At 57.4% G+C, this 57,671-nt stretch carries 45 protein-coding genes (1 of these 45 running past the window's edge); 28 read left to right on the top strand and 17 right to left on the bottom strand.

Features of this window, described 5'->3' with window-relative positions; genetic code table 11:
- A protein-coding gene (locus HQL76_11830) for an efflux RND transporter permease subunit (GenBank protein MBF0109855.1) crosses the window boundary here: on the top strand, positions 1 to 609 show its end. It extends 2,544 nt beyond the left edge of the window; only the last 609 of its 3,153 coding nucleotides appear in the window; its start codon lies off the left edge, out of view; it ends in the stop codon at positions 607 to 609.
- Positions 610 to 619: 10 nt separating this feature from the next.
- On the opposite strand, the gene HQL76_11825 is transcribed toward HQL76_11830, so the two are convergent.
- Positions 620 to 898: a (2Fe-2S) ferredoxin domain-containing protein gene (locus tag HQL76_11825; GenBank protein MBF0109854.1), complete on the bottom strand. Its 279-nt coding sequence runs from the start codon at positions 896 to 898 to the stop codon at positions 620 to 622.
- Positions 899 to 1,177: 279 nt separating this feature from the next.
- On the opposite strand from HQL76_11825, the gene HQL76_11820 reads away from it, so the two are divergent.
- Positions 1,178 to 1,825: a hypothetical protein gene (locus tag HQL76_11820; GenBank protein MBF0109853.1), complete on the top strand. Its 648-nt coding sequence runs from the start codon at positions 1,178 to 1,180 to the stop codon at positions 1,823 to 1,825.
- 78 nt (positions 1,826 to 1,903) lie between these two features.
- On the opposite strand, the gene HQL76_11815 is transcribed toward HQL76_11820, so the two are convergent.
- Entirely contained in the window at positions 1,904 to 2,920 is a 1,017-nt protein-coding gene (locus HQL76_11815; GenBank protein MBF0109852.1) for a methyltransferase domain-containing protein, read from the bottom strand.
- 91 nt (positions 2,921 to 3,011) lie between these two features.
- On the opposite strand from HQL76_11815, the gene HQL76_11810 reads away from it, so the two are divergent.
- The 3 genes from HQL76_11810 (at position 3,012) to HQL76_11800 (ending at position 5,043) form a co-directional block, all read left to right on the top strand.
- Entirely contained in the window at positions 3,012 to 3,767 is a 756-nt protein-coding gene (locus HQL76_11810) for a ComF family protein (protein ID MBF0109851.1), read from the top strand.
- A 194-nt stretch (positions 3,768 to 3,961) separates the two neighbouring features.
- A complete protein-coding gene (grxC, locus tag HQL76_11805; protein MBF0109850.1) occupies positions 3,962 to 4,222 on the top strand; it encodes a glutaredoxin 3 in 261 nt (86 codons plus the stop codon).
- A complete protein-coding gene (locus HQL76_11800) occupies positions 4,219 to 5,043 on the top strand; it encodes a carbon-nitrogen hydrolase family protein (GenBank protein MBF0109849.1) in 825 nt (274 codons plus the stop codon). The genes grxC and HQL76_11800 overlap by 4 nt, the downstream gene beginning before the upstream one ends.
- Positions 5,044 to 5,233: 190 nt before the next feature.
- Here the strand turns inward: HQL76_11800 and HQL76_11795 are convergent, their stop codons facing one another.
- The 4 genes from HQL76_11795 to HQL76_11780 form a co-directional block, all read right to left on the bottom strand.
- On the bottom strand, positions 5,234 to 5,905 hold the full coding sequence (locus tag HQL76_11795; GenBank protein MBF0109848.1) for a DUF4276 family protein: 672 nt from the start codon (positions 5,903 to 5,905) through the stop codon (positions 5,234 to 5,236).
- Positions 5,902 to 6,972, bottom strand: coding sequence for an AAA family ATPase (locus tag HQL76_11790; GenBank protein MBF0109847.1), 1,071 nt, complete (start codon positions 6,970 to 6,972; stop codon positions 5,902 to 5,904). Before HQL76_11790 ends, HQL76_11795 begins: the two co-directional genes overlap by 4 nt.
- A gap of 136 nt (positions 6,973 to 7,108) precedes the next feature.
- Entirely contained in the window at positions 7,109 to 8,431 is a 1,323-nt protein-coding gene (locus HQL76_11785) for a D-alanyl-D-alanine carboxypeptidase (GenBank protein ID MBF0109846.1), read from the bottom strand.
- Positions 8,432 to 8,782: 351 nt separating this feature from the next.
- The gene (locus HQL76_11780) at positions 8,783 to 9,742 is read right to left on the bottom strand and encodes an alcohol dehydrogenase catalytic domain-containing protein (protein MBF0109845.1); all 960 of its coding nucleotides are present in this window, start codon (positions 9,740 to 9,742) and stop codon (positions 8,783 to 8,785) included.
- Positions 9,743 to 9,911: 169 nt separating this feature from the next.
- Between HQL76_11780 and HQL76_11775 the strand changes: the two genes are divergently transcribed.
- A complete protein-coding gene (locus HQL76_11775) occupies positions 9,912 to 11,960 on the top strand; it encodes a methyl-accepting chemotaxis protein (protein MBF0109844.1) in 2,049 nt (682 codons plus the stop codon).
- Positions 11,961 to 12,177: 217 nt separating this feature from the next.
- Positions 12,178 to 12,762 carry a HupE/UreJ family protein gene (locus HQL76_11770; protein MBF0109843.1) on the top strand — a complete coding sequence of 195 codons (585 nt, stop codon included), beginning with the start codon at positions 12,178 to 12,180 and terminating at the stop codon, positions 12,760 to 12,762.
- A 315-nt stretch (positions 12,763 to 13,077) separates the two neighbouring features.
- Here HQL76_11770 and sulP read toward each other — a convergent pair whose 3' ends face one another.
- On the bottom strand, positions 13,078 to 14,802 hold the full coding sequence (gene sulP / locus HQL76_11765) for a sulfate permease (protein MBF0109842.1): 1,725 nt from the start codon (positions 14,800 to 14,802) through the stop codon (positions 13,078 to 13,080).
- A gap of 390 nt (positions 14,803 to 15,192) precedes the next feature.
- Between sulP and HQL76_11760 the strand changes: the two genes are divergently transcribed.
- The 3 genes from HQL76_11760 (at position 15,193) to HQL76_11750 (ending at position 18,122) form a co-directional block, all read left to right on the top strand.
- Positions 15,193 to 16,482 carry an AAA family ATPase gene (locus tag HQL76_11760; GenBank protein ID MBF0109841.1) on the top strand — a complete coding sequence of 430 codons (1,290 nt, stop codon included), beginning with the start codon at positions 15,193 to 15,195 and terminating at the stop codon, positions 16,480 to 16,482.
- Positions 16,483 to 16,487: 5 nt separating this feature from the next.
- The gene (locus tag HQL76_11755) at positions 16,488 to 17,150 is read left to right on the top strand and encodes a hypothetical protein (protein ID MBF0109840.1); all 663 of its coding nucleotides are present in this window, start codon (positions 16,488 to 16,490) and stop codon (positions 17,148 to 17,150) included.
- A gap of 111 nt (positions 17,151 to 17,261) precedes the next feature.
- Positions 17,262 to 18,122 carry a class I SAM-dependent methyltransferase gene (locus tag HQL76_11750; GenBank protein MBF0109839.1) on the top strand — a complete coding sequence of 287 codons (861 nt, stop codon included), beginning with the start codon at positions 17,262 to 17,264 and terminating at the stop codon, positions 18,120 to 18,122.
- Between the two features lie 104 nt (positions 18,123 to 18,226).
- On the opposite strand, the gene typA is transcribed toward HQL76_11750, so the two are convergent.
- Positions 18,227 to 20,047 (bottom strand): translational GTPase TypA, encoded by a 1,821-nt coding sequence (typA, locus tag HQL76_11745; GenBank protein ID MBF0109838.1) that lies wholly within the window; start codon positions 20,045 to 20,047, stop codon positions 18,227 to 18,229.
- A gap of 186 nt (positions 20,048 to 20,233) precedes the next feature.
- Here typA and HQL76_11740 point away from each other — a divergent pair, with 186 nt between their 5' ends.
- The gene (locus HQL76_11740) at positions 20,234 to 20,452 is read left to right on the top strand and encodes a DUF1640 domain-containing protein (GenBank protein ID MBF0109837.1); all 219 of its coding nucleotides are present in this window, start codon (positions 20,234 to 20,236) and stop codon (positions 20,450 to 20,452) included.
- Positions 20,453 to 20,593: 141 nt separating this feature from the next.
- Here HQL76_11740 and mazG read toward each other — a convergent pair whose 3' ends face one another.
- Positions 20,594 to 21,457: a nucleoside triphosphate pyrophosphohydrolase gene (gene mazG / locus HQL76_11735; GenBank protein ID MBF0109836.1), complete on the bottom strand. Its 864-nt coding sequence runs from the start codon at positions 21,455 to 21,457 to the stop codon at positions 20,594 to 20,596.
- A gap of 231 nt (positions 21,458 to 21,688) precedes the next feature.
- On the opposite strand from mazG, the gene flgF reads away from it, so the two are divergent.
- The 9 genes from flgF to csrA all read left to right on the top strand — a co-directional run bounded on the left by flgF (position 21,689) and on the right by csrA (position 27,816).
- The gene (flgF, locus tag HQL76_11730) at positions 21,689 to 22,492 is read left to right on the top strand and encodes a flagellar basal-body rod protein FlgF (GenBank protein ID MBF0109835.1); all 804 of its coding nucleotides are present in this window, start codon (positions 21,689 to 21,691) and stop codon (positions 22,490 to 22,492) included.
- 42 nt (positions 22,493 to 22,534) lie between these two features.
- Positions 22,535 to 23,344, top strand: coding sequence for a flagellar basal-body rod protein FlgG (gene flgG / locus HQL76_11725; protein MBF0109834.1), 810 nt, complete (start codon positions 22,535 to 22,537; stop codon positions 23,342 to 23,344).
- 1 nt (position 23,345) lies between these two features.
- A complete protein-coding gene (flgA, locus tag HQL76_11720; protein MBF0109833.1) occupies positions 23,346 to 24,059 on the top strand; it encodes a flagellar basal body P-ring formation protein FlgA in 714 nt (237 codons plus the stop codon).
- 19 nt (positions 24,060 to 24,078) lie between these two features.
- Entirely contained in the window at positions 24,079 to 24,780 is a 702-nt protein-coding gene (locus HQL76_11715) for a flagellar basal body L-ring protein FlgH (protein ID MBF0109832.1), read from the top strand.
- 5 nt (positions 24,781 to 24,785) lie between these two features.
- Positions 24,786 to 25,886: a flagellar basal body P-ring protein FlgI gene (locus HQL76_11710; protein MBF0109831.1), complete on the top strand. Its 1,101-nt coding sequence runs from the start codon at positions 24,786 to 24,788 to the stop codon at positions 25,884 to 25,886.
- Positions 25,883 to 26,329, top strand: coding sequence for a rod-binding protein (locus HQL76_11705; protein MBF0109830.1), 447 nt, complete (start codon positions 25,883 to 25,885; stop codon positions 26,327 to 26,329). The genes HQL76_11710 and HQL76_11705 overlap by 4 nt, the downstream gene beginning before the upstream one ends.
- Positions 26,330 to 26,455: 126 nt before the next feature.
- Positions 26,456 to 26,767 carry a flagellar biosynthesis anti-sigma factor FlgM gene (gene flgM / locus HQL76_11700; protein ID MBF0109829.1) on the top strand — a complete coding sequence of 104 codons (312 nt, stop codon included), beginning with the start codon at positions 26,456 to 26,458 and terminating at the stop codon, positions 26,765 to 26,767.
- An 8-nt stretch (positions 26,768 to 26,775) separates the two neighbouring features.
- Positions 26,776 to 27,306: a flagellar protein FlgN gene (locus tag HQL76_11695; protein MBF0109828.1), complete on the top strand. Its 531-nt coding sequence runs from the start codon at positions 26,776 to 26,778 to the stop codon at positions 27,304 to 27,306.
- 273 nt (positions 27,307 to 27,579) lie between these two features.
- Positions 27,580 to 27,816 (top strand): carbon storage regulator CsrA, encoded by a 237-nt coding sequence (gene csrA, locus HQL76_11690; protein MBF0109827.1) that lies wholly within the window; start codon positions 27,580 to 27,582, stop codon positions 27,814 to 27,816.
- A gap of 26 nt (positions 27,817 to 27,842) precedes the next feature.
- On the opposite strand, the gene HQL76_11685 is transcribed toward csrA, so the two are convergent.
- Genes HQL76_11685 through HQL76_11675 form a run of 3 tightly spaced genes read right to left on the bottom strand, consistent with a single transcriptional unit; the run spans position 27,843 to position 31,539 of the window.
- Entirely contained in the window at positions 27,843 to 28,886 is a 1,044-nt protein-coding gene (locus HQL76_11685; GenBank protein MBF0109826.1) for a DUF1016 family protein, read from the bottom strand.
- Between the two features lie 3 nt (positions 28,887 to 28,889).
- A complete protein-coding gene (locus tag HQL76_11680; GenBank protein ID MBF0109825.1) occupies positions 28,890 to 30,503 on the bottom strand; it encodes an ABC transporter ATP-binding protein in 1,614 nt (537 codons plus the stop codon).
- A 7-nt stretch (positions 30,504 to 30,510) separates the two neighbouring features.
- Entirely contained in the window at positions 30,511 to 31,539 is a 1,029-nt protein-coding gene (locus HQL76_11675) for an ABC transporter permease (protein MBF0109824.1), read from the bottom strand.
- A 311-nt stretch (positions 31,540 to 31,850) separates the two neighbouring features.
- Here HQL76_11675 and HQL76_11670 point away from each other — a divergent pair, with 311 nt between their 5' ends.
- Positions 31,851 to 32,063 carry a hypothetical protein gene (locus tag HQL76_11670; protein ID MBF0109823.1) on the top strand — a complete coding sequence of 71 codons (213 nt, stop codon included), beginning with the start codon at positions 31,851 to 31,853 and terminating at the stop codon, positions 32,061 to 32,063.
- A gap of 278 nt (positions 32,064 to 32,341) precedes the next feature.
- Here the strand turns inward: HQL76_11670 and HQL76_11665 are convergent, their stop codons facing one another.
- Positions 32,342 to 33,862 carry a DUF4080 domain-containing protein gene (locus HQL76_11665; protein MBF0109822.1) on the bottom strand — a complete coding sequence of 507 codons (1,521 nt, stop codon included), beginning with the start codon at positions 33,860 to 33,862 and terminating at the stop codon, positions 32,342 to 32,344.
- A 5-nt stretch (positions 33,863 to 33,867) separates the two neighbouring features.
- Between HQL76_11665 and HQL76_11660 the strand changes: the two genes are divergently transcribed.
- Entirely contained in the window at positions 33,868 to 35,508 is a 1,641-nt protein-coding gene (locus tag HQL76_11660) for a tetratricopeptide repeat protein (GenBank protein ID MBF0109821.1), read from the top strand.
- Positions 35,509 to 35,565: 57 nt separating this feature from the next.
- Here HQL76_11660 and HQL76_11655 read toward each other — a convergent pair whose 3' ends face one another.
- The 3 genes from HQL76_11655 to HQL76_11645 all read right to left on the bottom strand — a co-directional run bounded on the left by HQL76_11655 (position 35,566) and on the right by HQL76_11645 (position 46,536).
- Complete coding sequence (locus HQL76_11655) at positions 35,566 to 37,785, bottom strand: hypothetical protein (protein ID MBF0109820.1); 2,220 nt, start codon at positions 37,783 to 37,785, stop codon at positions 35,566 to 35,568.
- A gap of 2 nt (positions 37,786 to 37,787) precedes the next feature.
- Positions 37,788 to 38,435 (bottom strand): hypothetical protein, encoded by a 648-nt coding sequence (locus HQL76_11650; protein MBF0109819.1) that lies wholly within the window; start codon positions 38,433 to 38,435, stop codon positions 37,788 to 37,790.
- An 82-nt stretch (positions 38,436 to 38,517) separates the two neighbouring features.
- A complete protein-coding gene (locus tag HQL76_11645) occupies positions 38,518 to 46,536 on the bottom strand; it encodes a DUF4347 domain-containing protein (protein MBF0109818.1) in 8,019 nt (2,672 codons plus the stop codon).
- A gap of 339 nt (positions 46,537 to 46,875) precedes the next feature.
- On the opposite strand from HQL76_11645, the gene HQL76_11640 reads away from it, so the two are divergent.
- From HQL76_11640 to HQL76_11630, 3 genes are all read left to right on the top strand, one after another.
- Positions 46,876 to 50,025, top strand: coding sequence for a transporter substrate-binding domain-containing protein (locus HQL76_11640; GenBank protein ID MBF0109817.1), 3,150 nt, complete (start codon positions 46,876 to 46,878; stop codon positions 50,023 to 50,025).
- 63 nt (positions 50,026 to 50,088) lie between these two features.
- Positions 50,089 to 50,973: an ABC transporter permease gene (locus HQL76_11635; GenBank protein ID MBF0109816.1), complete on the top strand. Its 885-nt coding sequence runs from the start codon at positions 50,089 to 50,091 to the stop codon at positions 50,971 to 50,973.
- A gap of 22 nt (positions 50,974 to 50,995) precedes the next feature.
- Positions 50,996 to 53,038: a ChbG/HpnK family deacetylase gene (locus HQL76_11630; GenBank protein ID MBF0109815.1), complete on the top strand. Its 2,043-nt coding sequence runs from the start codon at positions 50,996 to 50,998 to the stop codon at positions 53,036 to 53,038.
- 32 nt (positions 53,039 to 53,070) lie between these two features.
- On the opposite strand, the gene HQL76_11625 is transcribed toward HQL76_11630, so the two are convergent.
- Positions 53,071 to 54,051 carry a Gfo/Idh/MocA family oxidoreductase gene (locus tag HQL76_11625; GenBank protein MBF0109814.1) on the bottom strand — a complete coding sequence of 327 codons (981 nt, stop codon included), beginning with the start codon at positions 54,049 to 54,051 and terminating at the stop codon, positions 53,071 to 53,073.
- 343 nt (positions 54,052 to 54,394) lie between these two features.
- Here HQL76_11625 and tolB point away from each other — a divergent pair, with 343 nt between their 5' ends.
- The 3 genes from tolB (at position 54,395) to ybgF (ending at position 57,550) form a co-directional block, all read left to right on the top strand.
- Complete coding sequence (gene tolB, locus HQL76_11620; GenBank protein MBF0109813.1) at positions 54,395 to 55,834, top strand: Tol-Pal system protein TolB; 1,440 nt, start codon at positions 54,395 to 54,397, stop codon at positions 55,832 to 55,834.
- A gap of 75 nt (positions 55,835 to 55,909) precedes the next feature.
- Positions 55,910 to 56,449: a peptidoglycan-associated lipoprotein Pal gene (gene pal / locus HQL76_11615; protein MBF0109812.1), complete on the top strand. Its 540-nt coding sequence runs from the start codon at positions 55,910 to 55,912 to the stop codon at positions 56,447 to 56,449.
- Between the two features lie 15 nt (positions 56,450 to 56,464).
- On the top strand, positions 56,465 to 57,550 hold the full coding sequence (ybgF, locus tag HQL76_11610) for a tol-pal system protein YbgF (GenBank protein MBF0109811.1): 1,086 nt from the start codon (positions 56,465 to 56,467) through the stop codon (positions 57,548 to 57,550).
- Positions 57,551 to 57,671 lie beyond the last annotated feature (121 nt).

Genomic DNA, 57,671 nt, shown 5'->3' with positions numbered 1-57,671 from the left:
GTCTTTCTGACCCGGTTGATTGCCCAGTATCCTGGAGTTCGCTTTTCTTTCGAAGGAGAGGTGCGCGAGCAGTCGGAATCCTTCGGCAGTCTGTTTTACGGGGTTCTGTTCACCCTGTTTTCCATCTATGCGCTGTTGGCCATTCCGCTGCAATCCTATACCCAGCCGTTGCTTGTCATGCTGGTGATCCCGTTCAGTGTCGTCGGCGCCATCCTGGGACACATTCTTCTGGGGATGAATCTGAGCCTGATGAGCCTTATGGGGATGTTGGCCCTGGCGGGGGTGGTGGTCAACGACAGCCTGGTGTTGATGGATTGGATCAATCAGCGGCGGCGGCTCGGAGAAGGGGCGATGGAAGCGGTTCGCGGGTGTGGCGTTGCCCGGTTTCGCGCGATTTTTCTCACCTCCCTGACCATTTTCCTCGGGCTGGCGCCGCTGATCCTGGAAAAAAGCACCCAGGCGCAATTTCTCATTCCGATGGCGGTTTCCCTGGGGGGTGGCGTTCTGTACGGCGCTTTTTTGAGTCTGCTTCTCATCCCCGCGGGATACATGATCATGGAGGATGCACGATCCCTGGCGATACGGTTGTTTTCCTTGCGGCGCTCATGACGGGAAAAAATCATGATCGGGCGGAATCTCCCATGGCCAACGCCTTGCCGATGATCTCTTCGACCTTTTCGGGGCCGACACCTTGAAAAAATTCCCCTCCAGGGGCCAAACGCATGTTGGGACCGTTTTTGCATTGGCCAAGGCAGTGGACGGTCTCGATGTCGATGGCCAGATTGCGTTGGCGGATGATCGTGCCAAACTGTTCCACCAGGGACTGGCTGCCGCGTCCGGCGCAGGAGTCGGGATTCATGGCGCGATGTTTGACGCAGATGATCAACTTCGGTTTCATGGGGGTGACTCCACAAGGGATGGCCGGGGAAGCGACGACATGGGGAAAACGTTGCGTGACAACGATGAAAGGTACCCAATTTCTTGCGAACCATGATAGATTCGGCATCGTGGTCGGTCAGGGTGCGTCCTGAATCCTTAACCGAAAATGGACCCTGGGTCCAGGCCCGCGATGGACCTTTGGACACCCGATCCGCGATTGAAGTTCGCCGACCCGATCAACAAACAGACGACCTCCCGAGATGGGGGCCATGCAAGGGCGATACGCTGGGAGTACACCATGGAAAAAAACGAAGGCAAGAAAAAAATCGGTATTGTCGGCGGTGGGGAACGGAGCAAGGAACTCCTGGAAATCTTTCACAAGAGCAAAGGGGCTGACCCGGTCTATGTCGTCGATCCCGATGCCAACGCCCCCGCCATGAGCCTGGCGATGAAGCTGGGGATCAAAACACTGACCAAGCCGGAAATGGCCATCAAGAACTTTTCCGCCGACATGATCCTCGATGCCGCCGGATCGGCGGAAACCTCCGCGTTTCTTCATGACAATCGTGGCCAGGCGCGGATCATCGACATCGATGCCGCGATGATGTTCCTCGACATCATGGAGGAAAACCGCAGCAAGGCCAACGATCAGGTCTTTACCGATCTGTCGAGTGTCCGCCAGGAGATCGACCGCAATACCCGTGATGTTTCCAAGACCCTGCATGGGATCGAGAAAATCTCCAACGAACTGGAAGTCTTGGCCATCAATGCCGGGATTCAGGCTTCCCGGGCCGGAGAATTCGGCAAGGGATTCGCCGTCGTCGCCGGCGAGGTCAAGAGCACCGCCCGCGTCGCCAGGGATCTGGCCGGAGACATCGATCGGGTCATCAGCGAAATTTCTTCCATGTCCAACAAGATCGAGCAATCCTTGAAAAAGGTCCTGTGATCCGGAAAAAATGATCCGTTAAAGATGCGCTGGGGTTTGGTTCGGCTGTCGTTCGGCATCCCCTGTCCGGCCTTGAGTTCAGGAAGGACACCACCCATGGCCGAACAGGATTTCCACCGTCACGGGGATGGGCCCCCGGTTCGGGGCATGCCGGGCTTGATACAGGTCGCTCATCTCGCGGAAAAAACGTTTTCCCGTCGGTGTTTTTCCCTGGTCGGCCAATGGACTGCATCCTCCCATCCGGTGCAGATGACGGATCAGGGTCCAGGGATCGGGAAAGGTCGCGTGGAGGAGTTCCCGATCGACCACCGGCTGGCGGAATCCCAGGGACAGGAGTTCATCGCCCAAAGGCTGGAGCGTTGGCAAGGGGAGGATGCGGCGTCGGACCTGCTGGTGATGTTTCTGGTCGATCCATGCCAGACAGGTGCGCAACTCGATAAGGGTTTCCGCTCCCGCCATGGAAAAGAAAAAAACACCCTCGGGTTTCAATACCCTGCGTATTTCCTTCAAGGCGGCGCGGCGATCGGCGATCCAGTGCAGGGCCATGTTGGAGAATACGGCATCGAAGGTGTGGGCGGCAAAGGGGAGAAAGGTCGGATCGGCGCAAAGGACCGCAGGTTGTTTCCGGAATGGTCCCAGTGGCCCCAGTGGATCGAATCGACCGAATCGTGACGGCGGGCGGGCGATTGCCCGGGCAGGACTGGTGGCAAACGTGGCGGAAACGATGCGGGGGTCCTGGTGCGTTTTCGATGTCCGCGGGATGCCACGGGAGACGCGCTGCACTTCTTGTCGCATCCAGCCGCTGCGGCATCCCAGATCAAGGATGATTGCGGGTTGCCGGCGCAGCTCCAGCAGTCGTTCCGCCAGGGCCGTGCCCGTGGCATGAAGAAGCGAGCCGTTCCAGAATTCCTTTTTTTGTTGTCCTGCCCGTTCCCATCCCCTGCGGACACGCAAGAAATCGATGGCGGCATCGGTCGTGACCGCGGGGGCGGCACCGGAAGGGCAGAAGGATGGAGTGGCCTGGCCGCGATCGGGCAGCCCTGGGTCGATCGGGCCGGGTTCGAACGGAATGGGTTTGATCGGAATGGAATCCAAGTGGTTTCTCCAGGTATCGGGGCGGATGGGTTGGCCCGCGAACTATGAGGCAATGTATTTTTGACCGAAAGGTTTTTCCGCGAGCAGGGGGATGATGGTTTTTCGATGGGGGCAGGGGTTGCGACGCAGGGTGCAACGGTTCGCGCCGGTGGTGAATGATGTTTTGGACCTGCTTTTTCCGAAATTCTGTCCTGTTTGTGGCACACACGTCACGCATCCCCGATGGTTTTGTCGCGATTGTTTTCGATCCCTTCCACCGATGCCGGAACAGCATTGTCTTCGCTGTGGCGGGACCACGTCGGAACCCGTGTGGGGATGTGGGCTTTGTCTTCATGAAGGCGATTTGCCGGACCGGGTCTATTTCCCGTTTTGTTATCTGGATTCCGTGGCCGAGATCATTGTCGGGTTCAAGTTTTTCGATCATACCGAATGGGCGTCGGGGCTTGCCGATCTGGCCATGGAGCGGGTGGGGATCGATCTGATGTGGGAGGATGTGGCATTGGTGGTCCCGGTGCCGTTGCACCCGTCGCGCCTGTTGTGGCGCGGGTACAATCAATCGGCATTGTTGGCCGGGGTGATGGCGCGGCGGCTCGATCGCCCTTTGGTGACCCATGGACTCCATCGAATCAGGAGGACACGACCGCAAGTCCGGTTGCGACAGGACGAACGAAGGTCCAATGTCCAGGATGCCTTTCTGGCGCGTCGGGATGTGATTGGCAACCGTTCCGTATTGTTGGTGGACGATGTGTTCACGACCGGCTCGACGGTCTGGGCCGCGACCCGGGCGCTGAAAAAGGGCGGGGCCACGCGGGTGGTGGTTTGTTGTCTGGCGCGTGTGGATCATTGATGTATCGGAAAAACAAAGTTTCGGTCGTGGTGTTTGTGGTCTTTTAATCATCAGGATGGGTCTGGGAAGGGGTTTCCCCTTCCCAGTGGGGATTTGGGGGCGAAGCCCCCAATGTTTTTGACTTTGCCTTTGACTTTTTTACCCGAAGGGTATCATGTTCCAAACCGAAAACATTGACAAGCGGAGCCTGAAGCATGCCGAAAATTGAAATCTATTCCACGACGGTTTGCCCGTTCTGTGTTCGGGCGAAGATGTTGCTCGACAAGAAGAAGGTTTCTTATACCGAGTACAATCTGACGCACAATCCCGAACTGCGGGACCAGATGCTGGCCCGGGCCAACGGTCGCAAGACGGTTCCGCAAATTTTTATCGATGGCAGGCATGTTGGCGGTTGTGATGATCTGTATGAACTGGATCTGGAAGGACAACTCGATCCCCTGTTGGTTGATCCATGAAGACCCCGGTCGCCATCATCCAAATGAATTCGGGGTCCGATCGCGCCGACAATCTGCGACAGGCGGGGGGGTTGATGGAGCAGGCCCTGGGCCTGGGGGCGGGGTTGATGGCCTTGCCGGAGAACTTTTCTCACATGGGGGGGAGTGAAGAGGAAAAACGCGCCCATGCCGAAGATCCCGAGGATGGCCCGTCGCTTTCGTTCCTTCGTGAATTTGCCCGGCGTCATCAGGTCTGGATCGTGGGAGGGTCGATTCCGATACGGACCTTGGATGGGGAAAAGATGACCAATACCTGTTTTGTCGTCGATGATCGCGGTGTGGTTCAGTGCCGCTACGATAAGATTCATCTTTTTGATGTCGTTCTTCCTTCGGACCGTGGCTATCGCGAATCCAATCTGGTGGTTGGGGGGACGCAACCGGTCGTCTGCGACACCCCCTGGGGGCGATTGGGGTTGGCGATCTGTTATGATGTCCGTTTTCCGGAACTCTTCAACCGTCTGGTCGGTGTGGGGGCGACGATGATCGCTTTGCCATCGGCCTTTACCGCGGTTACCGGGGCGGCCCATTGGGAGTTGCTGGTTCGTGGTCGGGCGGTGGAAAATTTTTGTTACATGTTGGCTCCGGGGCAGAGCGGGCGTCATCCGGGTGGCAGGGTGACGCATGGTCATTCGATGTTGGTGGAGCCGTGGGGGACCATCGTGGCGCAGTGTCCCGATGGACCGGGGTTTGTCCTGGGGACAATCGACAAGGACCGCGTGGTGTCCTGTCGGAGTCAGATTCCATCGTGGAAGGGAAGCCCTTGTTTCGGAAAATTGAAATAATTGGCCGAGAATCCGTGCCCGAGGAGTTTCAGCGACGATTCCTTGGTCATCGACTTTACCGGCAGTTCGTGCAATCTGCGTCAGCTTTTCATCGAGAAACAGATGGATGCGACCTTGGATTGTGTCAAATAGTGATATTGCAGGCATGCGCCGTGTGGTTTTGACTGTAGCTGAAATTGCACGTCTGTCACTACGCCATTTCTCCCAGGCTTTCAAGTCGATCCAGCCAACCTGAAAAATGAGGGCATGCCTTCCGGATTGCAGGAATGCCAATCTTACCCATCAGCGTGGGACCATCGGACGTTTCCTTATAGCCACAGCCCATTCCTTGCAGCCTGGCCTTCGGATGCGTCTGCTCGCCATGATTGATGAGTTCTGGTTCGCCAGCCTCCTGTACCGCTTTGCTTACCTTGTCGATCAGGCTCGTAGCCCCGAAGTGCTCCGCGACTGTTTTGGGCGAAGAAAACAACCAGGCTTCGAACTCGTGCAAAGCCAGAAACGGGATGAAACGTGGATGCCCGACTTCGATGCCAAACCGTTCCTGTAATGCGATAACCTTGTCGCGAGGATGACCAGATCCGAACGCATTCCGATAGCCTGGGAAATCTTCAGGAAGTCCGTGGACGTCGAGTAGCGTGGTGACCCAGGCATTCGTGTCGCGGGTTAAAGGTTGCAGGTTTTTGCGAATCTGGTTCCAGTTCGACACTCCGCCTCTGAATCCCCCGCCGCTGAGCATACGTTTTGTCCAGAGTACGATGGGTGACTGCACGTACACACCCCGTTCGGCCAGGAACGGGGTGAGGGTCTGCTTGACGAATATTTCTTCGGATTGGCCCTCCACCAGCAGGAGAAGCCGCGTCATGGGCGTCCTCCCAATACATTCTTCTCCCAAAGTTCACCGATGCTGAACTCCTCCAACCATCCTTTCAGCTTTTCTTCATCGAGTCGTTGGAAGGTCGTTTTCAGGCCATCGTTCTCCGCGACGATCACGTCTTTTGGGGAAAAATGGTTGAGCAAAGTCACGGACTGTGTCGCCAACACCACCTGCACCCGTTTGGCGGTCGCTTCCAGCATTTCTGCCAGGATACGGATGGCAAAGGGATGCAGACCGAGTTCCGGTTCGTCAAGCAGAATGAGACCTGGCGGCGAGTTCTGGAGCAACAGCGTTGCCAGGCAGATGAATCGTAATGTTCCATCGGACAACGAATAGGCATCGAAATAGGCATCCGATCCTTTCTGACGCCACTCCAGTTTGATCTTTCTTTCGTTCAGTCTGGAAGGCGATAAAACGAACCCATCAAAGAAAGGAGTCACCAGTCGGACGTGTTCTTCGATATGACGGAACTGGACCGGATGTTTTTCCTGCAACCAGTACAGGTAAGCTGGAAGATTGGCGGCGTTTGTCCGGAAGAGTCGATTATCGTCGATGTCGCTGGCCTGCTTGGCGGGAGAGGTGTCGGATGTATCGTGGAAGTGGTAGACAACCAGATCGCGCACCTGTGGAAAGACGTATCGAGGGATTTTGTTGTGATACGATGCCGCGGCTTCTTCCAGCCTGCTTTCCTTGTGACCACGTGCGATTGGTTTGCCATAACTCCAGAAACTGCTGTACTCAACCCGTTCCTCTTCAAAGATCAACGCATCCTGCACGGCTTTGAGCTTGAAGCCGTAGGCATTCTGGAGAAATACAAAATCAAGAGAGATGGCAGACGTCACCCTGCGTCCGTGATGCAGCAAACGATCCGGCTCACTGGCCACGAAGAGTTGGAGATTTTTCGATAGAACCCGTTCCAGAAGACGAAATGCACCGATAAAATTTGATTTCCCGGAACCGTTGGCACCAATCACGACATTGAGATCACCCAATGCCAATTCCGTGTAGGCAATCGACTTGAACCCCTCGATCCTGACCTTGCGCAAGGTTTCCATGATCGTATATCGGAATGATTTTCCCAAGGATGTGGAACCGTCACCTTTATGATACCCGCTTCCTGAGTTTCCGGAAACGCAAAAACCCCCTGGATGTTCCCGTTTGGGAACATCCAGGGGGCCACCCGGCAATCGATCACGTCCAACCCATCCGGTGCGACGATCCTCTGCGTCCCGACAGGGGTCCATTCTGGGAGCGGATGACGCCAAGATAAGGGTATCCTTTCTGTTTCAAGAAGATCAGAACTCCCATCATCCCCACGAAGCTCAGAGACAGGGCGTAATCCTTGTATCGGGAGCGATCGTTGGCGCTGGCCAGTTGTGGTTGATGCAACTTGGAAGCGGCGGTGAGTTGCCCGGAAATCGACTCGGAAGAGACGTTCTCAAGCTGCGGCCCCGCTTGTGGCGCCCGGGTCGGGACGATCGCGGAGACCTGATCGGTGACTGCGGTGCCCGCGGGGACCGTGATTTGATTGTCACTGCCTTCAAGAGGACGATTGTCGGCGGTATCGACCCTGCGGCCATTGGTGTTTTGCAATTGGGCAAAGGATTGATCCAGCAGTGCCGCCATCCGGTTGTCCCGTTCAACCGCGGAACGCCCACCAAACACAACCGCGATCAACCGGTCCGATCCGCGTACCGTCGATGCGACCAGATTGAAACCCGAGGCACGAATGAATCCGGTCTTGATGCCGTCCATTCCCTGATAACGGCTCATCAGACGATTGTGATTGCGATGAGAAACCCCGGCATAGGAAAACCGGTCGCGGCTGAAATAAGGATAGAACTGTGGAAAATGGTAGATCAGGGCGTAACCGAGAATCGCCATGTCCCGTGCGGTCGTCACCTGTTCCGGATTGGGCAGGCCGGAAGGATTGCGAAAGACGCTCCGGGTCATCCCCAGATCACGCGCCTTCTGAGTCATCATGCGGGCAAAACCTTCAACGCTGCCGCCGAGCGCCTCGGCAAAGACGACGGTGGCATCGTTGGCGGATTTGATCGCCAACCCCAACAGGGCATCCTCGACCCGTATCTGTTGTCCTGGGCGCAGTCCGAGCTTTGAAGGCTCCTGAATGGAGGCGGTATGGGATACGGGGAGGAGGTCATTCAGATGCAGTTTTCCCTTTTTCAAGGCATCGAATGCCAGATAGAGGGTCATCATTTTTGTCAGGGAGGCGGGATAGCGCAGCGCGTCCGGAGATGTGGCATGGAGAATCCGCCCTGTCCGGGCATCCATCACCAGGTCGGCATAATTGGGCGAAGCATCGATCCCCGACTTTCCGGAAGCGACCGTGCGTCCCTTTTTCGACCGGTTGGCCGATTTTTTCACGAAAGGCTTCAGTTTCCCCTGCCTGATGGTCGATTGGGCGCCCACCTTTTGGAACTTTTGAACTTTTTGCACGGGCTTGCCGATCAAACGGGATGATCCATCGGTCGCCTCGGCGGCGAACGGCAGCATCACCAATGCCAAAGCGACACAGAGAAACGGCTTCCTTGAAGTTTTTTTCATGAGTATGACACCACACGGCTGGGTTGGTTTCGTGACATCCCGATTGCTTCCAGATGGGCGACCGATCCTTCGGGAAACATCAACCCTTCTTCACATGAGCCACGCCTTGAAACGACAGTGATACCTAATACCATCCCGGCATGTTTTGAAAAAGGGTTGCCTTTCACCGGCTTTATCGAAAGCAATTCCGTTGCCAATCATTTTTTGTCATTGGAATCGTTCAAGAAAAGCGGAAAAAGACAAATAAACGGATATGATTTGTTCATTTTTTGTCACATGATTGACAGCCGATCGCGAAGGTCAGGAACGGGGATCGAGGAGGACCTTGAGGGTCCCGGGTTTGAAGGCGAGCGCCAAGGCTTCCCCGGCGCGGTTCAGGGGAAAGGTGGCATCGATCAGGGATTCGACGGTCACCAGACGCCGTTGCAGAAGGTTCAGCGCGGGTTTGAAGGGACCGCAGCGGGATCCCTGGATGGTGATTTCATGGAGGGCGATCGCGGTCATATCGAAGGAGGGGGTCCCCTGAAAGGTGGATTTCAGGATGATGCTGCCACGGGGACGGACCCGATCGAGGGCGAAAGGCAATCCATCGGGTGATCCGCTGCATTCGATGACGACATCGACTTTTTGCTGTTTCGGCCATTCTTCGGGGCGCAGGCCGCACAGAGTCCCGACCGGGGGAATCCTGGACCATTTTTCGGGATGGCGTCCCACCAGCGTCACCTCGGCGCCACCGAGCGCCACGACCTGGGCGACGAGGAGGCCCAATCGTCCATCACCGATCACCGCGACCTGGGAGGATGGGGCGATCGGGGCGCGCTGGAGGATGGCGACAGCGGCGGCCAGAGGTTCGACGAATACTGCCTGGCGATCGGAAACGGAATCGGGAACCTCGTGCAGATTGTCCAGCGGGAGAAGACAATATTCGGCCATGGCGCCGTTTCTGCCATGAATGCCGAGCACCTGGCGCGAAGGACAATGAATCCCATCACCGCGCCGGCACACGGGACAGGTATTGCAGGGACAGTTGATTTCCCCGACCACTCTCCGGCCAACCCAGCGCGAATCGCGGCATTCCTCCACGGTACCGACGAACTCGTGCCCCATGATCCCCGAAAACGCGCCATACCCGCGGAGGATTTCCCGGTCTGTGGCGCAAATGCCCGCAAGGTGGACACGAATCAGGGCCTCGGCGCCACATGACGGTTTGTCCACCGATGCAACCCTGGCCTTTCCGTCCGCGAAGACAAGCCCTCTCATGGAACGCTCCTCCAGCGAATCATCGAACCCATCAGGGACGTCGTCTTGAATCATAATGGTGTCCCTCCATGAATAATCGGTCGATAAAAAACTCTCATGGTACACCAGGGAAGAAAAACGGTATCATGGCGATATCGGGTGGGATGTCATGAATTCCAGGAACGGCATCATGAAAGAAAGTGGGACGTTTATGATCGACATGAGGGGGTCGCTTGGACTCAAGATTCTGGCGATGGCGGGTTTGACGGGCACGCTGGCCCTGCTTTGCATGGGCCTTTTTGCCATTCATAAGATGGAACAGGCGATTTTGCAAGAGAATATTCAAGGTGTCAACCAGCTGACGACCGGTGTCCTGAACGGACTGGAGAGCATCATGCTGGGCGGGGACGCAGCGGTGGCCAGGAATCTTTCCAACCGTCTCAAGGAGATGAAAGATCTGGAAAGTTTCCGGATCCTGCGGCTCGACGAACAGGAGGCCTTTGCCGAGGACAAACCGGACCAGGCCGTGGCGGAATCCAGCGAATGGGCCGGTCATACCCGGTATGACCCTGCCAAGGTCAGCAGTGAATTCAACGCGGCGGTGACCACGCGAACGACCATCACCATCGATCATCGCTCGACGGAGGGAGACCTGTTGAAGACCTATCTGATTCCCATCCTGAACAAGGAGCCGTGTCACGCCTGTCATGGCGGCGGACATGAGGTGCGCGGGGTATTGAAGGTCACGGTATCCTTGAAGAACATGATCGACAACATCAAGGAGACGCGCCTGGAGCTTATTTTCGTTCTTCTGGTAAGCAATGTGATGTTTCTTGTTTTCCTGGGCGGGGTGATCAGGAAGCTGGTGATTGTCCCGATCAATGAGGTCAAGGGCAAGATGCGTGAGTTTGCCGAGGGAGAACGCCCGGATCTGACGCGACCGCTTGATTTTTCCTCGAAGGACGAGATGGGAGAGTTGGCTCATTGGTTCAACAAGTTTCTGGAAGTCATCCATGGCATCGTGGGCAATGTGAAAAAAAATGCCCAATCGCTGGAATCCCTGGCAACGAAGCTGGAAACCGCTTCGGAATATATGGGCGATGGCATCGATGAGGTCAACAACCAGACCCGGGCATCGACCCTGAAGGCCAGAAGCATGAAGGAAGAGATGGAGGTGGTTTCGACCTCGACGATGGCTGCGGTGGCCATGCTCGAATCCACCGTGGAAACGGTTGCGGGCATCAACCGGGGGATGGTGACGATTTCCTCGGCGGTGGAAGAATCGAATGTCAATCTGCGCAATGTCGCCGATCATTCGATCACCATCAGCCGGCACATGGAGGGAATTCGGGATGCGGTGGTGCGCAACAGTGCCAATTTCAACACCATCGAGGACTCGGTCAAGGAGCTGGGATCGTCCTTCAATGCGGTCCAGGACGATTGTGAGTTGGCGCAGAAGGAATCGACCCGGGCCATCGACCTGGCCAACGAGGCCTCCGGGGTCATGGAGGAATTGATGGCGGCGGCGCAGACGATCAACAACGTCGTCAGCGAAATTCGGGAAATCGCCGAGCAGACGAACATGCTTTCCCTGAATGCCGCCATCGAGGCTGCCGGAGCGGGAGAGGCGGGAAAAGGGTTCGCGGTGGTTTCCAACGAGGTCAAACAATTGGCGCAGCGGACCGCCTCGGCCACGGAAACGGTGACCGACGACGTCCAGGCCATACAGGAACGGACCAGAAAGGCGTTCGATGTCGCGCTGGAGGTCGCCAAGATGGTCGGAACGGTCGGTTCCATCAACAAGAAAATCACCTATTCGGTCGATGAACAGAACGATCAGTTGCAGGAAATCCACAAGGCCATTTCACAGGCGGTGTTGGAAGTGGAAAAGGTCACTGCGCTCATCGATGATTCGTCGGACGGCATTGCGGAAACGGCGCGAAGCACCAGTGAAATTTCCTCGGGAATGGACGAGGTCACCAGGAACGTGTCGGTCATCACCGCCAACATCAGTGAAATGTCGGATGCCGTCAATGAAAGCGCCCGGAAAGGGACCCGATCCGCCGAAACCGTCATCGAGGTGGCGCGGTCCTCCCAGGAAATCGTCGATGCCATGGAAACGACAACCCAATCGACACAGAACATCCAGGCCTTGAGCCAGTCGGTCAGGGATCAGGCCAATCGTCTCATCGAGGTCGGTCGCGAACTCAACATGCAGTTGGACCGATTCATCGTGTAACATCCTTGTCCCTTGTTTCCGCGACAGGAAACTCCTCGGACAGGAATTGTCCAAAAGCGGTGACCCTCACGGGATGCCCATGGTTCGACCGGTTTTTCCAGAGGTTCTGGAAGCATCCATGATTGCGTTTGTTTTCGTGGTGATGGTACGCTGTGAATGTTTTGCAGTTCAGTCTGTCTTGCGCCATCCAATCCATCCAGGAAAAGGGGAATCTCCGATGAAACTTTATATTCTACTGTTGTCCCTGGTCCTTACCGGACTGTCGCATGATGCCCTGGCGCATACCGGAATCGGCGAGGTCAATGGATTGGTTCCGGGATTTTTTCATCCCCTTGGCGGACTGGATCATCTTCTGGCCATGATGGCGGCGGGGATATTGGCAGCCCGACAGGGTGGTCGTGCCTTGTGGGCCATTCCCTGCATGTTTGTCGGCATGATGGTCGTTGGCGGATCGTTTGGCGTGGTGGGGGTATCGCTTCCGTTGATCGAACTTGGCATCGCAGGTTCGGTCATTGTCCTTGGAATGGTGCTCGCATTGGGGAAAACGCTTTCGTTACCCCTGGCGTTGTCGCTGATTGCGCTCATGGCCGTTTTTCACGGGCACGCGCATGGCACCGAAATGCCAGTGAACGCCATGGGCATCCTGTATGGTTTTGGATTCGCTCTGGCGACGAGCCTTCTTCATCTTATTGGCATCGCGCTTTTCATGGTCGTCCACAAGTTTTTCCGGTCGGTCGCGCCGGTAACGATTCGCGCGGGGGGCGGACTGATTGCCGTGGCGGGCGTTTCTCTTCTGGGTTGAGAAGTTCATGTATCGGAAAAACAAAGTTTCGGTCGTGGTGTTTGTGGTCTTTTAGTCATCAGGATGGGTCTGGGAAGGGGTTTCCCCTTCCCAGTGGGGGTTTGGGGGCGAAGCCCCCAATGTTTTTGACTTTGCCTTTGACTTTTTTACCCGAAGGGTATCATGTTCTTTTGATGCGGCGTTCCTCATTATCCATACAAATTTCGTAACTGCCCAGGTACCCAATTTTGACACCGAACGACGGAAACTGTCACCAGGAATTCATCTGGCGGCGGGAGCATTTTGTCGGCGATTGCGACTCCTCGTACCCACGACTTACCTTCCGGGCATCAACGGACAGGGACCATCGGGGTCGCCGATCCGTTGATAGATGGATCTCAGGGCAATGTCATCGGAAGCGAAGATGTTGTCATCGCCCCCCAGCAAATCGAACAATCCGGTGTTGCGCATCACGGTCAGGACCTGGCGTTTCAGACCGGAGAACATCAACGCCATTCCATGTTCCTGTAACCGTTCGACCAGGTGTCGGATCACCTCTTCCCCCGAGGCGTCGAGTTGATTGATGCCATCGCCGACCACCAGCAAATATTTGGCTTTTGGTTTTTTTTCCAGCGCCGACAGCAGGGAATCCTCGAAATAGGAAACGTTGGCGAAATAGAGTTGTCCATCGAAACGCATGACGATGATTCGATCATCATCGGGAAGTTGGGGGTGAATGAGCAGATCCCTCAAGGTTCCATCCTGATACCGTCCGAGAAAGGCGACCCTGGGTTGCATGGTCCGGTAGAGGAACAACAGGATGGAGAGTCCGGCGCCAAGAAGAATTCCATGATCCAGATGAGGGGCGAAGCCCAGTGTCGCCAGGAAGGTGACCACGGAGGCGACGCCATCATGACGCGAGGCGTGCCAAGCATGAGAAATGGCCTTGAAATTGACCAGCCCGACCACGGCCATCATGATGACCGCCGCCAGGACCGCCTCAGGGAGGTGATAGAGCAGCGGGGTGAGGAACAACAGGGTGATCAGGACGGAAATGGCGGTAAACAGGGATGAGGCGCCGCTGAATGCCCCGGCGTTGATGTTGACGGCTGAGCGGGAGAAGGACCCGGAAACGGGATAGGCTTGAGTCAGGGAGCCGACCATGTTGGCGAGACCCTGACCGATGAGTTCCTGATTGGGATCGAGGGCGGTCTTGGTCCGTGCGGCCATGGCCTTGGCGATGGAAATGGCCTCCATGAAGCCGACCAGGGAGATGATGACGGCGTTGGCGAGAAGCGATGCGATCATGGAGCCATCGATGTGCGGCAGGGAAAGGCTTGGCAGACCCGCGGGGATGGTTCCGACCACTTTTCCCCCCATGTTCTGGAATCCGATCAACCAGCTGAGCAGGGTCGTCAGACTGACGGCGATGAGGACGTTGGGCAGTTTGGGCCGATATTTTTTCAGGGCCATCATGATCACGAAGGCTGCCACACCGAAAATCAGGCTGGGAAGATGTGTTTGGCCAATCTGTTGCAGCACGCCCAGAATATCGACCAGAAAATGTTCGCTGCGTCCCATCTGGACGCCGAAAATCTTGGACAGTTGCGACAGGCCGATGATGATGGCCGCGGCATTGGTGAAACCGATGATGACCGGGTGAGACAGAAAGTTGACCACCACCCCCAGGCGCATCAAACCCAGCGAGATCTGAACCAGGCCGACCATGAGGGAAAGCGCGACCGCCAGGGCGATGTATCCGTCCGATCCGAGGGTCGCCAGCGGCGCCAGGGCCGAGGCAGTCAGCAGTGAGACCACCGCCACCGGTCCCGTGGCCAGTTGCCGGGAAGATCCGAACAATCCCGCTACCGCCCCCGGAAGAAAGGCGGCATAGAGACCGTAATAGGCAGGCAGTCCCGCCAGATTGGCATAGGCCATGGATTGAGGAATCAAGACCAGGGCCACCGTGATGCCGGCGATGAAATCGTTGCCCAGGTTGCGTCGATTCAGTTGCGGCATCCAGACGAGGAAGGGGAAAATTTTTTTCATGATTGCGGTCATCGTGATTTCCGGTCTGCGCAGGGTTCGGGAACAGGGTCTCTCCCCGGGAAGCGTTACGCCGGATACCACGACGCCCCAACGGGATGGATCCACCTTCGTTGAACCGATTCTACAGTAATTAACCAACTTTTAACAATGCCAGGGAATCGCCTTCCGGTCAACAACCCCCATGACGCTCCCCCGATTTTCCGACGTTGCACGCACGTTAATATAGTAACATTATTTTATTGTTCATTATTGACCATAACCAGATTAAACTTTGTAGTTATCGGAAATCTATTCTGCTCCATGGCAGCATGTTACAATTCTTCCAGAAAGTGCATCCTGTCAAAAATAAACAATATTCATGATGTGGCATGACCATGCGATGACCAGGACGGAAGATGCTCGATGGCCAGAATCGAAGGTTTCCGAATAAGAAATTTCAGGGCCCTACGCGACGTGACATTGGGCAAACTGTGGAACATGCAGACCGCATCGCCGTTGACGCCAATGACTGCCGTGATCGGCAAGAATGGTGTTGGCAAAAGCACCTTGTTCGATGCTTTTGGTTTTCTGGCGGATTGCCTGAAAGTGGGCGTTGAAGAGGCGTGCGACCTGCGTGAACGCGGCGGTTTTGAGCGTATCCGCTCCCAGGGTGTGCATGAGCCCATCGGGTTTATTGTTTATTATAAGGAGGACGGGAATGCCCGCCCCATCACCTATGAGCTTGAAATCGATCTGGACAAGGATGGCCGCCCATTTGTACGGAAGGAGCGGTTACGCCAGCGCCGGCGCGGGCAGAAACATGGCTGGCCCTTTTCATTCCTGATCCTCAACAGCGGCAATGGCGTTGCATGGAAAGGTGATCGGGAGGGGCAGCAAATCGAGGAGGACCAGGGGGATCTTGATATGGACGCCTTGTTCCGCGACCTGTTTCAAGATCACAGCGAAGAGAGTACCGAGACGGAAGTGGTGGAACTTTCCGACAACAGAAAACTTGGTATTGCCACGCTTGGTTCCTTGAAGCAACATCCCCGGGTCTCGGCGTTTCGCCAGTTCATCGAAGGCTGGTATCTCAGCTACTTTACTCCTGATGCGGCACGAGGATTGCCTCTTGCCGGGCCGCAAAAGCATTTGAATCTTCATGGCGACAATCTCGGTAACGTTGTCCAGTTCATGGAACGGGAACACAAGGACAAGCTCAGGCGAATTCTGTCCCGGATTGCCGAACGCATCCCTGGAATCGACAGGATTGACACCAGAAAAACAGATGATGGCAGGCTTTTGTTGCGGTTCAACGACAAGGGCTTCAAAGATCCCTTCTATGCCCAGCAGATGTCGGACGGAACTTTGAAGGTCTTCGCCTATCTCCTGTTGCTGGATGATCCCACGCCATCGCCCTTCCTTTGCATCGAGGAGCCGGAAAACGGGCTCTATCACAAGTTGCTGGAAACCCTGGCCAGGGAGTTTCGGGAGCATGCCACGGGCCGAAAAGGCGGATCTCAGGTCTTCATCACAACCCACCAGCCCTATTTCGTGGATGCCTTGGAGCCCGATGAAGTTTGGGTCCTTGAAAAGGGTCCGGATGGCTTTTCCAGCATTCGCCGGGTAAGTGATAATCCCATCGTCCAAAACATGGTGAAAGAAGGGATACCTCTTGGTGGCTTGTGGTACAGCGACTACCTGGATGCCCGGTGACCGCCATGCATTTTGAAATTCTCGTGGAAGATCAATCCGGGAAAAAGGCCCTGGATGTTCTGGTCCCGAAAATCATCGGGACTGGCCATACATTCGTTGTCCACCCATACAAGGGGATAGGTCGGGTTCCCAAGGATCTGCGTGGTACATCGGATCCAGGCAAGAGGATTCTTCTTGATCGACTTCCCAGGCTGCTGCGAGGATACGGAAACACCTTTTCCAGTTACCCAGCCGACTACCTTGCCGCAGTGATTGTCGTCTGCGATCTGGACGACAAATGCCTGAAGGCGTTCCGTAACGAACTCCGCAATATTTTGAACAGCTGCAACCCTGTTCCCGAAACACGATTCTGCGTGGCCATTGAAGAGGGCGAGGCGTGGTTCCTCGGGGACATTCCCGCAGTCAAGGCCGCCTATCCCAGTGCCAAAGACGACGTTCTCAACGGTTATGTTCAAGACAGCATTTGTGGAACATGGGAAAAGCTGGCCGATGCCATCTACCTGGGAGGCTCCGCCAGGCTTTCCGCAAAAGGCTGGCAGGCCATCGGTGCCGAGAAATCGGAGTGGGCGGAACAAATTGCTCCCCACATGGACGTGGCCACCAACCGTTCCGGGAGTTTCGCCTATTTCCGGGACCGGTTGCTTGCTTTGGCGGAAAGGGGAACATGAGAAACATGAACAATCAGGGGGACACGATTGCCGTCGATTCATCAATAAAATCGATTCCTGTTACAGGAATCATGTTCAAGTTATTTTTATAAAAAGAGAGGAAAGATCGTAATGTCTTCGCAAACCGTGAAAAGTCAACACAGTGACGAAATACGCCAGGGAGGACGCTTTGATTTCGGTGCCAATTGGCATCGCTTTCTGGCTGGAGTCACCGAGGCCCACATCCAAAATGCCGTGGGTTCAATGCAGGAAATGCTGGACACCGACACTTTGGAAGGATGTGACTTTCTGGACGTAGGTTCGGGGAGTGGTCTGTCAAGCCTGGCGGCACGACGCATGGGTGCCCGTGTTCACTCCTTCGACTATGATCCTGTCTCGGTGGCATCGACCCGGAACATGCGGGAGAAATTTGCACCTGGAGATGCAAACTGGACCATCTCGGAGGGGTCGATACTTGATGAAACGTTTGTGGCGGCATTACCTCAGGCAGATGTCGTCTATTCCTGGGGCGTCCTGCATCATACAGGTCAGATGTACCGGGCATTTGATCTGGTATATCCCAGGGTCAAACCTGGCGGACGCCTGTTCATCGCCATTTATCACGATACCGGATCTTCTGCCCGAAGATGGAGAAAAGTGAAGAAATTCTATTGTTCAGGCCCGTTCGGTCGGTGGACTGTCATGGCACTCTTCGCACCCAGAGAATTCATCCTGCCTTTTCTTCGCGATCTGATGAAACTGCAAAACCCACTACGACGTTACAAGGAGTTCCACCAAAAACGCGGTATGACTCGTTTTCATGATTGGATCGATTGGATTGGTGGATACCCCTATGAATTTGCAAAACCGGAGCAGATTTTCAATCATTTTAAAAATTGTGGGTTTGATTTATTGAATATGAAACTGACAAAACATAACGCTTGCAATCAATTTGTATTTCGGCGTCGCCGTTCAGATCCCCACACGATCTGATATGAATATACTGTCATTGCCTCAAACCCCATTGGGAAGGGGCTTGCCCCTTCCCAAACCCATCCATTGGACTCGAATCAAAAGGGAGGAACGCTTACGTGCAATCATTCACTGATTGCGCGGCGATCGCGTTTGCGTTCATGTTCCTTCAACAGTTTTTTCCGCAAGCGGATTGTTTTCGGAGTGACTTCGACCAGCTCGTCGTCGTCGATGAATTCCAACGCCTGCTCCAACCCCAGGCGGATCGGCGGCGTCAGGACAATGTTTTCGTCGGAACCGGCGGCGCGAATGTTGGTCAATTGTTTGGCCTTCAGGACATTGACCACCAGATCGTTGTCGCGACTGTGCAAACCGATGATCATACCTTCGTAAACTTCCTCTCCGGGATTGATCAGATGCCGCCCCCGCTCCTGTAGGTTCCACAAGGCATAGGCGACCGCCTTTCCCGCTTCCTTCGCGATCAACACGCCATTCTTGCGCTGGCCGATGGTCTTGTGGACCAATGGGCCATAATGGTCGAACAAATGGTGCATGATGCCGGTGCCGGAGGTCAGTGTGCGAAATTCGGTCTGGAAACCGATGAGACCACGCGCCGGAATGATATAGTCCAGACGTACCCGCCCCCGTCCATCGGGCACCATGTCCTGAATCAACCCCTTGCGCTCCCCCAACGCCTCCATGATCGCCCCCTGATGGCGATCCTCCACATCCACCGTCAATTGTTCGTAAGGCTCCATCGACACGCCATCGACCTGGCGAATGATCGCCTCGGGACGTGACACGCCCAGTTCGTATCCCTCGCGGCGCATGTTTTCGATCAAGATTCCCAAATGCAACTCCCCACGCCCCGAAACCCGGAACCGGTCCGGATTGTCCGTCTCCTCCACCCGCAGCGCCACGTTGTGGATCGCTTCGAGAAACAACCGCTCCCTGAGTTTGCGCGAGGTGACATACTTGCCATCCCGTCCCGACAACGGCGAATCGTTGACCTGAAAGGTCATCACCACCGTCGGTTCATCGACCGTCAACGGCGGCAAGGGGTCGGGATGTTCCGGGTGACACAAGGTGTCGGAGATGACCAGGCTCTCCGATCCGGTAAAAGCGATGATCTGTCCCGCATGGGCCTCGTCGATCGATACCTTTTCCAGGCCCAGAAAGCCATAGATGTTGTTGATTTTGGCGCTTCTTTTTCCGCCATCCGGCCCCACGATCGTCACCATGCCGTTGACGGGCAGGCGCCCGCGCTGGACGCGACCGATGCCGATCAGCCCGACATAGGGACTGTAATCCAGCGACGAAACACGCATCTGGAACGGACCGGCGAAATCGGTCGTCGGCGGCGGGGTGTATCCCACGATCGCCTCGAAAAGAGGCGTCATGTCTCCGGAACGAACCTCCTCGTCCCGGGACGCATATCCTTCCAGCGCCGAGGCATAGATCACCGGAAAATCAAGTTGCTCCTCGGTGGCGCCCAATCGATCGAACAATTCGAACGTCTGCTCGTGTACCCAATGCGGACGCGCTCCAGGCCGGTCCACCTTGTTGATGACCACAATCGGCTTGAATCCCATGGCAAAAGCCTTGCGCGTCACGAACCGGGTCTGCGGCATCGGGCCATCGACCGCATCCACCAGCAACAGGACCGAATCGACCATCGACAACACCCGTTCCACCTCGCCGCCAAAATCGGCATGCCCTGGGGTATCGACAATGTTGATGTGAAAATCCCGCCAGCGAATGGCGGTGTTCTTCGCCAGAATCGTGATGCCCCGCTCCCGCTCCAGGTCGTTGGAATCCATGATTCGCTCGCGAATCTCCCCGCGGGACTGCAACGTCCCCGATTGTTGCAGCAACCGATCCACCAGAGTGGTCTTGCCATGATCGACATGAGCGATGATGGCAATGTTGCGAAGGTGTTCAATCATAATCGGCATCCTGACTTATGGGGTCCGTTGATGGACGTTCAATGTAGAATTGATGGAGCGTTCCAGGGATTTCATGGTATGCTTCAAGAGGAAGTTTTCATTTCAAGCGGTTTTCATTCCGTCGGGCTGGGAAAAAAGACTGTGTCGTGCGCAATCGTTTTCGATACCCTTGCCTTCACAAAAAAAATGAAGGCGGCAGGATTTACCAATGAACAGGCTGAGGCCCTTGCCCAGTCGCAGGCGGAACTCATCGAAGAACGACTCGCCACAAAACAGGATATCGACCTGCTGGACCGGGAAATGAAAGCCCATCTTAAAGATCTGGAATACCGTATCATCACCCGCCTGGGTGGACTCACGGTGGTCGGTTTTTCGGTCATGGGCGTATTGATCAAAATCCTCTAAAATATGAAAATGAGCGTGTCAGCCGTTCCGACTGTCGGGAAGGGGTGGCACACAAAACCAAAACCCTGGGGACGATCCTCGTCATTCCCGCAAAGGCGGGACCCCCTTTTTTCTTTGCAATGGATTTTTTTTCGAGACTTCTCAAGGACAGTGTTTTTTGCTTTCCAGCCACAGGGCTTCCAGTTCTTCCAGAGGCGTGGCGTTCGGGTGGCGGCCTTCACGGTGCAGGCGTTCCTCCATGAAACGAAACCGATTCTGAAATTTGCGCGTTGCGGCGCGCAGGGCGGTTTCGGGATTGACTTTGAGATGGCGCGCCAGATTGACCATGGTGAACAGGACATCGCCAAGCTCTTCCTCGATGTTGGCCCGATCATCCCGGGACACCCCCTGCTCCAGCTCGTCCAACTCTTCCCGCACCTTGCCGATCACACCGCGAAGCTCGGACCAGTCGAATCCCACCTGGGCCATCTTGCGTTGCACCTTGGCCGCCCAGAGCAGTGCCGGCAGACGGTGGTCGCGGTCATCGAAGATCGAGGGAATTTTTTTCCCGTCCACGGCCTGGGCCATTTTTTCCTGGCGCTTGATCTCCTCCCAACGGCGCGGAACCTCCCCGGCCCCGATGTCCCGGTCTCGGGTGCCGAACACATGGGGATGACGGCGAATCATCTTTTCCGTGACGCCGCGAACCACATCCTCCATGTCAAAAAGATTCTGCTCCCGGCCAATGCGGCTGTAAAAAACCACATGGAACAACAGGTCTCCCAGTTCATCGCGAAGATGCCGCCAATCGCCCGTTTCCACTGCCTCGGCGACTTCATAGGCCTCCTCGATGGTATGGGGAATCAGGGAATTCCAGGTCTGCTCCCGGTCCCAGGGGCACCCCTCGGGTCCACGGAGCCGATCCATCAAACGCAACAATCCCTGCCATGATTGGGCCGGACCATCGTCCACGACCTCCCGAGACGGGGCCAATTCATGCGCCGATTTCTGGCTGGGTGGTATCATGGATCGAAGACATCCGCTGCGGGAGGGTGACGACAGGATGACTTGAAAACCTGCCTGACGGGTGACGCGGAGTGTGCCACGAAATCATCCGGGAAAGAAGGATTCACCCGCATCCCCCATGGTTTCGCCGCAGGGAAACGCCGCGACGTGATTTACGGCGCGGGAATTGCATCTTCCCTTTGCTCAAGGATTGCGTGGCAACATACACTTTGCGCACGAAGGAGAACCCTCATGGATAGTGGTGCCTGGGCCGCCGTCAACGGTGCCCTCAGAACCGAAATGCGCCTGGATGTCCTGGCCAACAACCTGGCCAACGTCAACACCACCGGCTACAAGGAAAACGACATCACCTTCGATTCCTACCTCACCGGTCCCGGTCCCGAACAGTTTCCCATGCCCGACGACAGTTTTCTGGGCCTTCGGGGGCCGGGGGACATCCCCTTTCCGTTCAGCAGTCCCGCCACCAACGCCATGGCCGTCACCTATCCTGCCGCCCCCAGCACGGTCACCAAGGTTGATCAGGGGGCTTTGCAGATGACCAGCAATTCATTGGACGTTGCCATCGAAGGGGAGGGATTTTTTGTCGTCAACACCCCCCAGGGACCACGTTATACCCGGGATGGGGCGTTCGAGGTCAACAGCTTTGGTGAACTGGTCAACAAAAGCGGATTCCAGGTGCAAGGCGACAATGGCGGTCCCCTGGTCGTCGGCAGCGATCCGATTTCCATCGCCAAGGATGGAACCATTTCCAACAAAAACGGTATCATTGGCAGGTTCATGCGCGCGGGCGTGCCGGAAGAATCCCTCAAAAGGGCCGGACAGAACCTGTTCGAGGCCCCCGAAGGGACCGTGACCAATCTGACCGAGGCCAAAGGGGGGTTTCATCAAGGATATCTCGAAGCCTCCAACGCCAATGTCGTCCGCGGCATGACCCAGATGATCGACGCCAACCGCGCCTTCGAAAGCTACATGAAAGCCATCCAAACCCTGGATGGACTCGATGCCCAGGCCAATCAGATCGGTCGGTTGGGTTGACCCATACGGATTGCATCCATCCCAAGTCAGGAGAATGAGTGAATGATTCGCGCACTTTGGACCGCCGCCACCGGCATGCAGGCGCAACAGACCAGCATCGACACGATCGCCAACAACCTGGCCAACGTCAATACCACCGGATTCAAGCAATCCCGGACCGATTTCCAGGATTTGCTCTATGCCAACCTTCGTCCCGCCGGCTCCGAAACTTCCCAGACCGGAACTCAGGTCCCGGTCGGCATTCAGCTGGGACATGGCGTCAAGGTATCCGGGGTCAGCAAGGAATTTTCCCAGGGCAGCGCCGTTCCCACCAGCGAAGCGCCGTTCAATGTCGATATGATGGTCACCGGTCAGGGATTTTTTCAGATTGAGCTTCCCGATGGCAGCACTGCCTATACCCGTGACGGTTCCTTCCACATCAACAAGGATGGCAACATTGTCACTGCCGATGGCTATCCTCTGATCGGCGGGCAGGTCGGCGTCGATCCCAATACCCATACCCGCATTTCCATCGAACAAAGCGGCAGCATCGGTTTTGCCATCAATACCGATCCGGGATTCATCGCCAACCAGGGACAGCTTCAACTGGCCAATTTTGTCAATCCCGCCGGTCTGACCGCCATTGGCAACAACCTGTTCGTCGAAAGCGTCGCCTCGGGGACGCCGATCGTTTCCAATCCCATGGAAAACGGCATGGGGAGCCTGCGGCAGCACGCCCTCGAACAGTCCAACGTCAACATGGTGACGGAAATGGTGGACATGATCACCACCCAGCGCGCCTACGAAATCGGCACCAAGTCGATTCAGACCGCCGACAGCATGCTGGGCTATGTGACACAGCTCAAGAGGTAATATGGTACACTCGGTATTCGCGGGACTGTTCATTTTTCTGCATCTCCTTTTTCCTGCGCCAGTCCGGGCGCAGGAGGTCCACTCCGACACGATCAACCGGATGGTGGCGGAAAAATTGCAAGACATCCTGGCGCAACAGGGGGCGGAACTGACCGTCGAGGAGGCCCGCTACCGTTATTCATTGCGTCTTCCCGATGGCGAGATCGATTGCCTGGTGGAATCGGATTCCCTCAAGGGGGTGGCGGGGCAGCAATCGGTCGCCGTGGCGTTTCGCGTCAACGGTCGGACGGAAAAACGGTTGCGCATTCCGGTCAGCCTGAAACTTGAATTCAAGATTCCCGTCGCCCGGACCACGTTGCAACGGGGCGCGGTCGTCGGTGCCGATGACCTGGACTGGCGCACCATCGCCGTGACACGGACCGCTTCCGACATGATTCGTGACGTTGGCGAGGTTGTCGGATTGGCGGCCAACCGCCGCATCCCTTCCGGGGTTCCCCTGCTGGGATCGTGGTTCGAGCGTCCGCTGGCGGTGGCGCGTGGTGAACGGGTCCGGGTGGTGGTTGCGGGCGGTCCGGGTCTTCAGATCGAAGCGACCGCCGTCGCCCTTGACAAGGGACGGGTGGGAGATGTCATCCAGCTGCGCAATCCCGACAGCCAGATGCGTTATGAGGCACGCATCGCCGCTCCGGGATTGGTACGGGTGGGAACGTGGTGAAGCCAAAGGAGGATCGAACATGAACTATTCCGGCATGGCGGCGGGTTTGGCGTTGGTCCTGGCCATCCCGCTCGGCGGCTGCGGCATGACGCGGGCATCGCAACGCCCTTCCGATCCCGTGGCCATCATCCAACCGACCCCGCCCGAAACCCTGGCCCCCAACAAGGGTTCCATCTGGCAAACCACGAGACGCAATTCGCTCTTCGAGGACAACAAGGCGCGTTATGTCGGAGATATCGTCAAGGTGCGGATCCTTGAAAGTGCCTCTTCCACCAACAAGGCCAAGACCGATGTTTCCAAGGACAATACCGCCACCTTCGGCATGACCAGTCCCGATCTGGACAAATTGCTCAAGATCGATGCCAACAAGGGTATTTCGCTCAACCAGATCGCCCAGGCGACCGGATCGGGCGAAAGCAAGGCGGATGGCAAGAGCGAGCGGGCCGCCAAACTGACCGCGACCATCTCCTGCCTGGTCACCGAGGTTCTGGCCAATGGCAATCTGCGCATCGAGGGACGGCGCGACATCACCATGGACAATGAAAACCAGTTCATCATCATTTCGGGAATCGTCCGTCCGGAGGACATCGACAACAAGAATTCGATCAATTCCGACATGATCGCCGATGCCCGGATCGAATATTCGGGCGAGGGCGACCTGTCCGATGTCCAACGGCCCAATATCATTTTCCGTACCCTGTCCACGCTCAACCTTCTGTGATTCCCATGAAACCGAGAACACTTCTGTCGTGGATTTTGCTCCTGCTGTTGCCGCTCCTTTGGATGGAAACCGCCCAGGCGGCCCGGCTCAAGGATGTCGTCGATATCGAGGGGGTGCGGGACAACCCCCTCACCGGCTTTGGTCTGGTGGTTGGCCTGAGCGGCACCGGCGACAGCAGCGCCGTCTTCACCAATCAATCCCTGCGGGTCATGTTGGAACGGCTCGGCATCTCGATGGAAGAGGCGAGTCGCATGGCCAACGTCGCCTCGGTGATGGTCACCGCGACCATGCCGCCCTTCGCGCGCCAGGGATCGCGCCTCGATGTCACCCTGTCTTCGGTCGGCGATGCCAAATCGTTGCAGGGAGGGACCCTGATCATGACGCCGCTCAAGGGGGCGGATGGGCGGGTTTATGCCGTCGCCCAGGGTGGGGTCATCCTGGGAGGATCCTTCGCCGCCGGGGCCAATCAGACGCAGCAGAAAAACCATCCGACCGTGGCCCGCATCGCGGGCGGGGCCATCATCGAACGTGAAATTCCCTTCGCCCTGAACCGCGAAAACACCCTGCAACTTTCCCTGAGAAATCCCGACTTCACCACCGCCAACCGCGTCGTGACCAGCATCAACGAAATGCTGGGTGGAACCCCTGCCAGCGCCATCGACTCGGGAACCATCGAACTGGTCATTCCTCCGAACTATCAGGGAAAGATGGTCGGCCTGATTTCGCGCATGGAAAACCTTCAGGTCGAACCCGATCAGCCGGCGCGGGTGGTCGTCAACGAACGGACAGGGACCATCGTCATGGGAGAGAACGTGCGTGTTTCCACGGTCGCCCTGGCCCACGGCAACCTGAGCATCAAGGTGACTGAAAATCCCACCGTCAGCCAACCGGGTCCCCTGAGCGGCGGCGATACGGCGATCGTTCCCAACACCGACGTGCAAATGCAGGAGGCGGATGCCCGCGTCATCCAGATGAACCAGGGCGTCACCCTCGGCGACCTGGTGCGCAATCTGAACAAGATTGGCGTCACCCCCCGTGATCTGATCACCATTCTGCAATCCATCAAGGCAGCCGGGGCCCTTCAGGCCGAACTGGAGATCCTGTGAGTCAACCCATTGCCGATTCCCGTCTCGCTCCGACCGCCACCACGCCGCGGTTGACCACCCTTTCTCCCAGGGACGAACAACGTCTGCGTGCCGCCGCCGCCGATTTTGAATCGCTCTTCATCAAGCAGATGCTTTCCAGCATGCGCAAAACCATCCCCAAGGATGAGACTGGCGAAGGGCTGATCCGTGAAAGCCAGGGGGAGAAAATATTTCGTGATATGTTGGACGGCGAGTATGCTAATATGATGAGCCAGAGGAGTGGGCGCGGAATGGGCCTCGGCGAGATGATGTTCCAGCAATTGATCAAACGCTACCAGCTCCAGGCGGCAGGATCCGGCGGTCCATCTCCGGTCACACAGGCTGCGGCGGAGGTCCAAAGACTGCGGTCGGAGGCCGGTTCCATTCAGGCAACTCAGTTTGGACCAAAAAATGCATCAAAATAACGACAATGAGCCGATTCGGCGGGTCATCGGAGCGATGAACGTCAAAGCATCAAAATTTTGACGCAAGCCCCGTCCGATCGTCCAACACCACGCGACTCGACCGCGGGTCGAAAGATGAGGGATTCCATGGTCACCAAAATCAAGAGTTCCGATGGCAACCGTCTCAACCGCATCACCGGTCGCAGAATTTCGGGAGCCAGGGGCAAGGGGGCGGCGCGGACCACCGCATCCAACCGCCAGGACGATGTTGCCGTTTCGCGGATCTCCCGGACCATCAACATGGCCGACGAGGTGGCCCATACCGCCCCGAACATACGTGCGGCGGTGGTTGCTCCCATACGCGAGGCGATCGCCAATGGCCAATACCAGGTCGATAGCGTTGCCGTGGCGGACAAAATACTGCGTCATGTGTTGCAGGAACGCAGAAAGGTGATGTAATCGTCGCCATGGCCGCCTCCCGATCCGACGCGCACCACATCCACAAGGCGGAGTTGGAACATCTTGTGAAAGTGGTCGCCCCCCTGGTGGAACTTTACAAGAACCTGACCCGCCTTCTCGAACAGGAACGGGTTGCCCTGGAACAACGCAACCCCGAGGCGATGGAACACTTGGCGCTCCAGATCGGGAGGGTTCTGGAAGAAATCCAGGCCGGTGATCGCCTGCGACAGAAAATCACGCGGCAACTCGGGGCGAAACTGGGGTTGGCGGGAGACCGGCTCAACCTGATGTCTCTGGATCAGTCACTGGGAGGAAATACCGGCCTTCTCACCCTGCGCGAACGACTGAAGACGGAAATCGACAAGGCGGACAAGACAAACCGGCACAATCAAGCCGCCTTCAAGGGGGTTCTGGCGGCGACCGAATCGATTTTGCGGGCTGTCAAGGAAAGCACCCAGGGACCGGTCGCCTCCTACAATCGCAGAGGGGGGCGTCATGCCTCGGGGTCACGATTTCATTTCATCTCCAAACAATTGTAGCCCCCCCGGCGGCGCTCTGGACGCGGCCTGCGGGAGAAGACGAACATTGGAGATCCGGTTTTGCGAATGGCGCTTGAACCATCGATGGCGTTTGAGACGCGCCCGATACGGCGTTGGGTCTTGTTTCATCAGCACGGGGCACAGGATGTGGCCTGAAAGCCTGTCACTCATGGAATGCTTTCGTCAATGCCTCCACACCATGACCTCCCCGGCAACGGCGATTCTGCCGCGGTTTTTCCCACTGGCACAAGTTTTGACGCGGGGACGTGAACCATGTTGATTTTGACACGGAGAATCGGTGAAAGCCTGAACATTGGCGACGACATCAAGATCACCCTTCTGGGGATCAAGGGCAATCAGGTGCGCATTGGCATCGAGGCGCCGCGCGATGTCCAGGTACACCGCGAGGAAATCTACGACAAGATCAAACGTGAAACCCGAAAGGCCAACCGGCGCATGCCCGATTCGGTCCTGGATCAGGCCTCCCGTATCCTTTCCGGCGGCAACTGATCCGGCGCTTCCGGAGGAGGAAAAGATCAAGAATGTTCCCCGGCATCGGATTCTCCGGAAAGGGCTTTCTCGATGGCCTCGATGCTGGGCAGACTGGTTTGCAACTCGGCGGGCAGGGCGGCCATCAGTTGGTATTCGGCAATGCCGATGGGCTGGGTGGAATCGCGCAAGGCGTACTCCGCCACCACCTTGTTCTTGCTCTTGCACAGCAGCAAACCGATGGTCGGATTGTCGTGTTGCGACTTCATTTCGCCGTCCACGGCGCTGAGGTAGAAACCAAGTTGGCCGGTGTGTTCCGGTTTGAAGGCTCCTGCTTTGAGTTCGATCACCACATAACAACGCAGCTTCAGATGGTAGAAAAGCAGATCGATGAAAAAATCCTCGCCCCCCACTTCCAGGTGAACCTGCCGTCCGACGAATGCAAAACCTGCCCCCAGTTCCAAAAGAAAATCGGTGATATGTCTGACGATCGCTTCCTCGATGGCCCGTTCCTGGGCCTCGTTGCCTACTCCAAGGAAGTCGAAAAGGTAGGGATCCTTGAGTGATTCACGCACCAAGTCCGATTGGTGTTCAGGAAGACGAAACGCAAAATTGCTGATGGCCTGCCCCTCCCGTTCCAACAAACGTCGTTCGATGTGGATGGTCAACACATTACGCGACCAACCATGCGCCATGGCGCGGCGGGCATAGGCCAAACGAAGCTCGGGCGTTTTAAGTTTGGTGATCAATACCAGATTGTGTCCCCAGGGCAACTGTCCAACAGCCTGTTGGACAATTTCCGGATCGGGCCAAGCCTCGGCGAAAGCGCGCATGTACAAAAGGTTGGCCCGGGAAAATCCCTTCATTTGCGGAAAGGCGGTACGCAGGTCCTGGGCCAGCCGGTCGATGACCTTGGCGCCCCATCCTTCACGTCCCTGCCGTGCCAGGATGTCCTGACCGATCCGCCAGTAGAGCAGCACCAATTCCCGGTTGACCGCCAACGAAGCCCGTTGCTGGGCTTCGTGGATGCGATTTTTGAGTTCGGCGAGCCAGAGCGCATAGTCGGAGGGCAGGGGGACGATGTCGGGCAAGGTTCAGTCCTTTTCCATGGTCTCCGCCGACAGGTCCAGGGCGGCCCGCAACAGGTTTTTCGTGTAGGGATGGCGTGGCGCCTGAAACAATTGCCGGGTTGGTCCCTCTTCCACGACCTTGCCCTGGTGGAGGACCATGACACGATGTGACATGGCGCGAATGACCCGCAGATCATGGGAAATGAATAGAAAGGAGAGTTGGTGGCGCTGTTGCAGACCTTTCAGGAGGTTCAATATTTGCGCCTGGACCGTCAGATCGAGGGCGCTGGTGGGTTCATCGAGCACCAGGAGGCTCGGGTTGAGGACCATGGCGCGGGCGATGGCGATTCTCTGTCGCTGGCCCCCGGAAAACTGATGTGGATAACGATCTAGAACCTTGGAATCGAGTCCCACTTCCTTGACCATCGACAATACCTTCTGGCGACGCTGAACGGGATCGTCCTTTGCCTCGTGGATGATCAAACCTTCCTCCAGGATGCGTCCCACCGTCCACCGGGGAGAAAGCGAGGAGAAGGGGTCCTGGAAGACCACCTGGATCCGGCGGCGCATGTGCCTGAGCGCGGCGCGATTGAGTGAAAACAGATCGACCCCGTCGAACTCCAGAGTTCCTCCGCCATCGTTGAGGCGCAGGATCAATTCTCCAAGCGTCGTTTTGCCACTGCCCGATTCTCCCACCACCCCCAGGGTTTCACCGCGACCGATGGTCAGGGACACGTCATCGACCGCCTTGATCAGCCCCACCGTTTGCCGGAACACTCCTTTTTTCACCGGGAAATGGCACGTCAGATGGCTGGCGCGAAGGAGCGGGGCCGGATGGGATGGGGCGACGGGACCTTCGGCATCGGGAAGGCTCTGGATCAGTTTTTGGGTATAAGGGTCACGGGGGGCCTGAAAGATTGTCGCGGTGGTTCCCTGTTCCACGATCCGTCCCGCATGCATGACCACCACCCGCGAGGCGACCTTGCGTACCATGTGCAGGTCATGGGAAATGAGCAACAAGGCCATTCCGAACCGTTTCTGGATCGACGCGAGCAGGTCGAGGATCTGGGCCTGGATGGTGACATCCAGGGCGGTTGTCGGCTCGTCGGCGATCAGGAGGGCGGGTTTTCGTGCCAGGGCCATGGCGATCATCACCCGTTGACGTTGCCCACCCGACAGTTGATGGGGATAGGCGTCCAGATGGTATTGGGGATTGGCAATTCCGGTCAGGTCGAGCAGATTGGCCGCCGCGTCGCGCAATGAGCCGACCTCCATGTCGGGGTTGCGTTCCATGTTTTCCGACAACTGCCGAAAAATCGGCATCACCGGATTGAGGGCAGTCATGGGTTCCTGGAAAATCATGCCGATTCCGCCGCCGCGGATCCGCATCAGTTCGTGTTCCGTCAGGGTTTCCAGGGAGACCCCCTGAAAACGGATCCTGGCCGCCGTCAATCGGGCCGAAGGGGGCAGCAGACGCAGGAGGGACAAAGCGGCCAAGGTTTTGCCACTTCCCGACTCTCCCACCAATCCGAGCGTTTCTCCTGGGGCGATCGCGAAGGAAACGCCATCCACCGCCCGAACCGCCGCATCGCCGAAGGTGACGGAAAGATCGCTGACTTCCAACAACCATGAATCCATGCCTTGATCACTCCTTGCCGGGATCCATGGCATCGCGCAGGGCCTCGCCGATAAAATTGAGGAGCAGCATCATGCCGACCAGGACGACGAAGGCGGCCAGGGAAAGCCACCAGGCATCGATGTTGGCCTTGCCCTGGGCGAGGAGTTCACCCAGACTGGGGGTTGCGGGGGGGACGCCCAATCCCAGGAAATCAAGGCTGGTCAAGGCGAGGATGGCGCCGGAAATCCGAAACGGCAAGAAGGTGATGACCGGGGTCAGGGCATTGGGCAGGACATGGCGGAACATGATCGAGGCATCTGCGGCCCCCAGGGCCCGCGCCGATTTGACATAGACCTGATTGCGCGCCCGCAGAAATTCGGCCCGGACATAATCGGCCAGGCCCATCCAGCCGAACAGCGACAGCAAGGTCACCAGCAGCCAGACGCCCGGTTCGAACAGGCTGGCGAAGATGAGCAGCAGATACAGTTCCGGCATGCTGCCCCACACCTCCATGAACCGTTGCAGCACAAGATCGACCCGCCCCCCGAAGTACCCCTGAATCGCCCCCGCGAAAATCCCGACCACGACACCGATGAAGGTCAAGGTCAGGGCGAACAGCACCGACAGGCGAAAGCCATAGATCAAACGCGCCAGGACATCCCGGGCGCGATCATCGGTTCCCAGAAGGTTGACGGCATCGGGCGGGGATGGGGCAGGGCGGGCCAGACGGGAATTGATCGAATCGAAACTGTGTGGATTGAGCGGAAAGAGCATCCAGTTGCCGTTGGTCGTCAGGGTTTCGAGCAGAAAAGGATCCTTGTAGTCCGCTTCGGTCTCGAAAAATCCACCGAACTCCGTTTCGGGATAGCTTTGAAAAAGGGGAAAATACAATCGACCCTGATAATTCAGGAGGATCGGTTTGTCGTTGGCGATCAACTCCGCCCCCAGGGAAAGGAGGAACAGAATCGAAAACAGCCACAGTGACACAAGGCCCCGTCGATGGGCCTTGAATCGCCGCCAACGTTGCCGGGCTATGGGTGAGAAGGAGAAGGCCATGGGAGCGACATTATAGGGCAACTGGGTCGGCGAACGGAAGGTGTCCCTGATCGCCGCCATTCATGACCGGAAAAATTCTTTTTCTAATTTCCATTGCCAATGAATTGCCCCGTCATCGATGCATTTCCAGTGCCGAAAACAAGTTTACTCCAGGCGATTTTTTTTTGTCTCTCTCCTCAAGGAGTTACCCTTTCTCCACCCGTTTTTCGCCCGTGGCATGCGCGAATTTTCGGGCAATGGCGACCATACTCTGCTAGGATCCTTTCCTTCGAAATCGGAACATGGACCAACTTAAGAGGAGGTTGAGAACCATGGAAAACTTCAATAAAAATAGCGGCTTGATCAAAAACCACGATGCGATTGCCAGCCATCCGTGCCCGCTTCACGTCTCCATCGCGACCGATGAAACATCATCCGACCGTGATGAAACGGTCCGTTTGCTTTCTCTGTCTTTCAATACCAGACTCTCTGCCAGCGACCTGAACCGTCTCCTGAAAATCGTTTCCGCCAACGATATTTCCTGAGGGTCATCGGTGGTCCAGTGCAACCCATGTTATCGAAAGTTTGAACATCTTATGTTTATACATGTTTCTAATTTTTATTATATGAAGTTTATTCCAGTATGAATTTTTTCAATTCTGTTCCGACAGATCGTTGTTTCTCCGCCCCTCTGTTGCTCGTTTTTGCCATCGTGCATTCAGATTTTCTCTTGTCGTCGCCATCCGCTCGTATGATGTTCTCCAGATGAGTGTCGTTCCATGGGTGAATCTAGTGACAGTATATTCTTTGTAACTGCCGGCGATCAGTCCGGTTGTCCGGAGCGTCCATCCATTTCCCAGACCGGGTCTTCCCCGTATCCGCAAACCTTCCAGTCCTGTTGCAGGATCGGATGGGCCGTGTCGGGATCCAGTTTCAAGGATTGGATCAAACCCTGGGCCATCAATCGGAACAATCGTGGCAGGGCGATCCGGTGGGTTTGCCGGGTGGTGGCGAACAACCAGTCGGAAAGGGTCAGGAATGAGGCGAACGGGGTTTTCTGGCCACGCAGCCAGTCGATGAAATGGGGAAAGCGGCCTGAATTTCCGATCAGGTCCCAATAGCGTGCGAACCGGCGCAATCGCTGCATGGTGGCGAAATCGATCTGGTCGTTTTCAAGAATGTCGTAGGGGGGGCAGGGATTGAAGGTGATGTGCTTGAGGTCATCGCGACGTGCCAGGGCGGTTCCGTGCAATCGTTTGAGCAGACCGACCTGAATTTCGTGGGGTTGGAGACGCAGCAATCGATCGAAGCCCTGGGCCATCGAGGGCAGCGATTCTCCGGGCAGGCCCAGAATCAGGTCGGTGTGCAGGTGGACCTGGGTATGGGTGCGGAGCCAGGAAAGGGTTTTGTCGGCGCTGTTGTTGTTCTGGCGGCGTTGGATGTGACGGTGGGTGGTGGCATTGAAGGTTTGCAGACCGATTTCCAGTTGCACGGTCCCTTTTGGGAACAGGGCCAGTCGGTCTTTCAGGGGTCGGGGCAGATGTCCGGGAAGCATTTCGAAGTGCAAGAACAGCTCGGGGGAGAGGCGTTCGAGGAAAAAATCGAGGATGGCCAGGGCATGGGCGCTGTTCAGATTGAAGGAGCGATCGACAAACTTGAACTGTCGCGCCCCGCGGTCGAGCAGGTTTTCCATGGCGTCGAGAAAACGGTCGATGGGAACCTGTCGCATGGGGGCATCGTTGGCCGAAAGGCAGAAGATGCAGCCGCATGGACAACCCCGGCAGGCCTCGACGTAGGTGAACCGGTGTTTAATATCCTGGACATCGTAGAGTCCATAGGGGAGGATTGCCTGGGAAAGATCGATGGGTGGCGCGACGATCCGTTTGTTTGCGGGTGGTTGGATCCGGCGGTTGGCGCGGTGTTGGCGGCACAGGTCGCGAAAGATCCATTCGCCCTCGCCGGCGACGCGCAGGTCGGCGGGGGCGTGCCAGGCGGCGTTGTCGGGGGCGTAACCCGCCTCGGGTCCGCCCAGGATCAGAAGTGTTTCGGGGGCGATGGCTTTCAGGATTTCCAGGAGTTGCGCCACCGGTTCCACGTTCCAGACGTAGACCCCGATGCCGATGATGGCGGGACGATGGTGCAGAAGGCTTTCGGCAATATCGACCGGACGGTCATGGATGTCGAATTCCATGATGCGACAGTCGGGGGCGAGTTCTTCAAGATTGGCCTTGAGGCAACGCAAGCCCAGGGCGGTATGACGATAACGGGCGTTGAGGGTGGTGAGGAGGATGCCACCCGGATTCATGGGGACAGACCGTGTCGCGGTGGCATCGAACATGGACATGACGGATGTTGAACCTCAATTGGATGATCGTTCTTGTCGTTACCGGATTTTTGCTGGCGATGGGGGTGATTGTCATCGCCTGGCGCCGCTTGAACCAAAAGCCGGTCGAGGCCCAGGATTGGAAGCGAAACCGGGCCGAAACATTGTGGAAGGATGCGGTTGATCTGCAATCCAGGGGCAGTTTTGCCAAGGCCCTGGAAAAATGGAATCAGTCTGCCTTCATGGAATCCGACAGTTCCAAACCGCGTCCCGGTTTTCTCGGTCAGGTCCACAACGAACTGGGATATTGCTGTTTCCGCCTGGGTCGATTCAAGGAATCGGAGGAAAATTTTACCCGTGCGCTGTCTTTTTTCAGGAAAAACAGTGTTTGGGCAACCTTTGATATTGCATTCACCCTGAACAATTATGCCCTGTTGTGTCTGGAGACGGGTCGTCAGGATCGGGCGATGAAGATGATCCGGCGATCCATGAAGATTTTCTCCTCGGGCCTTGGGGAGCGAGCGCCGCAGATGGTGCATGTGCTCAACAATCTGGCCCGGGCGCATCTGCGGACCGGTGCCTACGGCAAGGCCCTTGAAGTTTTGGGACGGGCCCGGGACATCGCCCTGCATTCCTTGTTGCCCAATTATCCTGAAACCTTGCTGGCCAAGGAACTTTTGGCCGAAACCCACCAGCAGTTGGGCAATCTTGACGAAGCCGAGCGGTTGTTGCAGGAGGTGGTGGCCTCCACCCGGGCGTTGCACGGTCCGGACCATCCGGGAGTTCTTCCGGCGCTGAACGCCTTGGGGCGGTTTTATCTGCGCAAGGGATTCCATGAAAAATCGGAAGGGCTCCATGAATGTATGCTTGGCATCGTTCGCGATCATTTTGGTCCAGGGCATTTGTTCGTCGGCGAATTTTTAAATCAATTTTCCTGTTTGAAAATGAAAATTGACCGTATTTCCGCAGCGCGGGAGATGGTGGAGGAGGGACGTTCCATTCTGGAACGGGTGGACAAACCGGCGCACCCTGCATTTTTGATCAACATTTATTTGCGAATGTGGCTGGCCGTTCATGATGATGATTGGCAACAGGGAATAAAATTGTTGCGTCAGGGGATGATTCTATTGCAGATCAGGGAATTATCCTGGATGCAAACCAGTTTTTCCCATTTGGCGCTGCGGTTGCTGGTTCGGATGGGGAAACTGGATGGGGCGGTTTTCCTTGGCAAGCTGGGGGTTCGAGTGATGTTGGAGGAAAAGGAGAATGCAGGTCACGGGCATGGGGCGCCGGGATGGCTTTTGCCGCCATCGGAGTATCCCCTTTGGATCGATCTGGGACGGATCCTGCGTGGCCAGGGACGTCTTTTCGAGGCCCAGGCCTTGGGCGCATGGTTGCCCAGGGATCGGAAGGTGATTTCATCGTTGCACGGAAAGATTCTTGAATACCTGAAGACAGGTTGGCAAAAGACGGAACAGGAACAGGTCTGGGAGGATGCGGTGGCGGAGTGGCGACGACAGGTCGCCCAGGTGTTCTATCCCGAGGTCACGGCGGAAGAAGGGAAGAAAGCCCAACCGGTACAACCGGCGCAACGATTGAAGGATGAAGGGGTGATGCGACCGGTCGAGGAACATCTGGATCGGGTTGTTGGTTTGTTGATAAATTGATAATCAAAAACCCTTTGGGTAGGTTTATTGGTTATTGCTTGATAATCATACTGAATATTATGACGACCCAAGATTGATAATGGCTTTGCGGACCTGAGTGATCTCTGGATCGTCCGTTTGCCGCGTCAGCAATTCACGAGCGCGCCGAATACGGACAAAGGGTGCGTTTTGTCCGGAGGCAGGCTTCGTAAAGGACGCCTCAAGAAATTTCAGCCTGTCAAGTTCATCACGAATGTTTGGCCATCGATCATCCTCCAGCAGTTTTCCCGCACTGTCGTCTTTTGCCATACGAATCCATCCCTGGCGAATGATCACGCGGCAAAGCCGTTCAAAGTAGTCAAGGTATTCGTTGTAAAAATGTTCTTGCGTGCCATTCCGTGCCTTTTCCTGGCCGGGTTTCTGTTTTTCGATCCATTTCGACATATCCTCGTTGGGTAATTTCCGCGATCGTCCGTGTTCATCGATGGAAAGGGAGTGTGGATCGGGAAATGAGTCTGGCAGACGTGTCTGCATGTCGGCGACAAGACTTGTGACCGAGCTGTTCTCAAAATGGATTTGCGAAAGATCCGCGCCACGGGCATCCAGGTATGAAATGCCAACATGTGCAAGACGGCACGAAGGCAGGGTCCCGCGCAGAAGCACGTCACCGAACCAGATGTTTTCGATGAGGCACGTCTTGGACGCAGGTTTGGCGGTTGCCGGAAGCGCCGCAAGAAGAATGGCGGCAATGTTTTGCCTGCTGCGGTCCGCGAACCCGTGATCCGCGAGCAATCTTATTGCACCATCGCGGAAACGGATCACGTCATCGGGAAAGGCGCTTGAGGCAATATCGTGAAATATGTCGAGGAAGTCGATACCGATGACATTGCGGCGCAAGGATTTGGGACGTTCGCAACCTGTCGCCAGGAGGGACAGATAGGCAAGGCCCAGGAAATAATCCTGGACTTGGGAATGTGGGAAGCGGCGATTTTCGTTGTTTCCCTCTCTTTCAAGAAGGGGAAACGATTGCACCCTGTGGCGCAGGGATCGGAGGACATCCTCTGGGACATGATCTTTGAATACCAGTTCCAGAATGAGAACAAGGTTGTCTTGATCGATGGATTCGCTTTCGCAATCTGCCATATCCCGGGCGACTTCAATGAAAAAGGCGGATAATCGCTCTTTTATTTTATCTGTTTGTTCCGGGCTGGTATTCGTTCTGGCGAGTATTTTTGCTTCGCGTTCAAGAATGGAATCGATCAATGAGCGAAGCGGAAAAGAAAGAAAGAAGCCGCATTCTTCTTCGTTTTTTAATTTTTTGTTGATTTCGCTGATGAAAAAAGGACGCAAGGTGTAGGATCCCTCTTCGAGAAGGTTGTCCATGTCCTTGATTTTGCTTTTGTCCCATCCCTGAGACCCAAGCCATTCCCTGGCTTCGTCCGCCCTCAGATGGCGCAGATGAACGGCCGAGATGACGGAGGAATTCAGACCAATCGGCGCATTCTTGACCGTTTCGACATCGATGAACGTATCGCGACCGGCCAGCAGTAAGGTGCCGCCCGCGCAGTCCTTGATGAACTCCCCGAGCGTCCCCCATGCCGTATTATAGCCATTGGGATCGGCCATTTCATCGAATCCATCGATGGCGACCTGAATCAAACCATGCCGAACCAGTATTGGAACCTGGAAGTAGGTCAGGCGCAGTCGCAGGAATTGAAGTGTGCCGGCGATGACATCGTTCAAGGAGGTCAATTGTTTTCCACGACTCTGAACATGCAGGATCGGCGGTGGCGAACCGGCGCTGAAACCCATGACTCGATCATGACATAATCTTCTGATCAGGTGGGTTTTGCCGATCCCGGCGGGACCGTCAATGACAAGTGCCCGAACCGGCGATCCCGGTGGAGCCGTGTTGTTCAGCCAGCTTTTGATGGCGTCAAGAAGGTTTGTGTCTGTTTCGGTTCCATCCGTTGCGAGTTCACCTATGATTGGAAGATGTGCAGCAGTGTCTTCGATATAGGGGAACTCCGTTTTCAACAGCGTTTTCTGCACTTCCGTGAAACGCCTCAGATCGCCGAAAGAAGGTGAGGCGAGCAATCCTTTGTACGTGTTGTGGCGAACTTCGTTCCCGTCACGACGTTCAATGACGGATCCTTCTCGGGTATCGAGGGTAAGCTGAACAGGGGCACCATATTGATGGAACCTGATGATTATATTGTTTCCATTGAGGACGGAATCAGGCTGTGAATCAAGATCCGCAAACAGGCCAAGTTCCTTCAGGAAGGCATCTTTATCCATTTTCAGGACTCCATCTTCGAGAATATTCCGTTCAGGTTCAGATGTCCGTTATTGTCTCTCTTGCGGAGAATAATGGTGCGCCCGCCCTTTTCCTTGGACCACTTTTCCGCCACAAATACCGCAGGAACAAGGTCATCGTCCTCGGCCATGACGATTCGCCATGAGTCTGATTCGAAACGTGCTGCGTGGAGAAGATCGCAGGCGAGCGCGGTGTCTACCATTTTTTCACGTTTTTCACCTTTCGCGTCGCTGCGTAATGTATCCGGAAGATGAATTCCCAATCGTTTGTGTTTTCTGTGATCGAATGCGTCGGCAAGCGTGTCGCCAAAGGGACGGGACCAGTCGAAACGGACATTGGATCGTTTTCTGGGGACCAATTCGTCTTTGATGAGGTTGCCAAGAGCGATGCGATGCTTCGTCATTGTCAGTCCCTGATACCATCCATGGTAAATGCGCATGACAACGTGAAATAGGGAATTTTGATCCATTCCTGTCAAAAGGGATGCAAGTTTCTCGGAAACGTAGTCGATCGTTTTCTCTGCTTGGCGATCAGGATGTTTTTGATTCGACTGACCCGCATTATGGAACTGGGAGTTCCAATCCACAAAGGCGGTTACGTTGATTCTGTTGAGCATCGCTGGATTTTTCATTTTTTGTCAAGGTGGACGCACGATCATTGAGTCTGTGACGATCTGCCAACGCATGTAATGTCAAAGGAAATCGTTATCGTGATCATCCTTTCGATACCATGTTCCGTGACGTAGCCATTCTTTCAGCGGCGTGTTGCAAGCGCAGGGTACGCTCGATCCATCCTGTCCGGCCATGGTGTGCCAGTTGACGGGAAAGGCCGGGCGATCCTTCCTGAATGGGTTGGTCCCTGTCCATCGCCCCCCAGCGAGCCAGAACGGGTCGAATCGCCGACGGATGCAGCCATGAAGCCCCGCGGTCGGTGTTTCCGGTCCGTTCCTGACCCATCTTGACCCGGAATACCGCGACCGCTTCGCGGCCATTGTTGTCCCGAGCGATGACCTTGATGTTCAGATTGCCGTCGAATCCTTCCGGGGGCTGGCCGGAAAACTTTCCCGTCCTTGGATCGAATTGCAGCCAGTTGGGCAGGGACTGGCCATCCGCCTGCTGTGCCGACAGTTGTACGACCGCGTTGCCATCCGAGTGGGCAAAGGCGGTCGAAGGGACGGAAAAATCGACATTGCCGCCAATGGTGGCGTTCATGTCGGGAATGCCATCGGCCAGAAACAGTCCCGACGCTCCGGGGGGGATGGCGGGCGTACCCGAGGCGACAGGAAATCCGGCATTGGAAGTCAGGGTGATTCCGGAGGGGGATGGGGGTGTGGTCCCGGTACCCGAAGGGGAAACCGTGGGCGCGGTTGGCCCTGGCGTTGTTGGTGTTGGCGCGGCGGGTGGGACCGGGGGGGGGCTGGATGGGGCGGTTGCCGTGGTGGAGGGCTGAAGAATCAGGGACGGAAACGTCGTCAGGACGGTATCGACGAGCGGACTGGGCGACACGACCGTGGATGGTGCCAGGATGGAGGTGGGGGCTGATGGGTTGCTGGTGGCGGGGAGTGTCGTCGGTGGCGGTGTCGAGGTGGTAAAAGTGACGATGGGGGCGATCGGACCGTTGTTGATATCCAGATTGGCCCCCGTGGAGGCGAAGGTGACGACGGCAGCCACGTTGGTGGAAGAGGATAAAATTGGCCCCGTGGGGGCGATACCGGGTGTGGCGGTTGTGCTTGGCGCGGCAACGGATGAGGTCACCAGGGGCGTCGAAACGGGCGGCACGGGAATCAGAGGGGTCGGATTCGGGGTGGAGGCAGTGGGTGTTGTATTCGATGACGATGCGGCAGGGGTGGTCGTTGCCGCGGTCGATGGCGCGGTTTCAGGGGTGACGGGCGTTGATGGGGTCGTCGCGGCGGTATCGATGATGATCGTTCTGCCATGGCCAAGGGAACGGGTGGATCCTGGGGACGGCAACGCAAGATCGGCAGGGTTGCCGGCTGGATCGCGAATGGCTCCGCCATTGTAAGACAGTGCCGAGGGTCCTGTGATGTCAAGATTCGAACTGGCATCGCCTTGTTGCACGGTATAGGAAAAATCGATCGCCGTAGTCCCGGACCCTCCCGAAAAAATGGCCTCCCGATCGGTCGTTCCCGTCTCCAACGTCAGGGTTGGCGTTCCGGTTACCAGGACCGCCTCCGAAAAATGAAGGGTCACCGTGATCCGATCCGCTTCCTTGTAGGTTCCATCGACCGCGGGCGAGGTGATGGACAGAATGGCCGGGGCCATCCCGTCGGCGACGATGTTCTTCGATCCACCGAGCGAAAGCGGGGTTCCCGGATCCGGCAGCAGGGTGGATGCGGCGTGTCCCGCGCCATCCTTGATGGTTGCCCCGTCAAGTGAAAGCGGGTTCAAGGCGACAAGGTCCAGATCGCCATTGAAATCACCCTCAGCCACCGTATAGTCGAACACCAACGTCGATGAACCCGATCCCTGGCGGTATCGCGCCGTTCGATCGGTCGTTCCCGTCTCCAGGGTGAGTCCGGGGGTGGCGGTGACGAAAACCGTTTCGGAAAAATGGACGGATATGGGGATGGTCTCTCCGCTCTTGAAGGTTGTGTCGGCAGCGGTGGAGGTGATCTGGACGACGGCGGGAGGGGTGGTATCGATGAGGAAATCCTTGTTTTGACCGAGGGAACGGCTTGAACCGGGGGTGGGAAGGAGGAGCGAAGCGGCGTTGCCGGCGGCATCGGCAATCGTGCCGCCATTCAGTGCGAGCGCGGTGGTGGCGATGGTGTCAAGGTCTTCGCTGACATCTCCCGGTTGTATCGTGTAGGTGAATGTCAGTGTGTCGGTTCCCGAACCACTGGCATAATTCACGGCGCGATCGGTCTTTCCTGTTTCGAGTGTCAGGGTGGGGGTTTGCGTGACCGTGACGTTTTCGGAAAAATGGACGGTGATCCTCAGGGTATCTCCTTCCTTGTAGGTGCCATTGCTCGTGATGGAGGATACCCGATTGACGACCGCCGGGGTGGTGTCGATGACGATCGCCTTGGCATTGCCAAGAGAATTGACGGCGCCGGGGCTGGCAAGGGTGAGGGTGGCGTCGTTGCCGGCGGCATCCTTGAAGGTGCTGCCGTTCAATACGAGGGCCGCGGTGGACACGGCGTCCAGGTCGCTCGATGTGTCACCCGCCTGAACGATGTAAGAAAAGACAAGAGAAGTCGATCCCGAACCACTGGCATAAGTGGCATTGCGGTCGGTGGTCCCCGTTTCCAATGTCAAATAGGAGGTGCCGCCGCCGGTGGTGACGGTGATGGCTTCGGAAAAGGTGACGGTTACGTTGACGGTATCGCCCTGTTTGTAGGAACCGTCGGCGGTGGTGGAGGTGACCGAGGAAACCGTGGGGCTGGTGGTGTCGATGACGATCGCCTTGTTGGCGCCGAGGGAGTTGGCGGCGCCGGGACTGGCGAGGGTGAGGCTCGCGGCGACGGCTTGGCCGTTTTGGATGGTGCCGCCGTTCAGGCCAAGGGCGTTGGTCGCGGTATAATCGAGATCGCCGCTGCCGTCGCCGGCCTGAACGGTGTAATTAAAGGTCAAGGTCGTGGTTCCGGAACCACTGGCATAGGTGGCGCTGCGGTCGGTGGTTCCCGTTTCCAGGGTGATCGTTGGGGTTCCGGTGACGGTCACGGCCTCTGTAAAGGTGACGGTGAGGGCAAGGGTATCACCCACCTTGTACAGGCCATTGGCAGTGCTTGAGGTAACATCCGTGACGGTGGGTAGCGACGCCAGAACGATGGCCTTGGCATTTCCCAGGGAGTTGGCATTTCCCGGGGTCGCCAGGGTGAGGGTCGCGGCATTTCCTGCGGCATCGTTGATGGTGCCGCCATTCAAGGCCAGGGCGGTCGTCGTGGTATAATCCAGATCATTGCTCAGATCCCCTGTTTGCACGGTATAAGAAAAAACAAGGGTCGTGGTCCCGGATCCGCTGGAATAATTGACGCTGCGATCGGTGGTTCCGGTTTCGAGGGTGAGTGTCGGTGTTCCGGTGACGGTCACCGCTTCCGAGAACAGTACCGTAATGTCGATGGTATTCCCTGGAAAATAGGTGCCATTGGCGGTTGTCGAACCGACCGAAGTGACTGTGGGACTGGTGGTATCGATGACGATCGCCTTGTTGGCACCGAACGAATTGGCGGCGCCAGGACTGGCCAGGGTGAGGGTGGCGTCGTTGCCGGCGGCATCCCTGAGCGTGCCGCCGTTGGACACGAGGGCGGCGGTGGAAACGGCATCAAGGTCGCTCGAAGTGTCGCCTGCCTGGACGGTGTAGGAAAAGACAAGGTCGGTTGATCCGGAGCCACTGGCATAGGTGGCGTTGCGGTCGGTGGTCCCCGTCTCCAGGGTCAGGTAGGGGGTGCCACCACCGGTGGCGACGGTGATGGCCTCGGAAAAGGTGACGGTCACGTTGACGGTATCGCCTTGTTTGTAGGAGCCGTTGGCGGTGGTGGAGGTGACCGAGGAAACCGTGGGGCTGGTGGTGTCGATGACGATCGCCTTGTTGGCGCCGAGGGAGTTGGCGGCGCCGGGGCTGGCAAGGGTGAGGGTGGCGTCGTTGCCGGCGGCATCCTTGAAGGTGCTGCCGTTCAATACGAGGGCCGCGGTGGACACGGCGTCCAGGTCGCTCGATGTGTCACCCGCCTGAACGATGTAAAGAAAGGCAAGAGAAGTCGATCCCGAACCATTGATATAAATGGCATTGCGGTCGATGGTTCCCGTCTCCAGGGTCAGGTAGGGGGCGCCAATACCGGAGGCGACGGTGATGGCCTCGGAAAAGGTGACGGTCACGATGACGATACCGCCATTATAGGAGCCGTTGGCGGTGAAGGCGCTGACCGACGAAACAGTAGGGCTGGTGGTATCGATGACGATCGCCCTGTTGGCACCAAGGGAGTTGGCGGCGCCGGGGCTTGCGAGGGTGAGGGTGGCGTCGTTTCCGGCGGTATCCTTGAGGGTGCCGCCGTTGGACACGAGGGCAGCGGTGGAAACGGCCTCAAGATCGCTCGAAGTGTCGCCTGCCTGGACGGTGTAGGAAAAGACAAGCGTGGTCGATCCCGTGCCGCTGGCATAGGTGGCGTTGCGGTCGGTGGTTCCCGTCTCCAGGGTCAGGTAGGGGGTGCCGCCGCCGGTGGCGACGGTGATGGCTTCGGAGAAGTTGACGATTATGTTGATCGTATCGCCCTGTTTGTAGGAACCGTCGCCGGTGGTGGCGTTGACCGAGGAAACGGTGGGACTGGTGGTGTCGATGACGATCGCCTTGTTGGCGCCGAGGGAGTTGGCGGCGCCGGGACTGGCGAGGGTGAGGCTCGCGGCGACGGCTTGGCCGTTTTGGATGGTGCCGCCGTTCAGGCCCAGGGCGTTGGTCGCGGTATAATCGAGATCGCCGCTGCCGTCGCCGGCCTGAACGGTGTAATTAAAGGTCAAGGTTGTGGTTCCGGAACCGCTCGCATAGGTGGCGTTGCGGTCGGTGGTGCCCGTTTCCAGGGTGATCGTCGGCGTTCCGGTGACGGTCACTGCCTCCGAAAAGGTGACCGTTACCGCGATGGCGTCACCGCTCTTGTAACTTCCGTTGGCGGTGGTGGCGGAAACCGATGTGACCGAAGGGGCCAGGGCCACAACCAATGCCTTGTTGGCGCCGAGGGAATTGGCGGCGCCGGGGGCGGCAAGGGTGAGGGTCGCGGCGTTGCCGGCGGTATCGTTGATACTGCCGCCTCCGAGGGAAAGGGCAGTGGTGGCGGTATAGTCCAGGTCGGCGCTGTTGTCGCCGCTCTGCACCGTATAGGTAAAGACCAGGGTGTTCGTTCCGGAGCCGCTGGCATAGGCGACGTCACGGTCGGTGGTTCCCGTTTCCAGGGTGATGGTCGGGGTGCCGGTGACGGTGACGGCCTCGGAAAAAGTGACGGTGACGTTGATGGTGTTGCCGGGATAATAGGTGCCGTTGTTGCTGGTCGAGGTGACTGAGGTTACCGTGGGGACGGTGGTGTCGATGACGAGGGCCTTGGAATTGCCCAGCGAATTGGCGGCGCCGGGGGCGGCGAGCGTGAGGGTCGCGCTGTTGCCGGCACTGTCGGCGATGCCACCACCATTCAGGCTCAAGGCGTTTGTCGCGGTGTAGTCGAGGTCGCTGGCGGTATCTCCGGCGGAAACCGTGTAGGTGAACACCAGAGCCGATGATCCCGTGCCGCTGACATAATCGATGGTGCGGTCGGTGGTCCCCGTCTCCAGGGTGAGGGTCGGGGTGCCGGTGACGGTGACGTTTTCCGAAAAGTTGACTGTGATGTTGACGGCGTCTCCCGCCTTGTAGGAACCATCGGCGGTGCTGGACGAGACCGAGGCGACCGTCGGCGCGACGCCATCGATGACAAGGGCCTTGGCATTGCCCAGCGAATTGGCGGCCCCTGGGGCGGCGAGGGTAAGGGTTGCACTGTTGCCGGCGCCATCATTGATGCTGCCTCCGTTGAGGGCCAGGGCGGTGGTGGCGGTCGTGTCAAGATCGGCGCTGGAGTCGCCCGCCTGCACGGTATAGGTGAAGACGAGGGCGCTGGTTCCCGAACCACTGACATAATCGACGGTGCGGTCGGTAGTCCCGGTCTCCAGGGTGAGGGTCGGGGTCCCGGTGACGGTGACGTTTTCCGAAAAATTGACGGTGACGTTGACGGCGTCGCCTGTCTTGTAGGTACCGTTGGCCGTGGTGGAGGTGACCGAGGAGACGGTGGGCGCGGTGGTGTCGATGACGAGGGCCTTGGCGTTGCCGAGCGAATTGGCGGCGCCGGGGGTGGCGAGGGTGAGGGTCGCGGCGTTGCCAGCGGTATCGTTGATGCTTCCTCCACCGAGGGCCAGGGCGGTTGTGGCGGTATAGTCCAGGTCGGCGCTGGTATCGCCCGCCTGGACGGTATAGGTGAAGACGAGGGCGCTGGTTCCCGAACCACTGACATAATCGATGGTGCGGTCGGTGGTCCCGGTCTCCAGGGTGAGGGTCGGGGTCCCGGTGACGGTGACGTTTTCCGAAAAGTTGACGGTGACGTTGACGGCGTCGCCCGTTTTGTAGGTACCGTTGGCCGTGGTGGAGGTGACCGATGCCACGGTGGGCGCGGTGGTGTCGATGACCAGGGCCTTGGCATTGCCCAGGGAGTTGGCGGCCCCCGGCGCCGCCAGTGTCAGGGTGGCGTTGGTGGTGGTCGCGGTACTGGCGATGGTTCCGCCATTGAGCGCGAGGGCCGTGGTCCCGGTGACGTCAAGGTCGCTGGAGGTATCGGAAGCCTGCACGGTATAGGTGAAATGAAGCTCGGTGGTCCCCGAGCCGCTGGAATAATCGACGGTCCGGTCGGTGGTCCCGGTTTCCAGGGTGATTTGCGGCGTCCCGGTCACGGTGACCGCTTCGGAAAAGGTGACCTTGACATCGACCGTATCCCCAACCTTGTAGGAGCCGTTGGCGGTGTCGGAACTGACCGAGGCAACGGTGGGGGCGGTCGGGATCGGCTTGACGTCGGTGATGACGAAATTGTTGTAGTAGATCAATTCGTTGGTGACGAATTTGATGCTTCTCACATCTTCCGCCGCCGTGGTGAAGGTATTGAAGGTTTGGACGGTGGAGTTCCCGGTGGTGGCATAGGTTTGGGCATCGGTCGTGTTGTCGATGAGGGTCAGGGTCAGCGTCAGGGATTGGGCGCCCCGGTCGCTGGTATATTGAAAGGACCCCAGGTCGAAGGTGTAGTTGGTGGGGGCGGCAAGGGTGAATTCAGTACCGTTTCCGGCACTCAGGTCGGAGTTCAGGACATACAGTCCGGTCAAGGCGGGGATGTCGGTCTGAATGTTGATAAAAGGGCTGGACCCGGGGGTGATCGTGAACGTCTGACCGCCGATGGATTTGGTGAACGCATCGGTGTTGTTGACAAGATCGCCGGCGACGAAGGTGACGGTCTCCAGGAGATGGTCGAAGGGGTCGTTTCGGGCAAGATGTTCCAGGATGTTCGACTCGATCGGACCGGTCGCCCGTTCAAGGTCCCAATCTCCTCCAAGGCGGGAGGCTCCCGTGGCGTCGATGGATGCGGCCACGTCGGCTCCGGTCTCGTGCGCCAGGAGGGTGATGAAGTCGTTCCCTTCGGCATGGGCCGCCACGGTGCAACCATGGATCAAAATGTTTCCATCCTCGGTCAAGGCATGACCCAACGCTGCCAAAACCGCAGCCGTCTCTGAATTCTTCAGGGTGTCGAAGGTCAGGACATCGCTTCCCAGGGTGATCAATCCGGGGGAACCGTGGGTGAATAGGTGCAGGGTATCGACCTGTTCCCGATGTTGTGCCCACGCCGCCAACCGCGCCAGACCACTCTGTCCCCCTTCGATCAAAACCACTTCGATGGTGTCCGCGCCATCGTTTTCTTTTCCCTTCAGGGCGTCGATCAGGGATTGATATTCGGCGATTCCGGTATCGATGACGGCCACCTCCCGCAGGGGGTGATTTCCTTCCTGTTCCCCGGAGTGTGGACCGGATTGCACCGGTTGCGGCTCCGAAATTGCCTCCGCCTCGGGGTGCGGTGGTACCTGGAGGTCGCTCCACGTTTCCGGGGCGGCGCCATCGAACATGATCCTTGGCTCCAGGGCAAAGGCGATCGGCGCGGGGGCATTTCGCTGCGCAATGTTCTGGTCATCGAACCGTTGGCGATTCCTGCGGAAGAGTTTCATGATTTTTTCTTTCGGGATGATCGATGATCAAAAACGTCCAGTCCATCATCCTGAATCATCTATTGGAGTATTTCAATCAAATTTTTCTCTTGGCATGATCGTGTGCCTGAAAAATGGAAATATTGATTCGATAATATATTTAAATCATAAATTAATGGTATTGCTTCGATGACGGCCAAGGGTCATGTTGTTTCATGACCCGAGGTCGATCCGTTGAAACCGTTTCGGGGCAAGGAAATTGCTGGCGCGAGAATTGCATTAATGAGAAAATGTGACGGCACGGTGATGCTTGGGCGGGTTTTAGCGATATGGGGGTTGGAATTGGTGAAAGGTTGGGGAATGGCGCACAACTGGGTGAACGGGGCGGTACGGATTCTCGTGGTTTGCGTGGTGTTGACGGGTTTGGTTTCCGTGGCCCGGGCCGTGCAGACGACCTCGGTTCGTGTCGGGGTCTATCAGAATCCTCCGGGTCTTTCCGTCGATGACAACGGAGAAACCCAGGGATTCTATATCGACATCCTCAAGTACATCGCCCGGGAGGAAGGATGGAATCTTCATTTTATTCCGGGGACCTGGGAGGAGTGCCTCAAGCGTCTCGAACAGGGGGAGATCGACCTGTTGCCCGCCATCGCCTATACCGAGGAACGCGACCGGGCCTTCGATTTCACCAGACAGACGGTGTTTTCCAACTGGGGTCAGGTTTATACCACTGAAAAGGAAGCCGATTCCGTATTATGGCTCAAGGACCGACTTCTCGTCGGGGTCACGGGGGATATCTATACTTCCGGAATCGAGAAACTGCTGCACGATTTTGATTTTTCCTATGACATGATTTATGTCAACAGTTATGACGAAGTCCTTTCCCGGGTCGAGGAGGGGGATGCCGATGCGGGGATCATCTCCCGGGCGACAGGGATGGTCATCGATCATGCCTACGCGGTGTTCAAGAGTCCGATCGTTTGTTGTGCCATGGAAATTCGTTATGCCGTCAAGGAGGGGACCCATGCCGGGTTGATCGCCACGATCGACCGTCATCTCAAGGCGCTCAAGGGGGATGAATCGTCGATTTATCATGCCGCGTTCAATCAATGGTTCGGCGGCGAGAAAAAGGTATTGATTCCTCCATGGTTCTGGTGGGCCTTGAGCGCGGGTGGCGGGACGGTGGTTTTTCTGTTCGCCGTCAACCTGGTGTTGCGGCGGCAGGTTCGGGCGCGAACCGGTGAACTGGAAAAGGAAATATCGGTCCGCAAGCAGGCGGAAAGCGCCTTGCGCGAAGCCATGCACAATCTGAGGACGATTCAGGTGATCCCCGGCGTGATCTGGATGCAGATTCCCGAGGCGGGACTCTACATTTTGTGCGGCTGTCCCGGAGAGGTCGTCAAACATTTGATGCATCGGGGACTGATTCAGCGAACCGGCAGGGATGGGATGACCTGGGAAACGGGACCCAATGTGATCCTTCTGTCCGACCTGCTGATTCAAAACGGTGGCTTTGCCAATTTGGCCGAGTTTCCGGTGTTGCAGATGTTGTACCGTCAGGGGATGATCCTTCCCAAACACCCCAACAATACCGGTGTCAAGCCGATGCTGATCGGACGGGAATCCCAGGTCCGGGCGCAGATGCAATACATCCACCGTGGCAATTACGGGCTTCTGGGCAGGGAGGAACTGATGGCGGAGGGGATGGACGAGGACACCGCCGGGTTGATGATGAAGTTTAAACTGAAATTCGCCTTCGGAGCCATTCGCGAGCCGTCGCAGATGCTCGATTCCCTGTATGTCGATGGCGAGGCGGTCGAGATTCGCAACGGCGTTCGCGTGGCGCGGATCGCTTTGAACACCTATCGTTTTTTCTATCGCGGGGCCTCGGCGGACGTCGATCTCAACCTGCCGCCGGGGGCGACCTACGATCCGCCCTATCCCCTGGGGCAGCACAACATTTCCCGTCATCACCCGTTTGCCGTCCTTCATACCGGGCAGGGGGATGGTTGGGATCGTACCCGTCCCAGCATGTCGAGCGTCATTCTTTTTCATGGGCGTGTCTATTTGATCGATGCCGGGCCGGGGGTATTGCAGGTGTTGACTGCCCTGGGGATCGACATCTCCGAGGTGGACGGCATATTCCACACCCATGCCCACGATGACCATTTCGCCGGATTGCCCGCCCTGATCCGGACCGATCGGCGCGTCCGTTATTTTGCCGCTCCCGTGGTGCGTGCGTCGGTCGCGCGAAAATTTGCCGCCCTCATGAGTCTCGACGAACGGCAGTTTCATCATTTTTTCGATGTCCATGATCTCAAGGCCCTGGAATGGAACGATTGTGAGGGTCTTTGGGTCAAACCGGTCTATTCGCCGCATCCGGTGGAAAATACCATGTTCCTGTTCCGCGCCGGGGAGGAGGGGGCGGAGAAAACCTATGCCCATTGGGCCGATCTTTCGGGCTTCAAGGTATTGGACGGCATGGTCGGTACCGGTGAGAACGATATTCCGGCGCATGTCGTGGCGGACATCAAACGGACCTATCTGGAATTTGCCAATCTGAAGAAACTCGACATCGGGGGTGGTATGATTCATGGAATGGCGGAGGATTTTCGCAAGGATCCCTCGGACCGGCTGATCCTGGCCCACATCGACCGTAAATTGACACCCGCCGAGATGGAGATCGGTTCCGAGGCGGCCTTCGGCGCGGTGGACGTGCTGATCGGCGGCGAGAAAAACCTGATGGCCGGCAAGGCGTTCGGTTTTCTCAAGGCCATGTTTCCGCAGGTCGAGGATGAACAGATTCACCACCTGATCCAGGCGCCACTGGTTCATTACAATCCGGGAACCATCATTCATCGCGCCAGGGATTCCAACGATTATCTCGAAATGGTCCTTTCGGGGACCGTGGCCTATCTGGAATCGTGCAACGAGGTCGTCAACCATCTGTCGATCGGATCGTTTCTCGGAGGAATCGATTTTCTCGGGCTCGAATCGGAGGATTCATGGACCCTGCGCAGCATTTCCGATTGCATGGTCATTCGCCTGTCGCACGCGGGAATGCTTGATTTCCTGGAACGAAACGGATTGAAGCAGGATTTTGTCGAGGTCATGAAAAGAATCAGATTCTTGCGCAAGACCTGGCTTTTTGGCGAGGCGACGACCTCCTTTACCCTGGACCGTCTCGCCCGTGGCCTCGTCCCCATCGCTCTGGCGGCGGGAGAGGAACTGTCTCTTCATGAACGGCACACGTTATGGCTGGTCGGCAGTGGGCGTGTGCGTCTCGGGGATGCCGCGGGGGGCGAGGTGGATGTGTTGGCGTCGGGGGGGGCGTTTGGCGAGAACAATTTCCTCAATCCCATGATGCGGGGTTGTGTTGTCCGGGCGCTCGAACCGGTCGAACTGTTTCGCATGCGCGACGAGGGATTGATGGAAATTCCCATCGTTCACTGGAAAATGTTGGAACTCTACGACAAACGCTGGAGTTTCAATGTCGGTGGACGGGCCTGAAGGGGAGGATGATATTGCTTGGCGTTTCATCCTTACGTTTGGACCATGAGCGGATGATGTGATATGGGGACCATCGATATGACCGAACCCGAGCGCAAAACGATCCTGGTGGAGCGGGTGTATTCCTCCGAATCGCCACTGCGTCATCCCCTCGATTTTTTCCGCCTGGCGTGGCGTGATGTCGTCGATTCCCGTGATCTGGCGTGGCGTCTTTTCCGGCGTGACCTCCAGCAGCGGTACCGGCAGTCGGTTTTTGGATTTCTCTGGCTGTTGATCCCGCCGATCGTGACCACGGCCATTTTTGTGTTTCTCAACGAAAAGTCGATTCTGAATCTTGGCGCCACCGAAATTCCCTATCCGGTGTATGTCATGCTGGGGACCCTCCTGTGGCAAATATTCACCGAAAGCGTCATGGCGCCGATGACCCTGTTCGAATCGTGTGTCCCGATCATGATCAAGATCAACATGCCGCGGGAGGCGCCGATTCTGGCGGCGGTTGGCCAGGTCCTGTTCGTATCGGTGCTGCAACTGATGATCGCTTTCGCGGCCATGCTCTATTTTGGCGTCGCATGGCATTGGACGGTGGCGTTGGCTCCGTTCGTGATCCTGGTGCTGATCCTTCTGGGGGCGACGGTGGGTCTGTTTCTGGTCCCCATCGGCGCGCTGTACAAGGATGTCAAGGAGGGGATCACCATTTTTCTGCGCCTGGCCTTTTTCCTGACGCCCATTGTCTATCCGCCGCCACAAAGCTGGCCCTATTCCATGATCGTCAACGTCAACCCCGTCACCCCGATCCTTCAGGCGGCCAGGGATTGCCTGGCCAGGGGAACGCTGGCCGATCCTGGGGGGCTTCTGTGGTTGACGGGAGGGATCGTGGTTGTTTTCTTTCTGGCGCTGATCTATTACCGCCTGGCGATACCGGTCATTCTGGAACGGTTGGGGGCATGAACAATCCGTCTGGGGGTGCGCGATGACACCTTTTGGTCCCTTGGCGATCACCGCCGACGATTATGGTTTGACCGACGGCATCAACGAGGGAATCTTGAGCCTGGCGCGGCGTCAGGCCATTACCGGTGTCAGTGTCATGTGTCATCCGGCGGCCCGTCTGGAGCGGGTCTCGCAATTGAAAAATACCGGTGTCCTGACAGGGGTCCATCTGGTGTTGTCGGAGGAACGTCCCTTGCGCGGGGATGATCGGGGGTTGAAACCGATTCTCGACCGGCGTGGACGCTTGCCTGATGGTCGGGGGCGATTGTTTCGCCTGGTGGCGCTCAAGCCCTGGATTCTTCCTGCCCTGCGGCGGGAGGTGGCGGACCAGATCGATCGGTTCGTCGAATTGGGGTTGAGTCTGGATTTCATCAACAGCCACCAGCAGGTCCACCTGTTCCCGCCGCTGTGGTTTGTCCTGCGATCTTTGTTGGAATCCTACAAGGTGCCCATTCGCGGGTGCGGGGGTTGGGATTGGCGGGGATGGACGCCCCAGGGGCGGGTCAATCTGTCCTCCTGGATCAGTTGGCGTCTGGCCCCGCGGGTGCGCCATGCCCTTTCCCTGAAACCGATGGGCCTCGACTGGGCGGGACGTTTTTCCCTGGAGGCGGCGCGGGAGATGTTCGCGGCCCACCGGGAGGGGACGGGGACGGAAATACCGGAACTTGTCGTCCATCCCGGTCGCATGGATCGGGCCGCGGCGGAGCATTATGCCCATTGGAACATCCATTGGGACCAGGAATTGGCGGCTCTGGAATCGGAGTCGGTCACGGGTTTTTTCGAGCAGCAAGGATGTGATCTGCTGGTGGCGGCGATGAGGATCCGGGAGCGGGGCGGCGAGTCCACCACCTTCGCCACCCGTTCCCATGCCTCGGAGGTGGTCCTGGCATTGGCATGGCCGCAAACCTGGGATCAGGTTGTGTTGTACACCCGGCTCATCGAAGGATTGACCCGCAAGGGCCATCCGCCACGTCATTTTCTGCCGGATCTCCTGTATGGGCTGGAGCGGCATCACTTCGAGCGGTATCGGGCTTTTTCGACGGGACGGCGCATTTTGGATCTGTGGTTCTGGCTGCGTTCGCTCGACCGACGCATTGGCAACGACCTGGCGGTATTGCACCTGCTTCTTCCTTCTCCGGCCTGGGCCTGGGTGACTTCTTGGATGGCCTTTCCGGGTGAAAGAATTCTGCTTCATTATGGGGGGAGGGCGGTGGCATGGGATTGGGCGACGTTCCGGTCTCTGGCCGATGATCCCTGGCTCGTGGGACGGGCGATGCTTGGCAATCCGGGATTTTTGTCGCGTCGCGCCGGAAGGGTCGCGGGGGGGCATCTGACGATGGAGGCGGCGACGGCACGGGCGCTGACCGCCATGGGATGCGCGAAGGTTTTTCAGTGTCCGGGGTTGGTCGAACCGTTGCGTCCATGGCAGGGGCCGACATTCGGGGAATGGAAACCGGGACCGGATGTGATTCGGTTGGGATTTTCGGGGATGGGGACTCCGTTGGAAGGGATCGACGATCTGTTGCGGGCGTTGGCCATGGCGGTGGCGGACAATCCGCGGTTGCGTCTTCTTCTCGTCGTGGAGGAGGGGCAGAGGGTGGTAACGGTTCGGAAAACCCTTCAGAAGCTTGGGTTGACGGAGCGGGTGGACCTGGTGGAGTCCGGGGTGGATGGCGGGATCGGGGGGCGGGTGGATGTCATGGTCCTTCCCTATCGGAGCGCCCTGGTGGCGCCGTTGTATCCGCGGGCATTGCTGGATGCCGCGTGTCACGAGTGTCTTGTGATCACCACCGCCATTTCCGCCTGGGAGCATTTGTTCGAGCTGACATCACCGCGGTTGGAAATTGTTTCTCCGGGGGATGTAGGCGCCCTCAAGCGTATTTTCGTGACGTTGAATGGACGGATGGATCGTGCCAGAGGGGGACCGGCGCCGTTGAAGGCGCCAACCGGACATCAGGGGATGGAGGCGTTGGCGGCGATTCATCAGAGAATGGCGGGCGGACGGTTCATTCCCACGAACTGCTGACGCATCCCAAGGGATTGAGAAAACCATTCCCGTCACGATTTTTCGGTCGCGCTCCGGCGGATTGTCTCGGCCATTTCGAGGACCGCGAACGCCTGCTGTCCCGTGACCAACGGTTGGGCCTCGCCCTGGACGCAATCGATGAAATGTTGCAGTTCCAGAGCCAGAGGTTCGGCATGTCGGACCATGACCCGCTCCAGGGAGTGATCGACGGGGCAGGCGGTCCCCGATGCCCCGGAGGCGGCGATTCCAACGCCCTGACGAAAAATACAAAGTTCCTGGGCAATGAGATCGGCGGTGATCCAGCCCATGTCGGCGGTGACGCTCAATTGCCGCACCCGATGGCGCGTGATGCGGCTGGCGGTGATCGTGGCCAGAATTCCCCCCTCGAATCCAAGAAGGGCACAGACATGATCGGAACCTGGGGAATCGGTCGTGCGGACATTGCCCGCGGTGACACGGACGATGGGACGTTGCACCAGGTTCATGACGAGGTCCAGGTCATGAACCATCAGATCGGCGATGACATCGACATCGGTGATGCGGGAACTGGCATGACTCATGCGACGTGCGTCAAGGGCCAGAATGCGCGGACCCGAGGTCAGAAGACGGGTCAGTTCCCGAATGGCGGGATTGAACCGTTCGACATGGCCGACCAGGAGGATGACTTTGTTGTTTCGGGCGGCATCGATCAAGGCCTGGCATTGATCGGTCGATGTGGCCAGTGGTTTTTCGATCAGGCAATGAACCCCCCGGTTCATGAGCAGGATGCCAAGCTCGGCATGGGTCGCCGGAGGGGTGGCGATACTGGCGGCATCGATGGAATCGGGAAGTTGGCTTGCGTCGGGAAATCCGGGACAGCCGAAGGAAGATGTGGCAAAACGCAGCCTGTCCGGATCGGGATCGACGACTCCGACCAGTTCGATTCCCCGGAGTTGGGAATAGATCCGAAGATGATTGCGTCCCATCGGACCGGCGCCCAAAACCGCGACGCGAATTGTGTGTCCAGGTTTCACGCCAAATCCTCCGGCTTGGGGTGGGCGATGATGGTTGTCTTGGGGGAGGCGTTGGGGACCGGCCCCCCGATTGAATCGGGACACGGGGTCGGCATTCGTGTTCCCTGGCCGTCTTCACGTATCCATTGTCGCCAATCGGACCGGTTTGGTAAAGGTTTTCACGTGAAGAAGGGGCGACGGCTCCCAACCGTGGGATGGGTTTGGTGATTCTTTTTTTCCTTGCATTGCGCCGCGGGCATGAATGAAGGACGCTTGCATTGTTGGCGCTTCCCTGCGATAGTGTGCGCCAACGGGCCGGCACCCTTCCTTCAAGGAGTCGGTTGCATCGTGGATTGGGGCGAACATGAAGTGCAGAGTCGGCGGGAATCGGAATGTGTGTGGCAATGGGTCGGCGTTCATCCGTGGGGCCATGACTCCGATGCGGGGATTGTGGACTTTTTTTGCGTCCGCGGGCATTGTCCGTTCCGGCATTGTCGGGGTTCAGGCCCTGGTACTGTCGCTGTTTTTTTTCGTCGCCGCCCTGCCGGCGCAGGGGGCCCTGCGCATCGACATCACCAAGGGTGGTCTGCAACCGATGCCGATCGCCCTGTCCGATTTTGTCGATTTGACCTCCGGCGGGGCCATTTCGTCCCAGGGCTCGACCGGGCACCAACTCAACGAGGTCATCACCGCCGATCTTGAACGCTCGGGATTGTTCAAGCCTCTGGAACCCAGCACCTTTTTGCAAACCCCCGTCCAACTCTGGCAGCAGGGACCCAATTTTCGCGACTGGCGCCTGATCGGCGCCGAGGCGGTGGTCTCGGGGGCCGTCCATGAACGTGACGGTAAATTGATCGCCGATTTTTTCCTGCATGATGTCTACCAGGGAACCCTGGTGGGAAAAGGGAAGCGTTTTACCGCTCCGGTTCGGGACTGGCGCCATGTCGCCCATCGCATCGCCGATGAAATCTATACCCGCCTGACCGGCGAGAGCGGCTATTTCACTTCGCGGATTGCCTTTGTCGCCAGCAAGGGAGACATGAAATGGCTGGCGCTGATGGATCAGGATGGGGCCAACCGGGTCGATCTGACCCGTGATCGAACCCTGGTGTTGACGCCGAGGTTTGCGCCGACGGGGGAACAGTTGTTTTATGTCTCCTACGAGCGGGGCCCCCCCAGGATTTTCCGTTGGGATCTGTATACTGGCAAGCGGACCATTCAGGGGGATTATCCTGGCCTCAACAGTGCTCCCGCCTGGTCTCCCGACGGGCGTCTCATGGCCCTGACCCTGAGCATGGATGGCAACTCCGAAATTTATCTGCGTGACATCGGCAGCGGCGACCTGCGCCGTCTCACCGAAAACAACGCCATCGACACTTCGCCCTCGTTTTCTCCCGACGGCAGTCAGATCGTTTTCAATTCCGACCGCGCCGGATCGCCGCAGATCTACATCATGGATACGAGCGGCGGCAATGTCCGGCGCATCACGTTCGAGGGCAACTACAATGCCGCCCCTTCCTGGTCTCCCCGTGGCGATTTGATCGCTTATGTCAGTGGTGGCGGTGGTCGTTTTCGCATTTCGGTCATCGATCCCAAGGGGACCAATGGCCGTTCCCTGACCGACTCCTGGATGGATGAATCCCCCACATGGTCACCCAATGGCCGGGTGATTTTGTTTTCCAGGCAGTCCGGCAGTCAGACACGGCTTTACACGATCGATTTGACAGGGCATAATGAAAGGTTGGTAAATCTGGATGGTGGCATCAATGGCTCCGATCCTTCCTGGTCACCTTTGGTACGTTGACAAGCGGTTCCGGGGAACCCTTGCATTCCAGAGGCGCAACATGGTGGCAACAACAATTCTTCTTGAGGTGATTGCATGAAACGCTTGGCTACTCTAATTATTACGGTACTGTTCCTTGGAGTCCTGTCGGGTTGCGGCGCGGTTCCAAACGAAGGGCCGGAAGGTGCCGCGGGGTCGGCACAGGCAGCGGGAATGGGGGGAGATGGGACCTCGGTGGGGCGTGCGGGTGGTTATGGCTCCAATCTGGATGATCCGAGCCGTGGCGGTGGCATGGGTGGCATGGGTGGCGCCGCGGGCAATGTCGTCCATTTCGATTTCAACTCGTCGGCCTTGACGGCGCAGGCGGAAGAGATTCTGTCTCACAATGCCCGCATGCTTTCCAAGTCTTCGGGACAGGTGGCGGTCGAAGGTCACTGTGACGAGCGTGGCACCCGCGAATACAACTTGGCCCTGGGACAACAACGTGCCGACGCTGCCGCGCGTTATCTGATTTCGCAAGGGATCGAGGCAAGCCGGATCAAGACCATTTCCTATGGCAAGGAGCGTCCGGTGGTGAAGGGTCACGATGAGACCTCCTGGGCCGAGAATCGTCGCGCCGAAGTCGTTTCCAAATAATTCCGGGAATCAACGATGGGCTGGAACCAGAATTTCCTTGATCGGGCTGTATTCGTGACCTTGATGCGTCTCGGGAAGGTCAAGGGATGGGTTCCAGCTCTTGTTTTATTCTTTTTTCCTCTTTATGCCTGTGTCAGTTCCGGACCCTCGGGAGATGCTGGTCCGGACTATTATGGGGATTCCCGGCGACCTCCGGTGCGCACCGAGGCGGGACCGCCTGCGGCGCCCCCGAAGCCGCCCCTGCCCGAGGTGGTCGATTCCCTTTCCAATCGCGTCGAGAAGTACGAGGATCTTCAGCGCAACGTCGCCACCAGCATGGAGAAGCGGCTGGGGTTGATGGAGAAGGAGATTACGTCGTTGCGTGGGGAGGTGGAGCATTTGCAGCATGCCAAGACCCGTCTGGAGGCGGAGTTGGAGGCGAAGAACAAGCTGGCGATGCAACAGGCGCAACAGGCGGCGCAACAGGGTGCTCCGGGGCTGGACGCAAACGATCCCGATGATGATCCGGCGGATCAGGGGGCGGTTGACGGGAATGGTGATACGGTCGAGGTGGACGAGGAGGCTCCGGCGACGGTCCCACCGGGGGGGGTGACGGGTGTTTCGCAGGGGGCGGCGGCACGGGCGACGGCGCCGACTGCGAAGGGGGCAGCAAAGGCGGGGGTCGTGACATCCACGGAAAAGAAGGCGGCGCCATCCCGGCCCAAGCCCGAGAATTCGAAACAGGCCTATGAGGAGGCGTTTCTTCTTCTCAAGGGGGGGCGTTATGATGAATCGTTGGCGGTCTTCAAGAATTTCATGGAGTGGTTTCCCAACGATCCCCTGGCCGACAATGCCCAGTACTGGATTGGCGAACTTTATTATGTGCAGCGCAAGTTTCCCGATGCCTTGATGGCGTTCAATCAGGTTTTGGTCCGCTGGCCCAACAGCGGCAAGGTTCCGGCGAGTCTTCTCAAGATTGGTTTTGCCTTTTTCGAACTGGGTGACATGGAGAATGCCCGGAACAGTCTGACCCGTCTGATCAGTGATTTTCCCGAATCTCCTGCGGTTTCGATGGCCAAGCAGCGTTTGGAAATGATTGAGGAAAAGGGTGGCAAGCGTTGATGCTGCGTCCTCGGGTAACTTTCAGATCTCTTTCTGGATTCGGGATTATTGAAAGAAAAAAGGGGTCTGGGGGATTGCCCCCAGGGTTTTGTTTTTGTTTTTGATTTTGTTTTTGATTTTG

The sequence above is a fragment of the Magnetococcales bacterium genome (assembly GCA_015228815.1).
Taxonomy (GTDB): domain Bacteria; phylum Pseudomonadota; class Magnetococcia; order Magnetococcales; family UBA8363; genus UBA8363.
Note: the sequence above shows the minus strand (reverse complement) of the source record. Positions and strands in the feature narration are given on the sequence as shown.

Bases quoted from the DNA above. Each gene is read 5' to 3' on its own strand.
- HQL76_11825 (MBF0109854.1), bottom strand. From the start codon at position 898: ATGAAACCGAAGTTGATCATCTGCGTCAAACATCGCGCCATGAATCCC.
- HQL76_11820 (MBF0109853.1), top strand. From the start codon at position 1,178: ATGGAAAAAAACGAAGGCAAGAAAAAAATCGGTATTGTCGGCGGTGGG.
- HQL76_11810 (MBF0109851.1), top strand. From the start codon at position 3,012: ATGATGGTTTTTCGATGGGGGCAGGGGTTGCGACGCAGGGTGCAACGG.
- grxC (MBF0109850.1), top strand. From the start codon at position 3,962: ATGCCGAAAATTGAAATCTATTCCACGACGGTTTGCCCGTTCTGTGTT.
- HQL76_11800 (MBF0109849.1), top strand. From the start codon at position 4,219: ATGAAGACCCCGGTCGCCATCATCCAAATGAATTCGGGGTCCGATCGC.
- HQL76_11795 (MBF0109848.1), bottom strand. From the start codon at position 5,905: ATGACGCGGCTTCTCCTGCTGGTGGAGGGCCAATCCGAAGAAATATTC.
- HQL76_11790 (MBF0109847.1), bottom strand. From the start codon at position 6,972: ATGGAAACCTTGCGCAAGGTCAGGATCGAGGGGTTCAAGTCGATTGCC.
- HQL76_11785 (MBF0109846.1), bottom strand. From the start codon at position 8,431: ATGCTGCCGTTCGCCGCCGAGGCGACCGATGGATCATCCCGTTTGATC.
- HQL76_11780 (MBF0109845.1), bottom strand. From the start codon at position 9,742: ATGAGAGGGCTTGTCTTCGCGGACGGAAAGGCCAGGGTTGCATCGGTG.
- HQL76_11775 (MBF0109844.1), top strand. From the start codon at position 9,912: ATGAAAGAAAGTGGGACGTTTATGATCGACATGAGGGGGTCGCTTGGA.
- HQL76_11770 (MBF0109843.1), top strand. From the start codon at position 12,178: ATGAAACTTTATATTCTACTGTTGTCCCTGGTCCTTACCGGACTGTCG.
- sulP (MBF0109842.1), bottom strand. From the start codon at position 14,802: ATGACCGCAATCATGAAAAAAATTTTCCCCTTCCTCGTCTGGATGCCG.
- HQL76_11760 (MBF0109841.1), top strand. From the start codon at position 15,193: ATGGCCAGAATCGAAGGTTTCCGAATAAGAAATTTCAGGGCCCTACGC.
- HQL76_11755 (MBF0109840.1), top strand. From the start codon at position 16,488: ATGCATTTTGAAATTCTCGTGGAAGATCAATCCGGGAAAAAGGCCCTG.
- HQL76_11750 (MBF0109839.1), top strand. From the start codon at position 17,262: ATGTCTTCGCAAACCGTGAAAAGTCAACACAGTGACGAAATACGCCAG.
- typA (MBF0109838.1), bottom strand. From the start codon at position 20,047: ATGATTGAACACCTTCGCAACATTGCCATCATCGCTCATGTCGATCAT.
- HQL76_11740 (MBF0109837.1), top strand. From the start codon at position 20,234: ATGAAGGCGGCAGGATTTACCAATGAACAGGCTGAGGCCCTTGCCCAG.
- mazG (MBF0109836.1), bottom strand. From the start codon at position 21,457: ATGATACCACCCAGCCAGAAATCGGCGCATGAATTGGCCCCGTCTCGG.
- flgF (MBF0109835.1), top strand. From the start codon at position 21,689: ATGGATAGTGGTGCCTGGGCCGCCGTCAACGGTGCCCTCAGAACCGAA.
- flgG (MBF0109834.1), top strand. From the start codon at position 22,535: ATGATTCGCGCACTTTGGACCGCCGCCACCGGCATGCAGGCGCAACAG.
- flgA (MBF0109833.1), top strand. From the start codon at position 23,346: ATGGTACACTCGGTATTCGCGGGACTGTTCATTTTTCTGCATCTCCTT.
- HQL76_11715 (MBF0109832.1), top strand. From the start codon at position 24,079: ATGAACTATTCCGGCATGGCGGCGGGTTTGGCGTTGGTCCTGGCCATC.
- HQL76_11710 (MBF0109831.1), top strand. From the start codon at position 24,786: ATGAAACCGAGAACACTTCTGTCGTGGATTTTGCTCCTGCTGTTGCCG.
- flgM (MBF0109829.1), top strand. From the start codon at position 26,456: ATGGTCACCAAAATCAAGAGTTCCGATGGCAACCGTCTCAACCGCATC.
- HQL76_11695 (MBF0109828.1), top strand. From the start codon at position 26,776: ATGGCCGCCTCCCGATCCGACGCGCACCACATCCACAAGGCGGAGTTG.
- csrA (MBF0109827.1), top strand. From the start codon at position 27,580: ATGTTGATTTTGACACGGAGAATCGGTGAAAGCCTGAACATTGGCGAC.
- HQL76_11680 (MBF0109825.1), bottom strand. From the start codon at position 30,503: ATGGATTCATGGTTGTTGGAAGTCAGCGATCTTTCCGTCACCTTCGGC.
- HQL76_11675 (MBF0109824.1), bottom strand. From the start codon at position 31,539: ATGGCCTTCTCCTTCTCACCCATAGCCCGGCAACGTTGGCGGCGATTC.
- HQL76_11670 (MBF0109823.1), top strand. From the start codon at position 31,851: ATGGAAAACTTCAATAAAAATAGCGGCTTGATCAAAAACCACGATGCG.
- HQL76_11665 (MBF0109822.1), bottom strand. From the start codon at position 33,862: ATGTCCATGTTCGATGCCACCGCGACACGGTCTGTCCCCATGAATCCG.
- HQL76_11660 (MBF0109821.1), top strand. From the start codon at position 33,868: ATGTTGAACCTCAATTGGATGATCGTTCTTGTCGTTACCGGATTTTTG.
- HQL76_11655 (MBF0109820.1), bottom strand. From the start codon at position 37,785: ATGGATAAAGATGCCTTCCTGAAGGAACTTGGCCTGTTTGCGGATCTT.
- HQL76_11650 (MBF0109819.1), bottom strand. From the start codon at position 38,435: ATGAAAAATCCAGCGATGCTCAACAGAATCAACGTAACCGCCTTTGTG.
- HQL76_11645 (MBF0109818.1), bottom strand. From the start codon at position 46,536: ATGAAACTCTTCCGCAGGAATCGCCAACGGTTCGATGACCAGAACATT.
- HQL76_11640 (MBF0109817.1), top strand. From the start codon at position 46,876: ATGGCGCACAACTGGGTGAACGGGGCGGTACGGATTCTCGTGGTTTGC.
- HQL76_11635 (MBF0109816.1), top strand. From the start codon at position 50,089: ATGGGGACCATCGATATGACCGAACCCGAGCGCAAAACGATCCTGGTG.
- HQL76_11630 (MBF0109815.1), top strand. From the start codon at position 50,996: ATGACACCTTTTGGTCCCTTGGCGATCACCGCCGACGATTATGGTTTG.
- tolB (MBF0109813.1), top strand. From the start codon at position 54,395: ATGAAGTGCAGAGTCGGCGGGAATCGGAATGTGTGTGGCAATGGGTCG.
- pal (MBF0109812.1), top strand. From the start codon at position 55,910: ATGAAACGCTTGGCTACTCTAATTATTACGGTACTGTTCCTTGGAGTC.
- ybgF (MBF0109811.1), top strand. From the start codon at position 56,465: ATGGGCTGGAACCAGAATTTCCTTGATCGGGCTGTATTCGTGACCTTG.